This is a genomic window from Kitasatospora sp. NPDC087861 (genome assembly GCF_044742585.1).
Lineage (GTDB): Bacteria > Actinomycetota > Actinomycetes > Streptomycetales > Streptomycetaceae > Kitasatospora.
This window is the reverse complement of record NZ_JBIUUS010000042.1, coordinates 1-55,606: the sequence shown is the minus strand read 5'-3', so window position 1 is coordinate 55,606 and position 55,606 is coordinate 1. Positions and strand designations below refer to the sequence as shown.

Sequence of the window (55,606 nt, the reverse complement as noted above, 5' to 3'; positions counted from 1 at the left end):
AGGGGCGTGCCGCCGGGATACAGCTCATGGCGCGACAACGGCGCGGGCTGTCCACAGCACCGGTCAGAGCGCACGGGCGGGCGGCGCCGGGCAGCGAGCCCTGGCCGTGCTTCCGCGATGCGTCTGAGGTGGTCATGGCCGACACATTAGCAGCAAAGGTTTGAGATGTTCAAAGTAGTTGTTTGAGGTTGAGGCTAGATCCGGACACGAACGAAGCTGACGCACCATCAGTTCACTCCGATCGGCCCGATTGACCGCTCAACGGTTATACGTATAACTTGGGCGTCGTCCCCGCCCCCGCCTGCCCAGACCGGAGACGACGCCGATGGGCTATCTCGCCCTGCTCCGCGCCCCCCACGTCAGCCGCCTGCTCCTCGGCACCCTGCTCGGCCGCCTGCCCGCCGGCATGACCGCCCTGGTGATCGCCCTCGCCCTGCGCGAGGCCGGCACGCCGTACGGGCGGATCGGGCTGGCCACCGCCGCGTACGCGATCGCCGCCGCCGTCGGCGGGCCGGTGCTCGGGCGGATCGTGGACCGCACCGGGCAGCCGCGCGTCCTGCTCGCCTCCGCCGTGCTGGCCGGCGGCGGGTACGCGCTGCTCGCCCTCGCCCCCGGCTCCGCGCTCGCCGCCCCGCTCGGCGCCGCGATCGCCGGGCTCGCCATGCCCCCGCTCGAACCCTGCCTGCGCTCGCTCTGGCCGGAGGTGGTGGAGGAGGAGCAGCTCGACACCGCCTACGCCTTCGACTCCGCATCCCAGCAGATCCTCTACGTCGCCGGGCCGCTGGCCGTGGCCGGGATCGCGGGCCTGTTCAGCCCGGTCGCCGCGCTCTGGGTGGCCGCCGGGCTGGGGCTGGCCGGCGCACTGATCGTCGCCACCACCGCCCCGGCCCGGGCCTGGCGCGCCCCGGCCCGGGCGCACTCCGCCGGACTGCTCGGACCGCTGCGCTCCCCCGGCCTGGTGCTGCTGCTGGTCGGGCTGGCCGGGGCCGGCTGGGCGGTCGGCGCGCAGAACGTGCTGTTCATCGCCTACGCCGAGCGCCACGCCGGCGCCCTGCCGGGCGGCGCGGGCACCCTGCTGGCGCTGGCGGCGCTCGGCGGCCTGCTCGGCGCGCTCGCCTACGGTGCGGTGAAGTGGCGCAGCAGTACGGCCACCCGCACCTGGGTGATGGCGCTCGCGATGGCCGCCTCCTACCTGCCGCTGGTGCTGCTGCCCGGGCCGTACCCGATGGCCGCGCTGGCCTTCCTGTCCGGGATCGTGCTGGCGCCGCTGCTGGCGGCGGCGTTCGTGCTGGTCGCCGAGCTGGCGCCGACCGGGACGGTGACCGAGGCGTTCGCCTGGCTGGTGACGCTGTTCGCGACCGGCAACTCGCTCGGCTACGCGGTCTCCGGCAACCTCGCCGAGGACTCGCTGCGACCGGTGGCGCTGTGCGCGGCGGGCGGGATCGCGCTCGGCGGCCTGCTGCTGTTCGGCGCCCGGCGCTGGTTCCGGGCGGCGCCGCTCGCGCCGATGGCGCAGCCGGTCCCGGTGGGCTGAGGCCCCCACGGACGACCGCGCCCACCGGGGTCTGGCCGGTGGGCGCGGTCTTTTCGCGTTCCCCTGCTCCTCCGAGGCTCCGGCTACTCGCGCCACTCCTGCCACGGCGGCGCCCCGGCCGCCGGCGCCGTGGAGGAGCGCAGCACCAGCGAGGTGGCCAGCGGCGGGACCGGCGACACCCGCTCCCCGCGCAGCAGGCCCGCCAGGGCCGCCGCGCCGGCCCGGCCCAGCTCCTCGCCGGGCAGGTCGACGGTGGTCAGCGGCGGGGCCAGCAGCGCCGCCACCGGGACGTTGTCCATGCCGACCACCGACAGGTCGGCCGGCACCCGCAACCCCAGCTCGGCGGCGGCCTGGTAGACCCCGGAGGCGACCACGTCGTCGTCGCAGATCACCGCGCGCGGGTGGTCCGCACGCTCCAGCAGGCGGTGTGCCACGCTCCGCGCGGCCGGCTGGCCCTCGTTCAGGCTGACGCCCAACTCCACGACGTCCAGGCCGAGTTCGGCGGCAGCCTGCTCGAACGCGGCCTGCCGGACCCGGAACGTGTACGCGGAGTGGGTGGAGCGCAGCCGCCCGATCCGGCGGTGGCCGAGGCCGGCCAGGTGCTCGACGGCGGCGCGCATCCCGCCCGCCACGTCGAGCTCGACGGTCGGCCGGGCCCGGTCGGTGCCCGGGTCGGCGTCCAGGAAGACGGCGGGGGTGTCGGCGGGCAGCTCGCCGAGCTGGCTGTCGTCCGGGGAGCAGATCAGCAGGCCGTCGAAACGGCTGGTGGTGGCGGCCTCGGCGAGGGTGGCACTGCCCCAGCCGGAGCTGACCACGACCGCCAGGCCGTGCCGGCCGGCCTCCTCGTGGACGCCCTCCAGCACCCGGCCGAAGAACGGGCCGAGGATGTTCGGCACCGCCAGCAGGATCATCCCGCTGCGGCCGAGCCGCAGTTGCCGGCCGGCCGCCTGCGGGCGGTAGCCGAGGCTGCGGGCGGCCTCCCGGACCCGTTCCCGGGTGGCGCCGGAGACCCGGCGGCCGGCCTCGGCGCCGGAGAAGACCAGCGAGACGGTGGCCTGGGAGACCCCGGCGAGCCTGGCCACGTCCCGGCCGGTGGGCCGGCGGACCGGAGCCGGCCAGGTGCCGGCCTCGCGCTCGGCGGGCGCCTCGGGCGACTCGGGCGCCTCAGGCGCCTCAGGCGCCTCAGGCGACGGGCCGGACGGCCCAGGCGACCCGGGCGCTCCGTAACCGGAGGCCGAAGCGACGGAGTCGGAGTCGGAGTCGGCGGATGCGGGCACGGCGGCTGCGGTCGCGGGTCCGGCCGGGGTCAGCTCTGCCCGGCGGCGGCTGTCCGGACGGCCTCGTCGACGGCGTCCTCCTCGGCGTTCTGCGCGGCGATCCGCTCGGCGGTACGGCTGCGCAGGCCGGAGACCTTGGTAGTGATCTGGGCGGACATCTCGTCGCGCTGCCGGCTCAGCAGCACGTAGCTGAGCGGCGCGGAGGCGATCGCGGCCAGCAGGAACAGGAAGATGACGCCGACCTGGCCGCTGACCGGGATGATCCCGAAGTGCCCGAGCAGCAGGGCGACCAGCAGGCAGCCGAGGAAGATGCTGACCCGCAGGGAGGTGTAGCGAAGCGTGGCGTGCGACTTCTCCGGGCCGGTGCTGCTCACGGGGACACGTCCTTCTCACTGGTCTGGGTGGGGGCCGGTCTCCCAGTGAAGCATGCCTGACGGGCGGCGTGGGGAAGGGGGCGCCAGTCCCCCGCCCACCGCCGCCCACCCGGTGTCCGGATCAACGCAGGTCTGGGGCTCGTCTGACGATTCCCGCCGCGCGACGCGCATGGTCAGACGAGCCCCCGCCACATGGTGATGTCGTCGCGGTCGTCCCCGGGCGCCACCCGGATCGCGGCCGGCACCCGGCCGACCTCCCGGTAGCCGCAGCGGGTGTAGAAGCGCTCCAGGCCCTGGCCGCCGCGCGCCGTCAGCCGCAGGCCCTCCAGCCCCCACTCCCGGGCGATCCGCTCGGCCTCGGCGAGCAGCCGGACGCCGTAGCCCCGGCCCTGGCAGTCGGGGTGCACCATGACCCGCTTGAGCATCCGCCAGTGCTCCATGAGGTCGAAGCGCATCGACTCGAAGAAGAGCACGCCGACCAGTCGGCCGGTCTCGCTCTCGTGGGCGACCAGCAGCCGGTCCGGACCGTCCGGGTGGACCCCGGCGAACTGGTGGTCGGCGGTGTCCCAGACCTCGTCCTCGGTGACCGGCGCCACGAAGCCGACCGCGCCGCCGGCGTTGGTGACGTCGACCCACAGCCGGACGACGGCGGTGCGCAGGTCGGGGTCGGGCTTCGGGTCGAGGGTGAAGGTGAGCGCCATGGTTGCGGAGCCTAGCTTTCCGCTACGACACCGGGGCGTCCGGTCCGGCACCCGGTCCGGCACCCGGTCCGCCGACGGGCCTGCCACCCCGGCCGCCGGCTGACCGAGCACCCCGGCCGCCGGCTGACCTACGACAGCGCCGGGACCGCCCGGTCCGTCCGCCCGGTGCGCAGCGCCAGGCAGAGCCCGACCGCGATCGCGCACAGCGCGCCGGCGCCGTACCAGGTGAGGTCGTAGTTCCCGAGCGCGTCACGGGCCAGGCCCGCCAGCCCGGCGACGACGGCCGCGCCGATCTGGTGGCTGGCCAGCACCCAGCCGAAGACGATCGGGGCGTCCTCGCCGAAGTGCCGGCGGCACAGCGCGACGGTCGGCGGCACGGTGGCCACCCAGTCCAGGCCGTAGAAGACGACGAAGGCCAGGATCGGCGGCTCCAGCGAGCCGGCGAGCAGCTGCGGCAGCAGGAGCAGCGAGAGTCCGCGCAGCCCGTAGTAGACGACCAGCAGGAGCCGGGAGTCGACCCGGTCGGTGAGCCAGCCGCTGAAGATGGTGCCGGCCACGTCGAACAGGCCGATCAGGGCGAGCAGGCCGGCCGCCGTGGTCACCGGCATGCCGTGGTCGTGCGCGGCCGGGATGAAGTGGGTGCCGACCAGGCCTGCCGTGGTGGCGCCGCAGATCGCGAAGGAGCCGGCCAGCAGCCAGAACGCCCGGCTGCGGGCGGCGTCCCGCAGCACCCGCAGCGAGCGGGCCAGCGCGCGGGTGTCGGCGGCGGGGGCCGGTGGCTCCTCGGTCGCGCCGTACGGGAACAGGCCGAGGTCGGCGGGCCGTTCGCGCATCAGCAGCAGGACCGGGACGGCGACCGCGCTGGCCGCGAGCGAGACCACGACCACCGCCGAGCGCCAGCCGTGGTGCTCGACCAGCCAGGCGCCGACCGGCAGGAAGACCAGGTTTCCCGCCGCCCCGGCGGCCGTCAGCACGCCGGTGACCAGGCCCTGGCGGGCCTGGAACCAGCGGCCGGTGATGGTGGTGGCGAAGGCGCCGGCCATCGAGCCGCTGCCCAGGCCCACCAACACGCCCCAGCAGAGCACCAGTTGCCAGGGCTCGCGCATCAGCATGGTGAGCCCGGAGCCGACCGAGATGGTCAGCAGCGCGCAGACCACCACCAGGCGCACGCCGAAACGGTCCATCAGGGCGGCGGCGAAGGGGGCGGTGAGGCCGTAGAGGGTCAGGTTGACGGAGGTGGCGCTGGATATCGTCCCGAGCGACCAGCCGAACTCGTTGTGCAGGGCGTCCATCATCAGGCTGGGCGTGGACCGGAAGCCGGCCGAGCCGAGCAGGACCAGCAGCGAGACGCCGGCCACCACCCAGGCGTAGTGCACCCGGGGGCGCCTGGCGGGGGCGGGTCCGTCGGACGTGGGTGTGGGGGCGAGGGCGTTGCGTTCGGTCACACGGACGAGTGTCCCGGGGCGCCGGAACCGCGACGAGTGGCCTGAATGACAGCTTTCGCAAGAATCGGGCCAAGGCCCGGCGTACCCTGGCCCGGACCGCCAACGGCACCGGAGGGGAACGTCATGGCACACCTGGTCGCGGTACTCGCCCTCGACGGCGTGATCGCCTTCGAACTCGGCATCCCCGCCCGCATCTTCGGCGGCGCCAAGGACCCGGCCGGTCGGCCGCTCTACGAGGTCGCCACCTGCACGCTGGACGGCCGGCCGATCGCCACCAGCGCCGACTTCCGGATCGCCGTCGACCACGGCCCCGAACTCCTGGAGCGGGCCGACACGGTGGTGATCCCGGCCTCCGCCGACTCCAGCCCGGCCACCGTCGACGCCTCCTTCACCCCCGACCTGGCCGCCGCGCTGGCCCGGATCCGGCCCGGCACCCGGCTGATGTCGATCTGCACCGGCTCCTTCCTGCTGGCCGCCGCCGGGCTGCTGGACGGCCGCCCGGCCACCACCCACTGGCGCTACACCCGGCGCTTCGCCGAGCTGTACCCGAAGGTGCGCCTCGACCCCGACGTGCTCTACACCGACGACGGCGACGTCCTCACCTCCGGCGGGGTGGCCGCCGGGGTGGACCTGTGCCTGCACGTGGTCCGCCGCGACCACGGCAGCGCGGTGGCCAACGCGGTGGCCCGCAACTGCCTGGTGCCGCCGTGGCGCGAGGGCGGACAGAAGCAGTACGTCGAGGCCCCGAGCCCGGTGGACCCGAGCGGCCCCGGCACCGCCGCCGTCCGCGCCTGGGCGCTGGAACGCCTGGACCAGCCGCTGGCGCTGCGCCAACTCGCCGACCGGGCGGGCATGAGCGTGCGGACCTTCACCCGGCGCTTCCGCGAGGAGACCGGGGCCAGCCCCGGCCAGTGGCTCACCGTGCAGCGCACCGAGCGGGCCCGCCAGTTGCTGGAGCGCACCGACCTGACGATCGACCAGGTGGCCCGGGAGTCCGGATTCGGCACCGCCGCCTCGCTCCGGCTCCAGCTGCGCGGCCGACTGGACATCGCCCCCAGCGCCTACCGGCGCACCTTCCGCGCGGTTCCCGGGTGACGTCCGGACGACTCCCGAGTGGCTCCCGAGCGGTTCCCCGGCGGTTCCGGACGACTCCCGGGCGAACTCCCGGCGATCCTCGGCCAGGTGGCCGGAAAGTGCCGCAGTACGGCGGCGGATCGGATGGCGGCGAGCCGCGTGCACCCCGAGCACGGCGCGGCAGGCCGCCATCCAATCGCGACGCACGGGCCCTGAACCCGCGCCGCGCACTCCGTACTCGCCAAGGAGCGCCCGCAACCGGCGTCCACGGCCCCCCTGCTGACGCGGTCCCCCTGGACAACAGCACCGCGGCGGCGTTCGGGCGTCCCCTCGGCGTCCCCTCACAACGGAGAGCCGCACCCAAGCGTGATCAGTCGGATACGTCACGTCAATGGGTAGTCCGAAATTCGGAATGGTTGCGTCAACTTTCGGCCGGTGATCTCCGCCGACGATCTCCACCATCGATCCCCACCATCGATCACCGGCGGAATCAGCCGGGATCAGCCGGGCCCGTCCGGGACCGGCCGCAGGAGCAGCCCCGGACCCGCCGCTACTGCGCCAGCGCCGCCCAGTCCACGCCCGCCAGCGGCTCCGCCGACCGGGCCTCGGCCCCGATCTCGCACCACACCCGCTTGCCCGAGCCGTCCGGGTACCAGCCCCAGCGCTCGCAGAGCAGCTCGACCAACTCCAGGCCGCGCCCGTTGGTCGCGTCCTCGTCCGCCCCGGCGTGCCGCGGGGCGGGGGCCGCCTGACTCGCGTCGGCGACCTCCACCCGCAACGGGCCCGGCGGCTCACCGGCCGCCGGGTCCTCATCCACCGGCAGGCAGAGCCGCAGCACGGCCGGACACCCGGTGTGCACCACGGCGTTGGTCACCAGCTCGGAGACCACCAGCACCACCGTCTCGGCGACCGGCGCGTCCGGGTCCACCCCGTGGTTCAGCAGCCGCGAGAGCACCCACCGGCGGGCCCGGCCGACCTCTGCGGGGTCAGCCTGCACCGCCAGCTGTACCTGAAGAACCTGCACCGCTCCACCACCCGCACTCGCAGTTCGGCCATCGTCCCGATCGGGCCGGATCGTCCAGCCGGCGGGCGCTCGCACGTCGCCCGGTGCCACCCGAGCCCTCACCCGGGCTCCCGAGCGGCGCTCACCCGGCCTGTCCCGCCCGAGCCGACTCGTCCGTCGCACCCTGGCCTCGACTCGAATACGCCTCAGGATGAGTGGGCGGACGGGCCGCAGCAAGCGCTTCGGGCATATTCCAGCGATCGGGGGACAGGGCAGTGCATACTGTCCCGCTCACTCTCGCGAGCCTCGTACCGGCACTCGTCCGGCCCGGGCCGACCGGCCGGTCCCGCCGTGGCGAACCTACCGCCGGACGCCCCGGAGGCCCGGCCCGCCACTCGCGAACCACCCGTGCGACATATGTCCAACGGACTTCGAACATCATCATCGACGGACCGTCCCACGAGCGGACCGTCCCACCGACGGACCGTCGAACCGGTCGAACCATGTGACGATCCGCAAGCCCGGGTTCCGTTCTTCGGGGAATCGTCCCACCGCCGCGCGGCCGCAAGATACCGTTGGGTACGCCAGCGAACCCGGGCAGGAGGGTGGTTCCCGATGGCCACCCCCGACGGCGCGCCGCGCTGGGACGAACAGCTCCAACGCCGCCTCGCCCGCGGCGAGGAGACCGCGCTCGGCGAACTCTACGACCAGCTCGCGCCGATGGTGCACGGCCTGGCCGGGCGGATACTCGCCGACCAGGCCGCCGCCGCCCAGCTCACCCGGGAGATATTCGCCCACGTCTGGGAGCACCCCGAGGACTTCGACCCCGCCCAGGGCTCGCTGCGCTCCTGGCTCGGCGCGCTCACCCACCGCCGCGCGGTCGAGCGGCTGCGGGTGCGGCGGGCCGCCGAGCGGGCACCGAGCAGCGGCCCGAGCGGCGGCCCGAGCAGCGGCCTCGGCGTCGGCCTGGGCGGAGGACGGGACGGCGGCGAGGGCGCGGCCGAGGCGGAGATCCGCGCCGTGGCCACCGCCGCGCGCATGCAGTACGTGGTCGACTCCCTGCCCCAACCCCTGCGTGAGACCATCGCGGTGACGTACTACGACGGCCGCACCTACCAGGAGACGGCCCGGCTGCTCGGCATCAGCGAGCAGGCCGCCAAGCAGCGGATGCGGCTCGGCCTGGAACTGCTGGCCACCGAACTGGCCGACGAGCGCGCCCGACACGACGATCGGCACGACGACCCGCACGACGAGCGGCACGACGACCCGCACGGCAATCGGCACGACGACGGGGACGGGGGCACGTGAGCACCACCGAGGAGCGGCACGACGCCCTGCGCTCCCTGCTCGGCGCCTGGGCCCTCGGCGCCTGCCCGAGCCGCGAGGCCGCCGAACTCGAACGGCACCTGCGCGCCTGCCCGGAGTGCGCCGAGGAGGCCGCCCGGCTGCGCGAGGCGGCCGGCTGGCTCGCCCTGGACGAGCCGCTCGACCAGCCCGGCTCGCTGCGCCAGCAGGTGCTCGACTGGTGCCTGGCCCGCCGCCCGGCCGAACTGCCCGTCCCCGCCTGGGGCGTGCCGTACACCGCGGAGACCGCCAAGCTCGACGCGCTGCTGCGCGACCTCGGCCCGGAGGAGTGGCAGGAGGTGGCCGACCTGCCGTGGCACGGCGGCACCGGGCACCTGCGCCCGGCCGAGGTGCTGTGCCATCTCGCCGCCGTGGACGGCTACCTGGCGCTCGCCCTCGGCCTGCCCGACCCGGTGCCGACCGGCCCGGGCGCCACGCCCGCCCCGGCCGAGCGGCGGGTGCCGCCGCAGGAGCCGGCCGCGCACCCACCGACGCCCCGGGTCCCGCCGCAGGGCGGACCGTACGCCGGGATCACCGCGCGCACCGCCCGGCTGACCGCCGACCAGGCCGACCTCCCACCGCAGTCGGTCCGCGCCCGGTGGCGGCGGCAGACCCACGACCTGGTACGCAGCGCCGCGCTCGCCCCGCAGGGCAACACCCCCGTCGACTACGGCTTCGCCGTGCTGCCGCTGCGCGACGCCTTCGTGGACCGCGCCTTCGAGTGCTACGTGCACGGCGAGGACGTGGCCCGCGCGGTCGCCTACCCGTACTCCCCGCCGGCGCCGCAGCACCTGCGGCAGATGGTGGACCTGGCGGTCCGGATGCTTCCGCGGGCACTGGCCGAGCTGCGCGCCGCCCGCGCCGCCGCCGCGCCGGCCCTCCCGCCCGGTGCGGGGCAGGGCGGCCGACGGCTGCGGCTGGTGATCGACGGCCCGGCGAGCGGCGAGTGGCTGATACCGCTGGACGGGCCGGAGTCGGGGCCGTCCGGCGGCGAGCCGGTGGCCTCGATGGTGCTGGACGGCCTGGAGCTCTGCCAGTTGGCCGCCGCGCACCGCGACCCGGACCGGCTGCCGGTCGGCGAGCACGGCGACCGGGCCGCGATCCGCGAGGTGCTGCACGCCCTGCCGCTGCTCTCGCGGCCTTAGGGCCGGTCCAGGCCCTAAGGCTTGCGCACCCTCGGGACCTACCCGAAGACCACCGTGCGGGTGCCGTTCAGCAGCACCCGGTGCTCGCTGTGCCACTTCACCGCGCGGGCCAGCGCCTGGCACTCGACGTCCCGGCCGAGCGCGACCAGCTGGTCCGGGGTGATGTCGTGGGTCACCCGGGCCACCTCCTGCTCGATGATCGGGCCCTCGTCGAGGTCGGCGGTGACGTAGTGCGCGGTGGCGCCGATCAGCTTCACACCCCGGGCGTGCGCCTGGTGGTAGGGCTTGGCGCCCTTGAAGCTCGGCAGGAAGGAGTGGTGGATGTTGATCACCCGGCCGGACAGCGCGGTGCACAGCTGGTCCGAGAGCACCTGCATGTAGCGGGCCAGCACGACCAGTTCGACGTTCTCCTTGGCGACCAGGTCCAGCAGCTGCTGCTCGGCGTCGGCCTTGGTGTCCCGGGTGACCGGGATGTGGTGGAACGGGACGCCGTAGCTCTCGGCCAGGTCGCGCAGGTCGGTGTGGTTGGACACCACCGCGGCGATCTCCACCGGCAGGGCGCCGATCCGGGTGCGGTAGAGCAGGTCGTTCAGGCAGTGCCCGAACTTGCTGACCATGAGGACGATCCGCATCCGCTGCTCGGTCGGGTGGATCTGCCAGTCCATCCCGAACGAGGCGCCGACCGCGGCGAAACTGGCCCGCAGCTTGTCGGCGGTGACCGGCTCGGTGGCGGAGAAGTGCACCCGCATGAAGAACAGCCCGCTGTCGCCGTCCCCGAACTGCTGGCTGTCGATGATGTTGCAGCCGGTCATGAAGAGGTAGCTGGAGACGGCGTGGACGATGCCCTGCTTGTCGGGGCAGGACAGCGTGAGGACGTACTGGGCGCTGGCCGGCTGCTGGTCCACTGGGGGTATCCCGTCCTGAGGTCGTGGCGTTTCTGGGTGGTCCAGCGTGTCACATCCTGGACGGTCGCCGCCCCGCTGCCCGTACTGCGGGACGGCGCCGCTCAGCACTGTGACCAGGCGCCCGACCGACCGACCGACCGTCCGGCCGACCGACCGGGCGCCCCGGCTCAGACCTGGGTGAGGATGCGCAGCACGTCCAGCGACTTGGGCGCCGCGTCCGGGTCGTCCCCGTCGTTCACCGCCAGCGCGACGTGCGCCTCGCGCGTGGCCCGGACCGCCTCCGGCCACCCGGGGTGGCCGAGGTAGGCGGAGGCCGGGGCGTCCGCGCCGACCTCGTGCAGCAGCTGGACGACCCGCAGCACCGCCACGTCGACCAGGGCGGCCTCGGCGGAGTCGCGGAAGATCGTGCCCACGTACTTCTCGGCGGACCAGCGGTCCAGCCAGGTGTCCTCGACCAGCCGGTAGACGGCGTCGGTGACGTCGCCGTACCCCTCCCGGCCGATCAGCCAGGTCTCCTGCTGGAAGCCGGGGTCGGACAGCATGTGCAGCGCCGAGCGCAGTCGGGCTCGCCAGCGCCACCAGGGCAGGTCGTTGAGCGGCATGCCGCCCATGGTGCTGGAGCGGTGGCCCGGACGAGAAGGGTTTCGGGCAGACCGGTGCGAAGAATCTGTGCTGGCGGACATGAAGAACGATCGTACGTTCCCCGTCCGTTCGTGCTCCACTCCCGATCTACACGCGTACCGCCCCGGATTTCGGCTCGCATTTTCCGACCGTTCACACTTCGGCCCTCTCGACGTGTGACACCGGGGCTTGGCTTGCTCCGGTGCGCCGGATGGCGCCCCAGAGAGGGAAGACCGATGACCCGCCGAAGGGACTCGCTCCAGGCCCGGCACCAGCTCGCGCGGCGACGCCGCCCGATCGCCGCGGCCGCCACCGCCGCGGCCCTGCTCCCCACCCTCTTCTCGGCCTCCGCGTGCGGCGGACCGGCCGATGCCTCCACCAACGGCGGCGACCTCACCGTGATGACCTGGGCCCCGTCCGGTACCGGCTCCGCCGACCGGCCCGGCATGACCGCGCTCGCCGAGGCGATCGGCAGGGACGCCAACCTCAAGGGCGGACTGAACGGCCGCCGGCTGAACGTCCTCACCTGCAACGAGCACAACACCGCCGAGGGCGCCAAGACCTGCGCCCAGCAGGCGGTGGACGCCAAGGCGGTCGCCGTGATCGGCTCCTACAGCCAGTACGGCGACGACTTCATGCCGGTCCTGGAGCGCGCCGGCATCCCCCTGATCGGCGGCTACGGGCTCTCCCAGCCGGAGTTCAGCAGCCCGCTGTCGTACCCGGTGGACGGCGGCATGCCCGCGCTGATCGGCGGCAGCGGCCGCCAGCTGGTCGAGGCCGGCTGCAAGGCCGTCGCACTGGTCCGCCCGGACACCCCGGCCGGCGACAACCTGCTCGGGTACCTGGCCAACGCGCTCAAGCCGGCCGGGATCAAGCTGCTCGACGTCAAGGCGCCCGAGCAGTCCTCCGACTACACGGCGGTGGCCCGCAAGGCGATCGGCAAGGACGAGTCGGCGAACTGCCTCACCAGCGCCCTCGCCGCCGAGCCGACCGGCAACCTGCTGGACTCCTACCGCCGGCTGAACCCGAAGAACACCCGGATCGCCTCGGTGATCGGCAGCGTGCAGCAGTCGGTGGTCGACTCCACCGGCGGCGACTCCGGCCCGCTGGCCGGCGCCTACGTCACCAGCTGGTACCCGCCGGAGTCGGCCAAGGTCTGGGACGGGCTGCGCGCCGTGGCCCACTCCGACGCCGCCGGCGGCCGGAGCATCGACGTCTCCGACCCCGGTGTGCAGACCACCTGGGTCGCGTACGAGGTGTTCCGCCAGGCCGCCGAGAAGGTGGCGGCGGCCGGTCGGCCGGTCACCGCGAAGACCGTCACCGGGCTGCTGGACAGCGGCGAGGGCATCGACGTCGGCCTCACCCCGCCGCTGAGCTGGGGCACCACCAACATGCTGCCCAGCACCGAGTCCCCGCGACTGGTGAACACCTGGGTCACCTACCAGGTGGTCAAGGGCGGCCGGCTGGCCCTGCAGCAGCCGGGCTTCGTGGACGTCCGCTGGGTGCTCACCGGGAGCCGCCCGCCGGCGTGACCGCACGGACCCGGCGAAGGGGCGGGCCAGGTGCCCGCCCCTTCGCCTTCCTAGAGGTCGCCGTCGCTGCGGTTGGGCAGGCCGGTCTGGGCGGCGATCGCGTTCCAGAGGGTGGCGGCCTGCTTCTTCGCGGTGGTCGCCGTGCCGCTGGCCTGGACGGCGTTCTTGTAGTGCTGGTTGTCCAGCTTCTTCGGGTCGCAGGCGCCCGGGGCCTGGGAGTCCGAGGCCCAGGCCGCGTACTCGTCGTCGGCCTGCGCGGAGGCGGTCCACGCCGCGTTGAGCTGCTCGACCAGCTGCGGGCCGCCGGGCAGCTTGTCCGTCTTCAGCTGGCCGAGCTTGGCCTGCAGTTCGCGCCGCTTGCCGGCCGCGCCGGTGAGCGCCTGCTGCGACTCGGGCAGCTTGTCGCACTTCTGCACCGAGGAGACCGCGCCGACCACCGCCGAGCGGCTGTCGCTCGCGGTGCCGATCAGGTCCGACAGCGGCTGGGCCTGGGCCTTGACCGCCGGGTCGACGGCGGCCGCCGAGCCGCTCGCGCTCGCCGTGCCGGTGCCGGTGGCGGCGGCGCTGCCGGTGGCGGCCACCGGGGAGGTCTTCCGGTCGGCGCCGGAGGTGGTGTCGTCCCCGTTCATCAGGACCGCGACCAGGATGCCGGCCGCCGCGACGCCGGCCACCACGCCGCCGATGACCAGCTTGTTGGAGGGACGGCCGCCGCGGACGCGCTCCGGCGCGGTCACCTGGGTGTTGTCGAAGCCCTGGCCGTAGCTCTGGCCGTAGTCCTGGCCGGGCTGGCCGGGGTTCTGCCCGTAGTCCTGGCCGGGGTAGGCCGGCTGCGGCTGCGCGGCCTGCGGGTAGCCCTGGTAGCCGGCCTGGCCGGGCTGCTGCGGGTACCCGGGCCGGGCCTGGGCCGCGGGGTAGCCGCCCGTGTGCGGGTCCCCGGCCGGGTACGGCGGCAGGTGCTGCGTCTCCGGGGCCGGGTCGTGCTGCGGGACGCCGTAGCCGGGCTGCGGCGCGCCGGCCCACGGGGCGGGCTGGGCCGGCATGGCCTGGGTCGGCAGCGCGTGCCCGCCCTCGCCGAGGTACTCCGGCTGCCCGGACGGCTGTCCCACCGGCGGCACGGCCGCCTGGCCCTGCTGGTGGCCCGGCGCGCCCTGGGGCTGGCCGGGCTCGGGGCGGAACAGGTCGTCCAGGTTGAAGTCACCCGAGTTGGGATACGAGCGGCGCTGGCTCAACGCGATTCCTCACCTGTGCACGACCGCGCGCTGACGGCGGACCACATCTCGTCGTTTCTTGGGAGCATCACAGTTCCTTGGACGTCGCGCCCACGCTACCGGTTCACCGAACCGGGTGACCACGTGGGCGGGACAACATCCCTCACGCTCCCCTCACACCGCCCTGCCGGGGCTCAGGCTGCCTCCGCATCCGCCCTGGCGTGGAACTCGCGGACCACCCGCTGCTCCCGGTACGGCTCCAGCCGGCGCCGGAACTCGTCCAGGTACTCCACGCCGCGGTTGGACCGCAGCCCGCTCAGCAGCCGGACCGCCTGCGCGCCCGTCTCACAGGCGCGTTCGAGGTCCCGCTGTTGCAGCTGGGCGGTGGCGAGCAGGACGAGGTCCACCGCGCGGCGGCGGACCCGGGTCGGCGGGTGCAGGTCGAGCGCCCGGCGGGCGTAGTGCTCGGCCTGGCCGGCCTGTTCCAGGTCGCGGTGACAGTGGGCCAGCTCGTCCGCCAGGTAGGCGTCGTCGAAGTGGACGATCCAGTCCGGGTCGTCCTCCGGGTGGCGCTTCTCCATCATCTCCAGCGCCTTGGCCGCCACCGCCTCGCAGGAGCGGGCGTCCCCGAGCAGGGCGTGTCCGCGGGCCTCGGCGGCGTAGAACATCGCCATCGCCGTCGGGGTGGCGACCGTCCGGGCGCCCTCCTGCGCGGCGCGGGCGAGCTGGGCGATCTCCCGCGGATTGCCGAGCGTCGCCGCCAGGTGGCTCATCGAGGCCGCCAGCACGTAGCCGCCGTAGCCGCGGTCGTCGGCGGCCTGGGCGAGCCGGAGCGCCTGGATGTAGTAACGCTGGGCCAGACCGGGTTGGCCGGTGTCCACCGCCATGTAGCCGGCCAGTTCGGTCAACCTGGCCACCGCGGCGAAGAGTTGGCGCCCGGTCTCCTCCCGGTACGCCCCGCCGAGCAGGCTGGAGACCACCGAGTTGAGGTAGTGCACGACCACCGGGCGCACGTGCCCGCTGCCGAAGCGGTGGTCCAGGTCCACCAGCATCGTGGTGGTGGCCTTGATCGCGGCCACGTCGGTCGGGCCGACCCGGGGGCCGCCGGCGCGTGCCACCACCGGGTCGGGCGGGGTGATCAGCCAGTCCCGGCTGGGCTCCACCAGCGCCGAGGCCGCGACCGTGGCCCCGGTCAGGAAGTCCCGCCGGCCGACGTCGCTGCGCCAGAGCTCGCAGACCTGCTCCAGGGCGGCGTTCAGGGTCGGCGCGAACTGCAGCCCGATGCCGGAGCTGAGGTTCTTGCCGTCGGCCATGCCGATCTCCTCGACCGACACGCTGCGGCCGAGCTTGCGGCCGAGGGCCTCGGCGATCACGGCCGGCGCTTGTCCGCGCGGCTGCTGACCGCGCAGCCAGCGGGCGACGGAGGTCTTGTCGTACCGCAGGTCCAGACCGTGCTCGGCGCCGCAGAGGTTGACCCTCCGGGCCAGGCCCGCGTTGGAGCAGCTGGCCTCCTGGATCAGTTGCTGCAGACGCTCGTTGGGCTGTCGTGCGACGAGTGGTCTCGCGGCCATTGGGCTTCGCCTCCCCACACCCTCCGGTCCCGGCCGGCGGGCGACGATTCTGCTGATCTGTTGCCGACTGTCCGACCGTCCAAGGAATCTGACACCAGGTTAGCGATCAGCAACGCCAGCGGGATACCCACGGTGACGAACCGCACCCCCCACGCGCCCTGGGAAATGCTCCCGTGCGCCCCCACTGCGCCTGCCTCCACCCGCCTCAACTCGCTTGAGTAACCGGATCGGGTGACATTGCCGGAATGCGTCCAACCGGCCCCCGCCGGGCCGTAACCAGCCTCACACACGGTAGTTGAGCAGCGCGTGGAAGACATCCCCGACTCCCCCGACCAGGGCAAGAACGCCGGACTGCCCCCGCTGCTCATCGAAGCCGTCGGCTACGCCGAGGACCGCCACTGGGAGGTCGCTCCCGGTGCCTGGCTGATCGACGGCGACGGGCCCGCCCGCTGCTCCTGCGGCGACCCGCGCTGCCTGCTGCCGGGGGCCCACCCGCTCGACGCGGACTGGGCCCGCAAGGCGAGCGCCGGGCCGGGGGCGGTACGGCGCTGGTGGACCGAGCGGCCGCAGGCCTCGATCCTGCTGCCCACCGGCCGGTCCTTCGACGTCCTGGACGTCCCGGAGACGGCCGGATGCCTGGCGCTGGCCCGGATGGAGCGGATGGACCTCCAGCTGGGCCCGGTCGCGGTGCTGCCCGCCTCGCCCGGGCGGGTCGGCCGGCGGCTGCACTTCCTGGTGCTGCCCGGGGTGGCGGCCAAGCTGCCGGAGATGCTCCGCAAGCTCGGCTGGCCGCCCGGCCGGCTGGACCTGGTCGCCCGCGGCGAGGGGGACTGGACGGTCGCCCCGCCGTCCCGGATCGGCGGCACCGGCTACGCCCAGTGGGCCCGCTCCCCCTCGGCGCTCAACCGCTGGCTGCCCGACGCCGCCGAGCTGATCAGCCCGCTCGCCTACGCGTGCGGACGCGAGGCGCCCGCCGCCGTCCGCCCCGAGCCCGCGCAGCCGGCGGCGGTGCGCTGAACGGACGCGGCGACGATTCACCGCCCCGCGCAAGACCGCCCTGGACCGATCGGGTGAGGGCGCACGGCGCGCGACACCCCTGCGCGCGACTGACGGGCCTTGTCTCCCACCGGAGACGGGGCCCGTCACACGCATGTGCGGATAAGGCCTCGGTCTACCCGCTGATCATGGGCGAAAGCCCCCCGGACGAGTGACAACGCTCAAGGATTGCCATGATCGGCCGAGGGGAGGAATTGCGGTGCGAGGGGACGCCGGAGGGAGCGCTCGGACGGGGAAGCCGGGCGAGGCGGTGGAGGGGACCGGGAGGGAGCGGAGGGGAACGGGAGGGACGGGAGGGACGGGAGGGAACGGGGAGGGTACGGGGAGGCGAAAGGGCCCGCTGCACGGGAAGCAGCGGGCCCTTCTCGTCGTTCCGGGGAGGCCCCGGTGGCCGCCCGCTCAGGCCTGGGCGACGAAGACGTGCTGGGCGATGTCCTTGCCCAGCTCCGCCGCGTTCTCCCCGGTGCCGACCAGCACGCCGCCGACGCCGACGCCGGCGCTCACCTGCACGGTGGAGCCCGGCCGGATCCCGGCCCGGCGCAGCGTGCGCATCAGCTCGCCGTCGGTCTGGATCGGCTCGCCGATCCGGCGGACCACCACGCTGGCGCCGCCGTCGCCCGGCCTGACGGTGTCCAGCGGGACGAGCGCGGCGTCGAAGCCCTCGCCCTCCGCCTTGGCGTCGCCCAGCTCGTCCAGGCCCGGGATCGGGTTGCCGTACGGGGACTGGGTCGGGTGGCCGAGCATGGCGAGCACCTTGCGCTCGACCGTCTCGCTCATCACGTGCTCCCAGCGGCAGGCCTCCTCGTGGACCTGCTCCCACTCCAGGCCGATCACGTCGACCAGCAGGCACTCGGCGATGCGGTGCTTGCGCATGACGCGCACCGCCAGCCGGCGCCCGTCGTCGGTGAGTTCGAGGTGGCGGTCCCCCGCGACCTGCAACAGCCCGTCGCGCTCCATCCGGCCGACCGTCTGGCTGACCGTGGGGCCGCTCTGCTCCAGTCGCTCGGCGATCCGGGCGCGCATCGGGACGATGCCTTCCTCCTCCAGCTCCAGGATGGTGCGAAGGTACATCTCAGTGGTGTCGATCAGCCCAGACATCGCCGCTGGCTCCGTTCTTCGGTGTCCTCACCGCCAATTCTGACGTACTGCGCGGACAACCGGGCCCGCGCAGGGGCCCGGGGGACCGGTTTTCGTTCCTGTTGACAGCGGTGCCGCCGGGGCGCCACCGTGCTCGCCGTAGCTTTCTCCACTGGCGGTCTGGACCACCCGGACCACCCCACCCGGCCGGCTCCCCCACCGGCAGAGAGCGAAGGCAACAGATGAACGACCTGGTCGGCCGGTACTTCGACGCCGCGATCGCCCACCTCCAGCGGGTCCGGGAGGAGGAGGCCGACACCATCGAGGCCGCTGCGGCGCTGCTCGCCGAGGCGATCACCGAGGGACGCCGGGTGTTCACCTTCGGTGCCGGACACTCCGCGCTGCCGGCCCAGGACGTGGTCTACCGGGCCGGCGGGTTGGTCCCGATGAACCTGCTGAACGTCCCCGGGATGGCCGGGGTGACGGTGATGCCCGCGCCGCTGGCCAGCGCGCTGGAGCGGGTCTCCGGCCTGGCCACCACCACCCTGGACCTGACCCCGGCCACCGCCGGGGACCTGCTGTTCCTGATCTCGCTGTCCGGCCGTCAGGTCATGCCGGTCGAGCTGGCCCGGTACGCCCGGGACCGCGGCCTGAAGGTGATCGGCGTGACCTCGCTCGCCTACCCGGGCGAGGTGCCCTCGGCGCACCCGTCCGGCACGTACCTGAAGGACCACTGCGACGTGGTGCTGGACAGCAAGATCGCGGTCGGGGACGGCGAGCTGACCCACCCGGCCGCCGAGACCACCTTCGGCCCGGTCTCCACCATCGTGACCAGCGCGCTGATGCAGGCCGTGGTCGCCTCGGCGGTCGGCCGGCTGGCCGACGCGGCGGCCGCCGGCACCGCCGCGGCCCCGCCGCTGTTCCGCTCCGGCAACGTCCCCGGCGGCACCGAGTGGAACGCCAAGCAGATGGCCGACAACGCCGACCGGATCCTCTACACCTACTGAAGCCCCCGGGTGCCACGCACGGTGCCGGACCACCCACCGAACGTACCCGGCCCGGACAATCCACCGGGGCATCCCGGCCATTGCGGGCGGCCCCGGGGCGGGCCAGGCGTACCGGGAAGCCGCCCGGGGCAGGAGAGCGGTGCGACCGGAGCGACGGGTGGGGGCCGACCATGGCGTCTGGGACTGGACGGACGGGGTGGGTGCGCGAGCGGGACCTGCTGCCGGAGTTCTTCTGGACCGCCGACGCGGCCTCGCTGCGCGGCCAGCGGCGCTCGGTGCTCCTGTCCGCCTGGGAACTGCTGCTGCTGGTCCTCGCCGCCGCGACCGGCTCGGCCGACGGCGAGCCGTGGGCCTGGGCGGCGGCCGCCGCCTACCTCGGCGCGATCGCCCTCGCGGTGGTGATCAGCCGGCAGAACCCGCAGGGCCTCTGGTACGAGGGCCGGGCGGCCGCCGAGTCGGTCAAGACGCTGGCCTGGAAGTTCGCCGTCCGGGCGGACGCCTACCAGCCGCCGCCGCGCACCCTGCCGGACGCCGAGGGCCTGTACCGCTTCCAGCTCGGCGGGGTGCTGGGCGCCTTCCCGGGCGGCCGGGTGGTCGCGCCGGGCACCGGGGTGGAGATCACCGCGGCGATGCGCGACCTGCGCGAGCAGCCGCTCGCGGTGCGGCGCGAGGTGTACCTGCGGGAGCGGATCCAGGTGCAGCACGACTGGTACCGCGCCAAGTCCCGCTACTGCGCCCGGGCGGGCGACCTGGCCGGGGTGCTGGGCGTGGTCCTGCCGGCGCTCGGGCTGGTGCTGGCGGTGCTGCGGGCGCTCGGCGCGTTCACCTACGACGCGCTGGGCACGGTCTCGGCGGTGGCCGCCTCGGTCACCGCCTGGGCGCAGCTGCGCCAGTACCGCCCGCTGGCCGCCGCGTACGGGCTGGCCGCCGACGAGCTGGAGCTCATCCGGCGCCAACTGGCCGGGCTGGACCTGGCGTCGGCGGACGCCGAGGAGCTCTGGGCCCGGTTGGCCCGGGACGCCGAGGACGCGGTCTCGCGCGAGCACACCACCTGGCAGGCCCGCCGGGAGATCCGCACCACCACCGACCGGGACCACTGAGGAGGCCGCAGGTGTCGTTACGGATGGTCAAGGCCGCGGACGGCCGGGCCCTCGCCGTCGAGTCCCTGGGCGACCCGCGCGGCCGGCCGGTGTTCCTGCTGCACGGCATGCCCGGCAGCCGGGTGGGCCCGCACCCGCGCAGCACCGTCCTGTACCGGCTGGGGGTGCGGCTGATCTCCTACGACCGGCCCGGCTACGGCGACTCGACCCGGCAGTTCGGCCGCCGGGTGAGCGCGGCGGCGGCCGACGTCCGGACCATCGCGGACGACCTGGGGCTGGACGGCTTCGCGGTGCTCGGCCGTTCCGGCGGCGGCCCGCACGCGCTGGCCTGCGCGGCGCTGCTGCCGCAGCGGGTCAGCCGGGTGGCGGTGCTGGTCGGCCTGGCGCCGCGCGACGCGGCCGGCCTGGACTGGTACGCCGGGATGACCCCGTCCAACGTGCACGCCTACCAGGAGGCGGAGCGCGGGCACGGCCGGATCACCGACGCGATGGAGTTCCGTTCCCTGCAGATCAAGGACGACCCGGTCCGGCTGCTGAACGGGCTGCGGCCCGAACTGTCGCCCGCCGACCGGGAGGTGGTGGCCGACAGCGGACTGCGGCGGATGCTGCAGAGCAACTACCGGGAGGCGTTCCGGCACGGCGCGGACGGCTGGATCGACGACGTGCTGGCGTTCACCGCCGACTGGGGGTTCCGGGTCGAGGACATCGCGGTGCCGAGCTGGCTGTGGCACGGCGCCGACGACCAGTTCTCCCCGGTCGAGCACTCCCGCTGGCTGGCCGACCACATCCCCGGCGCCGAGCTCTTCCTGGAGCCCGGCGCCGCGCACTTCGGGGCGTTCCGGGTGCTGACCACCGCCCTGGCCTGGGCGGCGGGTTAGGGCGTGTCCGTCAGGCCGTCACCGGGGTGACCGGCGCTCCCCCGCCCAGCACGGCCAGGATGTTGTCCACCGCCAGCCCGCCCATCGCCTGCCGGGTGCGGACGGTGGCGCTGCCCAGGTGCGGGGCCAGCACCGCGCGTTCCTGGGCGAGCAGCGCGGCCGGGACGGCCGGCTCGTGCTCGAAGTTGTCCACGGCGGCGGCGAACAGCGCGCCGGACTCCAGCGCGGCGGCCAGCGCCTCCTCGTCCACCACCCCGGCGGTCATGCTGACCACCACCGCCCCGCGCGGCAGCAGGGCGAGCCGGCGGGCGTCCAGCAGGTGCCGGGTGGCGGCGCTGAGCGGGGCGGTGACGACCAGCACCGTGGAGGTGGCGAGCAGCTCCTCCAGCGGCCGCCAGGTGGCGCCGTCGGCCTGCTCGGGCGCCAGCTCGCGGCGGTTGTGGTAGCTGACCGGCATGTCGAAGGCGCGGGCCCGGCGGGCCACCGCCTGACCGATCCGGCCCATGCCGAGCACGCCGAGCGGGGTGCCGGCCAGCTCCAGGCCGAGCAGGAAGTTCGGCGCCCAGGTCCAGGGGCGGCCGGAGCGCAGCAGCCGCTCGCCCTCGCCGAGTCGGCGGGTGGCGGCCAGCAGCAGTGCCCAGGCCATGTCGGCGGTGGCGGTGGTGAGCACGCCGGGGGTGTGGGAGACCGGTACGCCGCGCTCGGCGCAGGCGGCCAGGTCGATGTTGTGGTGCCCCACCGCGTGGTTGGCGACGATGGCGAGGCCGGGGCCGGCCGCGTCCAGGAACTCGCCGTCCACCCGGTCGTCCAGGGTGGTGAGCACGGCCCGGCGGCCGCGGACGGCGGCCAGCAGGTCGGCCCGGTCCATCGCCTGGTCGGAGTCGTGGCAGGTGACGGCGTGGTGCGCGGTGAGCCCCTCGATCACCCCGGGCGCGAGGCGTCGGGTGACCAGCACCGGGGGCTGGGCCGGGGACGGGGACGGAGCCGGGGGCGGGGTGCTCATGAGCCCGCAGCGTACCCGCCCCCGGCGCGCCCCCGCCGTACCGTCCCCTTCGCCGTACCCGCCTCCGCCCCGCCCGGCCGCTCGGCTACACCGGCTGCGGCTCCAGGTCCCGGTTGATCCGCTTCCAGCCGCGCGCCGCCACCGTGTTGGGGTGTTCCTCCCCGAACTGCCGGATCAGCTCGCCGATCGCGCGCGCCCGCAGCTCGGCGGCCTGGGTGTGCCGGCCGGCCGAGCGCAGGGTGATCGCCAGATTGGCCTCGCAGGCGACGGCGTCCGGGTGCCGGGGCGTGTAGCGGTCGCACAGGCCCTGGTAGGCGGTCCGGCCGAGTTCCTCGGCGAGGCCGATCTGGCCGTCGTCGCCGTAGGCGTTGGCCAGGTTGATCATCGCGTTGAGGGTGTAGGGGTGCTCCGGTCCGACCGAGCCGGTCAGCCCCTCGACGGTAGCCCGGCCGCGGTCGATGGCGCCCTGGACGTCGCCGCTGCCGCGCAGGTAGATGCCGAGGTTGTTGGCGCAGGCCAGGGTGAAGGGGTGCTCGTCGCCGAACAGCCGCCGGTGGCCTTCGAAGACGGTGGAGCAGAGGTCCCGGGCGGCCTCCTTGTCGCCCGAGGCGCTGTGGTCGGCGGCCAGGTTGAGCGCGCAGGCGAGCGCGTCGGGGGCGTCGGCGCCGTACCGCTCCAGGTAGCGCTCGTAGGTCTCCTTGGTGATCCGGCGGGCCTCGGCGAGCTGGCCCATCCGGCGCAGCGAGACGGCCAGCGACTTGGCGTTGCGCAGGCTTTCCGGAAGCCCCGGGTCCAGCCCGTCGCCGAAGTCCGTGGTGACTTCCCGGAGCAGGTCCGCCGAGCCGCTGTAGTCGCCGAGTTCGCGCAGGTCCCGGGCGAGGGCGGACTTGGTGATGAGGGTGTACGGGTGCTTGGGGCCGAGCACGGCGATGCGCCGGTCCAGGGTCTCCTGGTCGAGTTCGCGGGCGGCCTCGCTCTCGCCGACCAGCCGGTAGTCGATCGCCAGGTTGTTCGCCATGGAGAGCGTGCGCGGGTTGTCGTCCCCGAACAACTCCCGGAACTGGTCGAGGATTTCCCGGTCCAGGTCGAGCGCGGCCTGGAACCGGCCGAGCGCCCGACGGTCGGCGCCGAGGGAGCCGGCCGTCATCAGGGTGTACGGGTGGTGCTCGCCGAGCAGCGCCCGCTGGCGCTCCAGGGTGTCCTCGTCCAGGGCCAGCGCCTCGGCGTAACTTCCCTGCGAGCGCAGCACGTTGGCGAGCTGGAAGCGCAGCAGCAGGGTCTGCCGGTCGTCCTCGCCGAGCTTGCCGGTCCACTCGGCGTCCAGGGCGTGGCCGAGGTCCCGGGCGCGGTCGAGTTCACCGCGCTTCCAGAGGTAGCGGACGCGGTCGATGAGCAGCTGGCGGGTGTCCGCCTCGTCGCAGTTGTGCGCCCTGGAGGGCGACAGGTGCGGCCAGATCTCGTCGAAGGCGGGCCAGTTGGCGGGGTCGTCGGTGTCGCCGAGGACGGGCCGGGCGCCGGTGAGGATGCGATGCACCTCGTGGACGGCGACCTCCTGCTCGTCGTCGGTCATCTCGGCCCGGATCACCGCCTGGACGAGGCGGTGCACCTGGAAGCTGTTGCTGCCCGCGTCCACCTTCGCCAGCGCGTACCGGCCGATCGCCTGGATCACCTTGCCCAGCATGAACTTGTCGCTGAGGTCGGCGTCGTACTTCACCAGCGCCCGGATCATCTGGTCGCTGTAGAACAGGTTCATCGAGATCGGCTCGGGCGCGAAGAACGCGCACAGCTGCAACAGCCGTACGGCGGCCGGGGACTGCTGGCGCAGCCGGCCGATCGAGACGTTCCAGGTGGCGCCGACCGGGGTCGGGTAGTCGGCGGGGCGGGAGACGGCCAGCGCGCGGGCCGCCTCGGCGTGCAGCTGGGCGACGTAGGTCTCCACCGGGGTGCCGGTGGTGTCCAGCCAGGCGGCCGCGACCTCGACGGCGAGCGGCAGGTCGCCGACCGCCTCGGCGACCCGGTCGGCGTCCGGGCGGGACAGGCCGCGGGCTCGCCGGCACAGGTGCTCGACGCTCTCGCCGCGGGTGAAGACGTCCACCTCCAGCGCCTCGGCGTGCCCGGTCCAGGCCTGGTTGCGGGAGGTGACCAGGATGTGGCCGGAGCCGCCGGGGAAGAAGCGGCGGATCTCGGCCGGTTCGTCGGCGTTGTCGAAGATCAGCAGCCAGCGCTGAGTCGGCACGCCGCGGCGCAGCGCCTCCCGGGCGGCCTCGGCGGCCTCGGTCACCGAGTCGCCGACCCGCAGGCCGAGTCGGCGGGCCAGGTCGGCCAGCGCCGGGGCGACCAGTTCGGTCTGCTCGGCGTCGATCCACCACACCAGGTCGTAGTCGGACATGAAGCGGTGCGCGTACTCCAGCGCCACCTGCGTCTTGCCGACGCCGCCGAGCCCGTACAGCGTCTGCGGGGTGGGCAGGACGGCCGCCATGCCGCCGCGCAGCTGGTTGCGCAGCTGCTCCAGGACGGCGGCGCGGCCGGTGAAGGAGGGGTTGCGCGGCGGCACGTCCCACACCGCCGGCTTGCTGCCGGGAAAGCGCGGTCCGCCGCCGTTGGCCTCGGTCAGCACGACGTCGCCGCGGCCGAGGGCGCGCAGCAGGGTCTGCACGGACTGCACCTCGTCGCGGCCGACCAGGTCGACCGGGTTGCGGTTGCTGAACGGCGCGGTGAGCCGCACGTCCCCGACCCGGACCGGGACGAGCTGGCGCCGGGTGCCGGACGGGTCGGAGCTGACCACCGACTCCCACAGCGCCCGGGCCTGCGGGGAGCGCTGGTAGGCGGGCGAGAGGACGGCGACGGTCCGGTAGGCGGCGTCGATGCCGCGCTCGGTCTCCTCGCGCGGGTCGGTGCCGGCGCTGAGGTCGCGGGGCAGCACCCGGAAGCCGGCCCGGGTGAGCACGGCCTCGATCCAGTCGGCCCACATCCGGTCCTCGGGCACGTAGGAGAGGTAGAGGTCGGCGGGGACGGACGGGCGGCGGCGGGTGAACGCGTCCACGTAGCGCAGCCGCAGTTCCTCGTCCAGCGGCGGCAGCGAGGCGACCCTGCCCTCGGTGATCATCGAGGTGAGCCGCTCGCAGGCGGCCAGCATCGAGGTGGGGGTGCCGGTCTGGTCGCCGAAGGTGGCCAGGATCTCCTCGTAGGCGTAGAACGGCCGGTACGGGATCTCCACCGAGCCCCAGTACTGGGCGAGTTCGTCGCCGTTCAGGCCGGACGGCAGCCCGTCGAAGCGGACCCGGGCGAGCGCCCGGCCGGCGTCCGCCTTCTCCTTCTCGCCTTCGTCGATGCGCATCGGGACGGGCAGGATGCGGATGCCGCGCTCGCGGTAGCGGTCGTGGATGTGCTGGGCGATCCGGGAGGCACCGTCGATCGACTGGTCGCTCAGGGTGAAGCAGACCACCAGGTCGTCGGGCATCTGGACGGTGCAGATCTCGGCGATGTCGGACAGACCGGTGCGCGAGTCGATGAGCACGTAGTCGTACCGCTTGCTCATGTCCGCCTTGAGGGCGTCGAAGAACTGCCCGCCGTCGAAGCGGTCGTAGAAGATGTCCCAGTCCAGGTGGGTGACGGCCTCGGAGTAGTCCCGGTTGAACTGGCCCGCGGACAGGAAGTCCAGGCTGCCGCCGGCCGGGAACAGCGGCCAGGACAGCGACAGCGCGTGCGGGTGCACCCGGGCGAAGTCCAGGTGCCAGCCCTCGGCGTGCTCGACCGGGCGCAGCGCCTCCTCGCGGTACTCGGCGATCAGGTCCATCATCCCGGTCGTGCCGGCCAGCGAGGCCGGATCGAGGAAGGGGTGGAAGAACTTGGCCAGGCCCGGCGCCTCCAGGTCCCAGTCCACGGTGAGCACCCGGAAGCCGTTGGCCGCCAGGATCCAGGCGGTGTTGGCGAGCGCCATGGTGCGCCCGGTGCCGCCCTTGTAGGAGTAGAAGGTGATGATCCGGCCGTTGCGGTCCTGCTCCGCGGAGCGCCGCTCGGCATCGCGCTGGGCGGTCAGTTCGGCCGCGGTGAGGCCCCCGATGCGGAGGTTCCTGGTGCGGTTCTCGCTCATCTGGGTCCTCCTACGGGCGCCGTCCGGCCATCGGGGTCATCGCCGTCGTCGCGGTCTGGGTGGTCGTCGTGGCCGAAGGGGTCTGATCTGCTCCCGTCCGCGCCGAAGCCGCCCGGTCCGCGCCGGAACGCGTCCCGCAGGTTCGGCCGGGGCGGCGACGGGTCCTCCGGCTCGGCCCTGGTGCGGCCCTCGAAGGCGTACTTGGCCTTCATGGCGGCCCGGGGCAGCGCGTCGTCGAAGTCCTCCAGGGTGTTCAGCCCGGTCGGGCCGGTCACGCCGAGGAAGCTGGGGCGGCTCGCCCGCCGGGTCTTGCGCAGTGCCTGGTCACTCAACTCGCCGAGTTCGCCGGCGCGTTCCTCGCACTCCGGGTCGTCGGTGTTCCACGGTTCCAGGACGCTCACCCAGGTGGCGTCGGAGCGGTCGAAGCGGCGGACGAGTTCGCGGCGGTTGGGGTCGCGCAGCGCCCACCGGTCGAGCAGCAGCAGGCCGGGGGCCTCGGCATTGCCATCGATGATCGAGTCGACCTCGTCGTCGAACTCGTGCACGGTCGGCTGGAAGCCCAACTGCCGGGCCAGCCGCACCGCGTGCTGCGCGATCGGCGAGCCGGCCGGGCGGTACGGGTGCCAGTCGGTGCGCCGGGTGCCGTAGAAGTCGGGGTTGCGGTCCGCCGGCAACTCGCCCTGGTGGTACGAGAGCACCGAGATCCGCAGCTGCTTGGTCGGCGCGCTCACGTTGAAGGCGCTGGGCAGCCCGTTGAAGTCCAGCTGCCGCCCGACCGGGATCACCGTCTCCTCCGCCACCTGCACGATCCGCGCCGCCAGCCGGTGCACGGCCAGCTCGTAGGCGGAGCGGAAGTAGGTCAGCTTCATCAGCGCGTACAGGCCCTCGGTGGCGTAGTCCGGCCCGAAACTCGCGTGGTTGAACTGCAGTTCGCTGGCCACGGCGGGCAGCCGGTAGCGGCTCATCGGCGCCCAGAGCACCGGCACGATGCCGCTGGTGCGCTCCGCGTCGATGGTCGCCGGGTAGACCGGTCGGCGGGTGAAGGCGTGCCACTCCTGACCGCACGGCACGCTGTTGAAGTAGCGCGGCGAGTACAGCGGTACGAACACCCGGCAGCTCGCCAGCTCCTCGGACAGCCGATCGGCCCACAACTCGCCCTGGTGCATGGACTCGTCCATGAATCCGACCGGCACCCCGGCCGGCGCCGTGGTCAGCTGCAGCACCGCCTCGCAGAGGTCCCGGTACAGCTGCCGAACCCAGTGGTTCGGATCGCCGGCGCCCCGTGCACCGGCCTTCGGGGTGTGCGCATAGGAGAGGAAGAAGTACGGCCGGGCATCGTCCTCGTCCCAGCCACGGTCGTTCACACGTGCCTCCCCCGGGCCCGTCGGCAACCTGGTTCCCGCAGCCCCCGTGCGGCGGGGTCTCAGTGTAGGAACGACTGAGGGCCCAATGGAATAGCACAACGGGTCGTACGAATTGACATGACCGAAACGACGACCACGAAGGCCGGACAGGCACGGGCCCCGATCACCGAACGGGGCCCGTGTGCCATGCATGGCACCTATGTCCGGTCGCGACGGTCCCGCCGGTGACGCAGCCGCTCGGAACGGGCCTGGCAGACGCCACCGACGGCGGCGGCCACCAGGATGAGGACCAGCAGGCCCGTCACGGCCGGCCCCGGTGGCGCTTGAACTCGCGGATCAGCGCGAGGAGGTTGATCAGAGTGCTCGCCGGGATGTTGCCGATGTTGACGAGGAAGCGGCCGTCCAGGATGACCTCGCCGGGATCGGCGGAGGGCCAGAGGAGGCCGAACTCGCGACCTTCGGAGCGGAGTTCGACGATCAGACCGGAGATCTGCCGACTGGTGAGGTGGCGGATCGCCGGGTCGGCCGGGCGGATGGGGTGGAGGGCGTTCACGCGGCGCCGTCCAGCTCGAACCAGACCCGCTTGCCGAGCTTCTGCGGCTCCGCACCCCAGCGGTGGGTGAGCCCCTCGACCAGCTGGAGCCCGCGGCCGGACTGGGCGAGGGCATTGGGCTTGCACTGCTCGGGCAGCACCGAGCTCCGGTCGGCGACGGTGACGCGGAGGGTGCCGTCAGCGATGACGACCAGGACCATCGGCGCGGCGGTCGCCCCGTGCCGCCAGGCGTTCACGATCAGCTCCACGAGCGCGAGTTCGGCATCCACGATCGCAGAGTGCGCGTACCCGGCGCGCGCCATGGCGTCGCACAACGCCTCGCGGGACACGGTGAGGGAGGGGGAGTTGAGGTTGGGGTCACACATGGGGAATCTCCCAGCGGTGCAGAGGGGTGCATGCAGACGCAACTGACGATCCGTCTGATGCGCGATGTTCTAAGACTTTAGGCGAATCTTCGTGAAGTTCGCAACACGCTCCGCACATGCACCTACACTTTCCGTAGGCGACAGTCCGCGAGAAGGGCACACCCATGGGCTTCAGGAGTGGAATCAGCGAACGTCAGCGCCGCCTCGGCGAGGAACTTCGCCGTGTACGTGATGCCGCCGGGCGCTCGGCATTGGAGATCGGGCAGGCGATCGGCGTGAAGGGTCCGGCGATCAGCCACATCGAAGCCGGCAGGATGGGCCTAAACATTGAACGACTGAGCATCTGGCTCGATCTCTGTGGGGTCACAGACCCCGGCTACCGTGCCGGCCTCGCAGCCATGAGCAAGAGCGTCAGGACGGGCTGGTGGGCCGACTTCAAGCCGCACGTCCACCCCACTGCACTTGATCTCGCCGAGGCAGAGGCGAGCGCGACAGCCCTCGACAGCTACCAGACGCTCCTGATCCCCGGCCTTCTGCAAACCAAGGCATACAGCGAAATCATCCACGACTACGCGGCGACGAAGGTCCAGTTCCGCCAACAACGCCAGCAGCTACTGACCTCCGAGAACGCCCCACCGTTCCACGTAGTGATCCATGAAGCAGCCCTGCACATGATGTACGGAGGACCGACCATCATGCGCGATCAGCTCAACCACCTCGTCGAGGTCAGCGGGTTGCCGCATGTGACGATCCAGATTCTCCCGTTCGACTGCACCAGCTACTCGTCGACCGAGACGTCGTTCGTCCTGATGCATGGGCCCCACACCCGGCTTGACTCGGTTCTGCTGGAACATCCGCATGGTTCGGACTTCTTGGGAGATCCTGAGGACGTGGCCGCATTCCGACGGAAGTTCGAACGGATCAGGGGACTGGCGCTGCCGCCCCTGAGCACCACCACACCCGCGTCGTCCGTCCATCGCGACTCGTGGGGCTTGATCCAGCACATTCGGTACAAGATCCAAGGTAGGTAGTCATGAGCCAGCTCAACTGGCAGAAGTCGAGCTTCAGCGGTGACAGGGCCGACTGCGTCGAGATCGCTTCCGACGGCGAACTGGTCTACATCCGCGAGTCCGACGACCCCGCCCACATCGTCACCACCACCCGCACCAAGCTCAACGCCTGGATCCGCGGCGCCAAGGCCGGCGAGTTCGACCACTTCACCATCTGACCGCACAGAACAGACGGGCGGCTCCCGCGCGCGCGCGGGAGCCGCCCTTCCCCCGGGCGCCGCCGTCACACTGCGGCGGGCGCCGGGACGATCCAGAGCTCGGACGGGCCGCTGACGATGACGGACTCCAGCCGGGTCGGCGCCGGGCTGGCCGGGTCCAGGACGCTGCCGGGGTAGGCGCCGAAGAGGCCGTCCAGGGCCACTTCGGCCTCCAGCCGGGCCAGGGGCGCGCCGAGGCAGAAGTGCGGGCCGTAGCCGAAGGACAGGTGCTCCTTGTCGGGGCGGGTCGGGTCGAAGTCGTCCGGCCGGTCCGGGTGGGCCTCCGGGTCCCGGCCGGCCGCGCCGAATCCGAGCAGGATCGGCTCGCCCTGCCGGATGATCACGCCCTCGCCGAGGTCGATGTCCTCCAGGGGGTAGCGGAGTGGGATGTGCATCACCGGGCTCTCGTGGCGCAGGGTCTCCTCGATGACGTCCTCCCACCCGAGCGTGCCCTCGCGGACCTGGGCGAGGTAGCGGGGGTGGGTGAGGAGCGCCTGGACGGCGCTGGTGATGAGGTTGACCGCGGTCTCGTACCCGGCGCCGAGCATCAGGAAGAGCTCGTCGCGGGACTCCTCCTCGGTGCGGCCCGTCTCGCCGCCGGTGCTGACGGCTGCCACGTCGCTGGCGAGGTCGGGCCCGGGGTCGCGTCGTTTGAGCTCCAGCAGTTCGGCCAGCACCACGTTCATCTCCGCCCGCGAGACCGTCATCTGCTCGGTCGTCGCCGTCGTCGTCAGCAGGGTGTCCATCGACCGGCCGATCTGCGGCCGCATGTCGGCGGGTACGCCGAAGAGGTCGCAGATCACCGTCATGGTGAGCGGGAGCGAGAGGGCCCGGCGGATGTCCACGGCCTCGCCGGGGGCGAGTCCACGGAACGCGCCGGCCAGGGCGGCGGTCGTCGCCTCGATCCCGGGCCGCAGCGCGGACACCCGGCGGGGCGAGAACGAGGGTGCCATCCGTCGTCGTGCCGAGCGGTGTTCGCCGCCGTAGCGGTTGAAGAAGTTCTGCTGGAACGCGATCGGCCCCATCGGCCATCCCTCGGGCACCGAGGCCAGGCCGGGCCAGTGCTTGCGCGCGTCGCGGGAGACCCGCGGATCGCCGGCCAGGGCGCGGATCACCGAACTGCGGGTCACGGACCAGGCGATGATGCCGCCGGGGAGTTCGACCCGCACGGCGGGCCCGGCGGAGCGGAGCTCCGCGTTCTGCTGGTGCGGGGCCCGGGCGGTCATGTCGAGCACCGGGCAGCCGCTGTCGTCTGGAGCCATGGCATTGCTCCTCAGGATCTCTCGGGGGTGCCCCGGTGTCTGTGCTCCGTTGTAGAGGGACCCGGTGCGGTCGTCAACGGGCAGCGACGGTGTGACCAGGACCATCCAGCCAGACGCACTGTGCACCGTCTATGCCGATGCTCAGGTCGAACCGGCAGAGGCCCGGCCTCCCCGCTTCCGCCCACCACCGGCGAGCACCCCCGATCCCGTTCGACCGTGCCCTCACCGACGACTCGCGATATGTTCCGGCGGCTCCTTGCACCTCGTAGGGAGCCGCCGGCCAACAGTTCCTCGGAGCGTCAGAGCGGGAGACCCCGGGCAGGATTCTTATTCCAGATCAGGAATATGCCTGCTGCGGCGTGGACAGGTGCCGAAGGCGGCCCCAGCCTCGGGCTTTCATGAGATCGCAGCACCCGGTGGCGCGCCAGGATCCGCTCCGCAATTTCGGCCCGAACCGGCCGGGAGAGTGGAATCATGGGTCGAGCCAGCATAACCGAGAGTGATGGGATGGATACGCATGCCACTCAAGGGTGAGTACGAGCCCAGCCCAGCCGACTGGGTACGGAACCAGGTCGAGGCCTACGAGTCGTCCGGCGGGACGGAGGGCACGACGCTGCGGGGGATGCCCGTCATCCTGCTGACCTCCGTCGGGGCCAAGTCCGGCAAGCTGCGCAAGACCCCGCTGATGCGGGTCGAGCACGACGGGCTCTACGCCGTGGTCGCCTCGCAAGGCGGCGCGCCGAAGCACCCCGTCTGGTACTGGAACCTGAAGGCAGATCCCCGGGTCGAGCTGCAGGACGGGCCGGTGCGGCAGGACATGATGGCGCGAGAGGTCACCGGCGCGGAGAAGGCCGAGTGGTGGCAGCGGGCCGTCGCCGCCTACCCGGACTACGCCGAATACCAGACCAAGACCGGCCGTGCGATCCCGCTGTTCGTGCTGGAGCCGGTGCCGACCGCGCACTGACCGGGCGTGGTTCCAACAGGTGCCCGAGCCCGAGGCCACCAAGAACCGGCTCCACCTCGACCTCGGCGTGAGCGGAGGGCGCGGCGTACCGTTCGCAACCCGGAAGGTGCGCGCGCTTGCCGAGGTGGCCCACCTGGAGCGCGCCGGTGCGTCCCGTCCACGCGTCGAGGGCTCGGGCTCCTGTTCTGTCGTGATGCAGGATCCGGAGGGCGACGAGTTCTGCGTTCACTGAGCTCGGCATCGTCGGTCGCCCGCCGCGACACACCCTGTCGGGAGCCCTTGGGACCGCTCGTAGCCGTCGGGCTCGCGCAGCCTCACATCCGGGACCTCAGCACGTCGACCTCGCAGCCCGGCGCGAAGGGGTCGAAGCCGTGCTCGATCAGCCAGCGAACCACCAGCAGGCTTCGCAACGACCACCACGCGTGGATCACGTCGAGGTCGATGTCGGTGCCGTAGCCGGCGATGACGTCGTCGAGCTGCTCCTCGTGTCCGAGCGTGAAGGTGGCGAGGTCGTACAGGGCATCACCCTGGCCCGCCTCGGACCAGTCGATGATGCCGGTGACCTCGTCGCCGTCGACGAACACGTGCGCGATCTGCAGGTCGCCGTGCGTGAACGCCGGAGTCCACGGCCGGAGCGCCGCCTCGGCGACCTGACGGTTGCGGGTGACCAGGTCGGCGGGCAGGAGGCCGTTCGTCACGAGCAACTCGCACTCGTCATCGAGTTCGGCCGCCAGCGCGACGATGCTCCGGCCGGCCCGGCCGGGCCGGGGCGGCAGCGGCGCGTCGTGCAGCTTCCGGATGGCGGCGCCCGCCGCGGCCCACGCCGCCGGTGACCCGGTCGACGGCCCGCCGAGGCGGCCGAGTGCCGTGCCCGGGAGGGCGGCGAGCGCGAGCACGGGCGGCTTGCGCCACAGGACCGCCGGCGTCGGGATCGGCGCCATCGCCATCGCCTCGACCTCGACGTCGATGCGCGCCTGATCGGCGTCCACCTTCAGGAACACGTCGCCGACGCGCAGGGTCGCGCGCTCGGAATGGGCGACGACGACCTCGACCTCATCCATGTCGACCAGTATCGAGGGGCGACCGCCGCCGTGGCCGGGGTTTTCGCGGGCGCGGCGGGGGCGTCGCAGCCGTCCCGCCACGCACCGCCTCAAGTGACCGATCTGCCGCTCGGTCCTACTGCCCGGCCGTACCGGGTTTCCCGCTGACGGACTCCTGATAGACATCCGCGTAGGTTCGCGAGTCCTTGACCAGGTCGTCGCAGAAGGCGGCGACGTCGTTGCCGATGAGTTCCAGGACTCCCTTGCCGGCCGCGACGCCCTCCTCGAAGAAATCGACGATCCCTGAGAGCAGGGTCCCGTCAGCCAGGTCGATCGGTCCGATCTTGAAGAAGTACTTCTGCATCTCCTTGTAGACGATCCGATAGTCCGGCGGGAGCGCCTTGACCCGCGCCGTGTGCGCTCGCCACTGCTTCTTGCCCTCGATGATGTCCTGAATGCCCATGTCAGCCTCCTAGCCGGCCCAACTTCCTTGCGACGTTCCTGTTCAACTGCTCGCGCCACCGGTCGCGATAGCTCCGGGCCCCTTCCCCGCCGGCCAGCGCCGCACAGAAGCCCTCGACGTCGTCGCCCAGCACGTCGTGGACGCTCTGCCCGTCCGCCGCCGTCTCTTCGAGCAGCCCCAGGGCGCCGTCGAGGATCGGCATCAGGTTGCGACCCGTGAAGTCCGAGTAGGGAGAGAGGTGAACCTTGATCTGCTCCCACGCCGCCCGGTGGTCGGGCGGCAATGCCTCGGCCCGGGCTTCGAACGCCTTCCATTCCCTGGTGAGGTCGCTGCCGGTCATGCTCTCCCAGACGTTCATCTCCCACCCTCCTTGAGCTTGTCGATTCGTGACGAGAGGTACTCCCATTTCGCCCAGAACCTCCCGAGCTCTTCGCGCCCCGCGTCGTTGAGCGCGTAGAACTTGCGCGGCGGACCCATCCCGGACGGTCGCTTCGTCACCTGGACGAGCCCGTTCCTCTCCAGCCGCAGCAAGATGGTGTAGACGGTCCCCTCGACGACGTCGGCGAAGCCGAGTTCGTTCAGCCGACGCGTGATGGCGTACCCGTAGGTCTCCTCGCCGCCGATGATCTCGAGCACGCAACCCTCAAGCGTGCCCTTCAACATCTCCGTCAGGTCGTCCATCGCGGCCCTCCTCTTCGACCCTCCCAGTACCCCGTATCACCGAGTACCACTACACGGTATCACCGAGTAGCCCACGCGTCGAGGTCTATGGCGGCGAGGCCGTCCATGTCGGCATCCCGGGCCACCCTGAGCACCGCAAGAGGTGCCCGGAGGCGCAGCGGAGGCGTTCGCCGACAAGTTCGGGTGGGATCCCCGCGCGGAGGAGGGTTCCTCCCTGTACGTACGCGTGGTCCCGAGGGCTGTGCGCGCTTGGCACGGAGAGCCGGAACTACGCGGGAGGGTCATCATGCGCGACGGGATGTGGCTGGAATAGCGGCCGTCCCTCGCCGACGCGCCGCTCTCGGATCACGGTCTACGGCTGGAGTAGTAACCCCCCGCGGTACGTCGGACGTCGGAGCTTCCGACTTCCCACGCGCGTGACACCCGTCGGCCCGTGCCCCCGATCTGCTGGGGCACGGGCCGTCGGCCGGGTAGCGGGCGGTCAGGGACGTAGGAGTCGGGTGGCGAGGTCGACGGCCTCCCGTACCGGGACGAGGCGGCAGCCGGCGGTGCCGAGGTGGGTGGAGGTGACGCCGGTGGCGGCGGCCAGGACCCGGGTGCCGAGCTCGGCGAAGTGGAGGTCGTCCAGGTCCGGCGCCTGGAAGGTGAGCCAGCCGTCGGGGCCGGCACAGCGGTACTCGCGCACCCGGACGTCCGGCTGGCGCAGGTCGGCGAGGTGGAAGGCGGTGAAGCGGGCCATCGGGACGCCGAGCATCAGCACCCGGGCGTCGAGGTCGTAGAGGCGCCCGAGCGGCGACTCCGGGCCCAGGTGGGAGGTGAGCGGGTGGTGGGCGGTGATCTCCACCGCCCGGCGGCCCAGCGCGGCCCAGGAGGTCTGGGGGTGGCGACTGCGCAGCGCGCCGGGCCGGGTGCGGATCTCCTCGGAGAGCGCGCCCATGGTCGGCGAGCAGGGCGTGGTGGCCGGGTCGAAGCGCGGCATCCGGGACTGGTACGCGGTCACCTCCGCCGGTGACAGGCCGGCGGTGGCGGTCTTGTGGATGCGCGAGGTGGCCGAGTTCTCGGGGGTGGCGGTGTAGGCGACCAGGGTGCCGTCCGGGCCGAGGGCTTCGAGCAGCGCGTCGACGACGCCGGCGGCGCCCCCGGCCACCGGGCCGAGGGCGCGCAGGGACGCCTGGACGTGCAGCACCATGCCCGGACGGACGCCGAGCTCTGCGAGGTCATGGACGAGTTGACGGGGGGAGAGCGCCGTGGCGACGCTGCCGGCGCGGGATTCGGTGAGGATGACGGTTCCCCGGAGTTGGGGCCCCGGGTGAGGGTGTCCCGAGGCCGGGTGAATGAGGTCAGGCCAGGGCGCGTTCCTGCCGGGCCCGGGCGGCGGCCTGTTCGGCGGCGGGGGGCAGGGGCACGGCGAGCCACGGGGTGACGGTCGCACGCATGCCGTCGGCGAAGCGCAAGCCGGCCGAGGTCAGCGAACCGGATTCGGCCAGCCGTTCGACCGCTTCTGCGGTGTACTGCCGCCAGAGCGCGAACTCCCGCCGCGCCCGGTCGGCGGCCTCGCCCGGCAGACCGTCGTACGCGAGGCTGCGGGTTCCCCAGTACTCGGTGACGGCCAGGTGGGCGTAGGTGCCTTGGAGCAGCCCTTCGAGCGGCCGGGGGTCGGGCCGCCAGGGGGCAAAGTAGCGCGTGTCGTCGCTGCGGTCGTACAGGTCCAGCAGGTCCAGTACGGCGCCGAGCTTCACGTGCTGGAACTCGTGGGCCAGCAGCAGCGCCAGGGTCGGCGCCGTGGCGGGTCGGGCGATGCCGACCGCGCCGAAGGCCTGGCGCGCGGCCGAGCTGATGTCCCGGCCCGCCGGGCCCGGCCGCAACGGGGTCACCGTCGTGAGGCCGGCCCGCATCCCGTCCGCGTACCCGGGCAGGTCCCGCCCGAGCAGTTCCCCGGCTTCGCGCAACGCGCCCGTCCAGTCGAGCAGTTCGCCGGTGGACAGCCGCTCGGACACGGCGTGGTCGTGGCTGTCCCGCAGCGGGTCGACGTCCTCCAGGGAGACCGTCCACCCCGGGGCGAGCCGGATCCGGCGCAGCGGCTCGTCCAGGGTCGTCCGGACCGAACCGTCGGCCGCCCGCACGCTGAACCCGCCCGCCAGGCCCGTGACGACCGCCTCCCCGGCGGGTACGGCGATCCGCCCGAGCGTCGGCAGGTGCAGCCACCCGCCGCGCACCGGCACCGCCACCGCGTCCCCCCGCCCGGCCCGCACCGCCGCGGCCGCGGCGAGGGCGGCCAGCGGCCCGAGGTCGGTGCCGAGGTCCCCGGCCAGGCGGCGGGCGGCCCAGGCCCGCGCGTACGGGTGGGCGAGGACGGCGTCGACGGCGGCCGGCGCTGCGACGTCGAGCTCCGCGAGCAGCGACCACGCTTCGGCCCGCCCCTGCCCGGAGGCGTCCCAGGCGGCGGCCAGCATCGCCCGGGTGAGGGCGAGTTGGGAGCGGGTGAGGGCTCGGACGGTGTCCGCACCGCCGTACCCCCGGGCGAGCTCGTCGAGTTGTGGCGAGGTGAGTGCGGCGGGCACCACCGGTTCGCCGCCCTGTGCGGGCACCACCACCGGACTGCCGTGTGCCGCGATGCCGTTGATGAGCGTCATGAGGTCCCCGCAGTAGACGGAGGGGTGGTCGAAGCCGCCTCCCCCATCGTCGCTCCGATAGCGGTGGGCGTACAGGCCGCCTCCGCAGGAGCGCACGACGGGGCAGGATCGGCAGGTGGGGCTGAGCCCCGGCAGGCCCGACTGGCGGGCGGCGATGCCCGGGTGGCGGGCGAGGTCGTCGAGGCTGTGGTCGAAGACATTCAGACCGGTGGCGGGCGCGCCGTCGTACGCGGTCTTCAGGCTGTCCGCCTGCTCGAAGGTCCCGTCCGTCTCCAGCACCGCGAGGTCGGAGGGTTCCAGTCCGAGCGACTCGGTGAGGCTGGAGAACCCGCGCAGGGTCCGGTGGACGGATTCGAAGGTCCGCACGGCGAACGGCCGGCCGTCCGCATCCCACAGCCCGTGGACGGCGAGCAGCCAGTCCGCGTACGGGGTGTCCCCCTGCCCGGCGGGACGTTTCGGCGGCTCGTCCCAGGTGGCGTGCGGGAGCAGGAAGTCGACCGCGGGGGGTTCGAGTTCGGCCAGCGCCCGGTACACCCGGACCGGATCGTTCTCGACGTCGATGGTGCACAGCAGCCCGGCGTACAGGTGCCGGTACGCGGGCTCGCGCAGCAGCGCCACCGCCCGCAGGACCTGAGGGTGGCTGCTGCGCCCGTCGGCGTAGCGCCGGTGGCGGTCGTTGGCGGCCTTGTCGCCGTCGAGCGAGATGCCGACCTTGATGCCCGTCTCGGCGAACAGGTCGCAGAAGGCGCGGCTCAACAGCACGCCGTTGGTGTGGATGCGCAGGTCGAGGGCGCAGCCGGACGGGAGGGCCGCCCGGAGCGTCCGCGCGGCATGGCGCAGCCGGTCCGGGCCGGCGAGCAGGGGTTCTCCCCCGTGCAGGACGACCCGGATGGCGGTCAGCCGGTGGGCGACCGCGTGCTCGCCGATGCGTTCGGCGGCCCTGGTCAGGATCTCGTCGCCGATGACTTTCGGCCGGGCGCGCCAGCTGCTGTCCGCGTGCTCGTAGACGTAGCAGTGGTCGCAGGCGAGATCACACCGGCTGTGCATCTTGACCACGAATTGCGTGAGAGGCAGCGGAATTCGCGTCGTCATGGATCTGATGGGGTTGGGGCTCGGCCTGGGGATTCCGTTCGGGGTGACGGAGCGTGTCAGATCGAGGAGTTGAAGGCCGCGACCGGCACGAGGCCGGATTCCGCGCCGGGGAGCGCGCGCTGCAGACGGTCGGCGAGCTCCTCCGCGCCCAGTGCGGCCAGATCGGCGAGGGAGAGGCGATCCGACGCGTCCTGAGGCTCTGTCAGGTCGGTGGTCGGCCGGATGCTGGTTACCGGTGTCATCTTCGTTTCCTTAGGCGCGGTTAGGACCGGTCGAGGGTGGGAAAGCCACCCAAGTTCGAGACTGCGACCACGATAGACCCAGCCGGGCCTTTGCAAGACGGCTTGCGGTCTCGACTTGGCGCCCCTTGCCGGTCGAAGCCGTGCAACGGCGGCCGCAGCCCCAAAAATTCACCCGTTCAGCGGTCGCGCGCTTCGCCCTGGCGCACGCCGAAGCGTGGACGCCAGGCCGGGGCGCGACCGGCGCGACCGGCGCCACCGCGACGGGGTCTCCCGCGACCGGCGGCCCCGCACGCACACGCCGTCCGGCCGCACACCCCGCGAGCACACGCCCCACGACCGCACGCCTCGACCGACCTGCCGAACCACGACCGCCCTCAGGCGCCGCCCGGACCTCGCCCCGGCTCGCCCAGTCCGCGCACGGCCCGGTCCAGCTCCCGCGTGAACTCCATCCCCGCGCCAGTGAGTTCACCGCTCGCCAGCAGCGTTCCGGCCGCCGCGCCGGTGTGCGCCCGCCAGCGCGCGAACTCCCGCTCCGCCCGGGCCCGGTCGCCCTCGCCGGCGGCCGCCTCGGCCCGCCAGAAGTCCGCGACGCCCAGGTGCGCGTACGTCCCCTGCAACAGCGCGCCGACCGGGCGGAGGTCGGGCCGCCAGGGGGCGTGGTAGACGGCGGCACCGTTGGGCCGGTGCAACGGCACGAGGTCGAGCAGGGCGCCCAGTTGGACGTGCAGGAACTCGTGCACCAGGGCCAGCGCCAGCAGCACCGGATCGCCCGGCAGCGAGGCCGCCACCCCGCCGTACGCCCGGCGGGCGGCGGCGCTGACGGCCTCCCCGCCCGGGGCGGGCCGCAGCGGGACGACGGTGGTGACGCAGGCCGCGACCGCCTCCGAGTGCCGCCGGTGGCGGCGCACCAGGATCTGCCACGCCTGCGCCAACCGTTCCTCCCACCGGCCGAGTTCGACGGAATCGAGCGGCCCGGCCGGGGGTCTCCCGTAGTCCACCCGGCGCGGCCCGAGGTGGTCGATCACCGGCCCCCACCGCAGCCCGTCGCACTCAAGCGCGAGCGCCGGTCCGAACCCGGAGCCGGAGCTGGCCCCGGCTCCGGCTCCGGCTCCGGCCCGCACGAACTCGCCCAGCCCGCCCAGCGAGACGGTCTCGCCGGCCGCGAGGCCACGCAGGCAGCCGGCCGCCCAGGCATCCAACTCCGGCCGCAGCAGCACCTCTTCCCACCGCGCCCGGTCCGCCCGGTGCAGCGCCCACACCTCGGCGCACGCCTCGCGGTAGCCCTCGTCGTCCGGGGCCGCCCGCCGCAGCGCCAGCAGCAGCAGCACCCGTTTGCTCAACTGCCCGGCGCGCAGCAGCCGGACGGCCTCCGGTCCGCCGCGTGCGCCCGCGATCGCCCGGAAGGTCGCCCGGTCCACCCCGTGCCGGGGCAGTCCGTCCGCCCCGCGCGCGCCGGGCACCCCGGCCGCCACCACTTCGCCCGTACCTGCCACCGGTCATCCTCCTCGCCCAGAGCCGGTCACACCGGCCAGTCCGGCCATGTCCGCCCGCAGTCTCCCCGCGATGTGGCGGATCAGCCGGTCCAGGTCCGCGCAGTACACGGACGGGTGAGCGAAACCCCCGGCGGCGCCCCCGGCGGCGCCCTCAGCGACACCCCCGGCGGCGCCCCCACCAGCACCCCCCGCCGCGTACCGGTGCGCGTAGAGCCCGCCGCCGCAGACCCGGGCCAGCGGGCAGGCCGCGCAGACCGGCCCGAGCCCGCCGAGGCCGCGCTGGCGGGCCCGGAAGGCCGGGTGCGCGGCGGCCTCGGCGAAGCCGTGCCGCCAGACGTCCAGACCGGTCCCGGCGGCGCCGTCGAAGGCCACCTTGAGGCTGTCCGCCTGTTCGATCGTGCCGTCCGCCTCGACCACGACCAGGTCGACCGGCGCCAGGCCCACCGCCTCGCTGGCCGCCCGGCCGCCGAGCAGCAGGACGGCCAGCTCCTCGAACAGCCGCACGCCGGTCTCCCGCCGGGGGGCGTCGTACCAGCGGTCGAACGCGGCGATCAGCCACTCCCCGTACGGCGCGGGCTCCCCGCCGCGGGGCGGCGCGAGGGGCACCGTCCGCCGCACCCCGGCCGGCTGGGTCTGCCAGGTCGCGTGCGGCAGCAGCAGGTCGAGCCGGGGCGGGGAGAACTCCAGCAGCGCCTCGTAGGTGGCCACCGGGTCCGCCCGCAGGTCGACGACGCAGAGCAGCCCGGCGAACAGGTCGCGGTGCTCGGCCGAGCCGAGCAGTCGTACGGCCTCGGCCGCCCGCGCCCAGCTGCCCGCGCCGGAGGGCAGCAGCCGGTGCCGGTCGTGGTCGGCCCGCGTGCCGTCCAGCGACACCCCGACCGCGACCCGGTAGCGGTGCAGCACGTCGAGCAGGGCGGGTTCGTCCAGCAGCCGCAGCCCGTTGGTCTGCAGGCTGAACCGGATCCGCGGGCCGGCCGAGGCCAACTCGCCCAGCAACGCGTCCAGGTGGGCCGCACCGACGAGCAGCGGCTCGCCGCCGTGGAGCACGACGGCCACCTCGTCGAGCCGGTGCTCGGCCGCGTGCTCGGCGATCCGCCGGGCGGTCCGGCCGGCCGTCGGCAGCGCCATCAGCCGCGGCCGGTCGCGCCAACTCTGGTCCGCGCCCTCGTACATGTAGCAGTAGTCGCAGGCCAGGTTGCACCGGCTGTGGATCTTCAGCAGGAACTGCCGGAACGGCACCATGCGCGCGAGCCTAGCGCCGTCCGCCCGGCCCGGGCCCTCCCCGCCCCGCGCCCCGCCGTCACACGGGCAAGCCGCCGCCGGCCGTCACCCGCGCCCCGCCGTCACACGTGCGGCGGCTCGACGTCGGAGTCCAGCCGCTGGCCGGCCTTCACCGCCACCGTCGTCGGGTGCTCCTCCCCCAGGGTCACCCGGGCCCGGCGGATGCAGTCCGCCCGCAACTCGGCGGCCCGCTCGGTCTCCCCCACCGTGGCCAGCGACAGCGAGAGGTTGGAGTTGATGCCGATGGAGTCGTAGTGGTCCGGGCCGAGGGTCGCCGTCATCAGCGGCGCCGCCTCCAGCTCCAGCGCGAGCGCCGCCGGTGTCTCCCCGGCCAGGGCGAGGTCGTTGGCGTGGTTCATCATCGCGATCGGGATGTAGAGGTGGTGGTCGCCGAGGACGGTCCGGAACTGCGCCAGCGTCCGCCCGGACAGTTCGCGCGCCTCCGTGGCCCGGCCGGCCAGTCGCAGGTAGACCGAGAGGTTGTTGGCGCCGGCCAGCGTCACCGGGTGGTTCTCGCCCAGGTAGTCGCGGTAGCGCCCGAGCGCCCGCTCGGCGAGCGGGATGGCCCGGTCGGTGTCGCCGAGGGCGTTGAGGTCGCTGGCGAGGTTGGTGGCGGCGGCCAGGGTGTCGGGGTGCTCGGCCCCGTTGATGTCCAGGTAGCGCTGGTAGATGTCCTCGTCGATCTCCAGTGCCTCGTTGTACCGGCCGGCCCGGCGCAGCGCCACGGCGAGGTTCTTGCGGGCGCGCAGGGTGTCGGTGTGGCCGTCGCCGATGGTCTGCTGGTAGATCCGGACGGTCTCCTCCAGCAGGTCCAGCGCCTCCCGCAGCCGCCCGGTCTCGCGCAGGTCGCGGGCGTAGTTGGAGGCGGAGGAGAGCGCGTAGAGGCTGTGCGCGCCGAGCGCGTCGCGCTGCTGGAGGTAGTTGCTGCGGTGCCGTTCGAGGGCGGCCTGTCGGTCGCCGGCCAGGTAGTCGGAGACGGCCAGGTTGTTGGTGATCATCAGGGTGCGCGGGTGGTCCGGGCCGAGGGTGCGCCGGGCGGCGTCCAGGGTCCGCCGGTCCAGCGCCCGGGCCTCGTCGTAGCGGCCGAGGAAGCGCAGGTCCGCGCCGAGGCTGTTGGCGACGGCGAGGGTGTGCGAGTGCTCGGGGCCGAGGGTGGCGGTGAACCGCTCCAGGATGTCCCGGTCCATCTCGTACGCCTCCTGGAGGGCGCCCTGGGAGCGGCGGATGTTGCTCAGCTGGGTCCGCAGCATGAGGGTCTGGGCGTCGTTGTCGGCGTCGAAGTCGGGCCCGCCGTAGCCGTCCTGGCGCCAGTGCTCCAGGGTGCGCTCGGCGAGTTCCCGGCCGGACTCGTGCAGGCTGCGCTTCCACTGGTAGCGGACCGAGTCGATGATCCACTGCCGGACGTCCTCGTCGGCGCTGTCGACGGCACCGGACGGCCAGAGGTGGGGCAGGAGTTCGGCGTACTCGGACCAGTTGGCGGGGATGTCCGGGTCGCCGGGGTTGGCGGTGGCGAGCGCGGCGTGCACGACGGCGCGCAGTTCGGCCCGCCGCTCCTCCTCGACCTGGTCCCGGAGCACGGCCTGGACCAGCCGGTGCACGGTGATCGTCTCACTGCCCTGGTCGGTGCGGGCGAGCCCGAACCGGTTGATGGCGCGCAGGAACTCGCCGATCGCGAGCTTGTCGCGGGGAGCGCGCGGGGGCAGCCGCAGGGCGCGGGTGACGGCCCGGCTGTAGAGCAGCCGCATCGGGATGGCGTCGGGCCCGAAGAAGGCGCAGATCTCCAGGATCTGGGCGGCCGGAGCGTTCATCCGGCGCAGTTCCTCGACCGAGATGCGCCAGGTCGCGGCGGCCGAGTGCGGGTAGTCGGCGGTGCGCAGCCGGGTGCGCTCCAGCATCTCGGTGAGCTCTTCGTCGAGCAGTTCGAGGTAGGTGGCGATCGGCATCGACGTCTCCTGGAGCCAGACCGCGGCCTGGCCGACGGCGAGCGGCAGGTCGCCGAGCCGGTGCGCGACCTGATCGGCGTCCTCCGGGGAGAGGCCGCTGTTGAAGCGGCGCAGCAGCCGGACGCTCTCCTCCCGGAGGAAGACGTCGACCTCGACGAGGCCGGCGTGCCGGGCCCAGCCCTGGTTGCGGGAGGTGATCAGCACGTGCCCGCCGGAGGATCCGGCCGGCTGCCAGGGGGCGAGTTCCTCGGGGGTGCCGGCGTTGTCGAAGACCAGCAGCCAGCGGCGGTACGGCTGACCGCGGCGCAGCGCGTCGAGCACCGCGGCGGCGGTGTGCGCGACGTCGTCGCTGCTCGGTACGCCGAGCCGGGGGGCGAGTTCGGCGAGCTTCTGCGGGATGTTGGCGGGCTCCTCGGCGGGGACCCACCAGACCACGTCGTAGGCGGCCTTGAAACGGTGCGCGTACTCGGCGGCGATCTGCGACTTGCCGGCGCCGCCGAAGCCGTAGAGGACCTGGCTGAGCACCGCGGCGGGCCCGCCGGTGAAACGGTTGCGGAGCAGTTCGAGCAGCTTGCCGCGACCGATGAAGGAGGCGTTGCGCGAGGGCGCCTCCTGGACCTGCGGGGCGGTGCCGGGGAAGCGGGCCGGGGCGGCGAACTCGCCGCTGTCGGAGTCGCTTTGGCGGTGGCCGCCGGGCGGCGGGCCGAGCTCGCCGTACAGCTGGGACTCGGCGGCCACCGCCGAGGAACGGACCAGGTCGGGCGCGGCCCGGCCGACGAAGGGCCGGGGCACCGGCTCGTCCGAGTCCTGCAGCCGCAGGGCGACCAGCGCCGGTGAGCCGGAGGCGAGTTCGCGCCCGTTCAGGAGCTGCCAGACCTCGGTGGCGCGGGGCAGCGCGGTGTACTCGGGCGAGAGCAGCGCGAGCAGCCGGCCCTGCCCGTCGAGCGGCCCGACGACCTCCGGCGGACGGCTGCCGCCGTAGGGCTCGGCCGCGTTGTGCAGGGAGGCCTGGTAGCCGAAGCGGGTGAGGGTGCCGGCTGCCCACTCGGCCCACATCCGGTCCTCGGGCGCGTAACTGACGAAGACCTGGCGGGGCACCGCGCGGGCGGAGCGCAGGTAGGCGCCGTAGAGCCGGCGGCGGGTCTCGGCGCTGAGCGGGCGCAGGGTGCGGACCTGTCCGTCGGTGATCCACCCGGCCAGCCGCTCGAAGGCGTTGAGCAGGCTGCGGGCCTCCTGCGGCCGGTCGGCGACGGTGGCGGGCACCTCCTCGTAGGCGTAGAACGGCTTGTACGGCACCTCGACGTCGGCCCAGTAGCCGGCCCGCCGCTCGGCGGCCAGCCAGCGGCCGAGGTAGGGCGCGAAGGACTCGCGGGCGTAGTCGCGGCCGGCTTCGAGGCGCTCCTGCTCGGCGTCCTCGACCCGCATCGGCACCGGCAGGACCCGGATGGCCCGCTCCTCGGCCTCGGCGATGGCCCGGGCCGCGTCGACGCCGCCGCGGATGTTCTGGGCGCTGAAGGTGAAGCAGTCGACGACGGTGTCGGGCATCAGGACGGTGCAGATGCCGGAGGTGTCGCTGACGCCGGTGCGGCTGTCGATGAGCACGTAGTCGTAGGCGCTCGCCCAGCGTTCGCGCAGTTCGCGCAGGAACTCGCCGCCGCGGATGTCCCGGCCGTGGTAGAAACTGCGCCAGTTGAAGCTGGTGACGGCGGCGGCGTAGGCGGCGTTCTGCCGGCCGGCGGGCAGGAAGTCGAGCCGGCCGCCCGGGGGCAGGTCGAGGGCGAGGCCGCAGATGTAGCCGTCGAGTCGCCCGGGCTGGTCCAGCCAGGCGGCCGGGGGCAGGCCGTCCGGTCCGACGGCGGAGGGCAGCGCCTGCCGGACGTAGGAGCGCAGCAGGTCGATCAGGCCCTCGGTGGAGTGCAGTTCGGGGTCGACCAGCAGCGGGTGGTAGTAGCGGTGCAGGCCGGGCGCCTCCAGGTCCCAGTCGACCACCAGCACGCGCAGGCCCCGGCTGGCGAGGATCCAGCCGACGTTGGCGAGCGCCATGGTCCGGCCGGTGCCGCCCTTGAACGAGTAGAACGTGACGACCGATCCCGGTCCGCCGCGCCCCGGCTCTGCGCCGGACTCAGTGATCATCGTCCTGGTCTCCCCTCAGCGACGCCGTGTCGTCCTGGCTGTGGCGCGGATTGGGCACGTCTCCCGGGCCCGGTTCCGGATCGGGCCGCGTGGACGGGCTGCGGCGCGGGCCTGGCGGTCCGGCCGGGATGGCCAGCCCGGGCATCGCCGGGCCGTTCGCGCCGTCGAGGCCGAAGCCGAACGCGGCACCGCCGCCATCGTCCCCCCAATCGAAGTTGTCGTCCATGAGCTTGTTCTGAGCGACCGTCACCATGATGGTGAGATCGGAGTCGAAGCTCTCCCGGTTCACTTTGACCCGGAACAAGTGCTCCGGATCGCTCCGGCGCAGCCAGTTGCGCCGGAACACACCGCGCACGCCGGCCCACAGCGCGTCGCGCTCCGGTCCGCGGGCCGGATCACCGCTCCCGTCCGGGACCATGACGCCGGTGACCGGGTGGTTGTGGTCGTCGTACTCGCGCAGCGCGGACCGGTAGCGGTCGGTGCCGGCCATCCACGGGTCCACCAGCAGGACGCTGACCTGGCTGTCCTCGCGGGCCTGGTCGAGCTTCTCGCCGAGGCCGGTGCCGACCTCCTCCAGCGTGGTGGTGTGCCCGGCGGCGGTGATCACCTGCTGGGCGCGCACCGCCAGGGACGGCTGGGTCGGCGGGTGGTAGGGCGCCCAGTGCCACGGCTTGGCCCCGTACCAGCCGCCGGCCTGCGAGCCTCCCGCCACGGCGGCGTCGGAGGCCTTGCCCGCCGCGATGAACAGCCGGACCATCCCCGCGGCGCGCGGGGGCTCCATGGCCGCCGGCCCCGGGAAGTAGCCGCGCACCGCGCCGAGGTCGAAGTCGGCCAGCTCGGTGAGCCGACGGGCGGCCGCGTCCCGGACCCGCTCGGCGACCACCCGGACGACCTGCAGGTAGGCCTCGCCCTGCGGTCCGGTGCGCAGCAGGGCACGCAGGCCGTAGCGGGCGTAGGCCTCGCCCATGTCCGGCTGGGCCCACTGGATCTTGGTGACCTCCTCGGCCAGCTCGCCCGGCACGACGGGCTCCCAGAGCACCGGGACCAGGGCCGGGATGAGCTCGCCCTGGTCCTCCTGGTGGCGCCGGACCCGGCCGCGGAAGGCCGTCCACTCCTTGCCGCAGTAGAGGCTGGCGAAGTAGGCGGGCGAGTAGAGCGCGACCATGGTCCGGCTGCGGCCCAGCATCCTGGCCAGCTGCTCGGCCCACTCGTCGCCGAGGCGCAGCTGCTCGGTGTCCCGGTAGGCGATCTCGTCGGCGCGGGCGGCCGGCTCGATCCGGCCGAGCTCGTCCCTCAGGTCGTTGAAGAACTGGTCCACGAAGGCGTCCTCGGCCTCGTAGTCCCGACGCGCGTAGCTGAAGAAGAAGTAGGGCTTGCGCTGGTCCTGCTGATGCTCCAACACCTGTGTCCCCCCGAGCCCGACGGTGCCGCGACGGCGCCGGTTTCATACCCAGCATGTCGTGAACTCCACCAACCGCGCCGGAAGTTGCCGAGTTCGACGGCGGCCCGGGGGTTTAACCGGCGGTCAGCCGCCCGGTCGAGGGCCGGCCGTCGAGCGGCGGGTCAGCGGTCGAGTGCGGACTGGAAGGCGGCGAGCGGCTCCGCGCCGGGGGCCAGGGCGTCCGCGACCACCCGGCGCAGCAGATCGCCGAGGACGGTGTCGGGCAGGGCGTCGAGCTCGTCGAGCGGCAGGGCGGCGACATCGACCAGGTCGGAGCCGAGTCCAGCAGGGGTTTCCGTACCGGTGACGCCCATCAGTCCCTCACTCGATCGTGCCGGCACAGCGGGTCACTGGCCGGAAGAGACTCGACCCAGGGTCCGCGACGGGCAGCATCCTACACCTGGACGGTGACGGGCCGTCAGCTTCGCGCGCTCGCCGCGCCCGGGCCGTTCCCAAGACCGACACCGACGACGACACCGACGACGGCGCCGACGCCGAGACGGACGACGGCGCCGAACGGCTACGGGCAGAGCCGCTCCACCCGCCACCCGGTGGGGTCGGCCGGCTCGGCGAGGTAGCGGAGCCGGTCGTGCAGCCGGTTCTCCCGCCCCTGCCAGAACTCGACGCTCTCCGGGATCACCCGGTACCCGCCCCAGAACGGCGGCACGGGCACGCCCTCGCCCTCCGGGTAGCGGCGTTCCAGTTCGGCGTAGCGCTGTTCGAGGACGGCACGTCCGCCGACCGGGCTGGACTGCTCGCTGGCCCAGGCGCCGAGCTGGGAGCCGTGCGGCCGGGTGCGGAAGTAGGCGGCGGTCTCGTCCCGGCCGACCTTCTCCACCCGGCCCTGGACGATCACCTGGCGGGCCAGCTCGATCCACGGGAACAGCAGTGCGGCGTACGGGTTGACGGCGAGCTCGGAGCCCTTGCGGGAGCCGTAGTTGGTGAAGAACACGAAGCCGCGCGCGTCGTAGCCCTTGAGCAGGACGGTGCGCGAGCTGGGCCGCCCCTGGGCGTCGGCGGTGGAGAGCACCATCGCGTTGGGCTCGACCACGCCGGCGTCGGCCGCCTCGTGGAACCAGCGGGTGAACTGGCCGATCGGCTCGGGCGCGAGCTGCTCCTCGACCAGGCCCTCATGGCTGTAGTGCTTGCGCATCACGGTGAGGTCCGGGCCGGGCCGGGCCTCGTCGGCCAGGTTCCGGGTGGCGGGGCTCAGGGGCGTCGACTGGGCGCGTTCCGGGGTCTGCACGTCAACATCATCCCGTACGACAAGCAACCGGCACCGCTACCTCCGGACAAACCCCGGTGGGAGTTAAGGTGTCTCGCCACCGCTCGGCCACCCGCCGTACGGTGAATTGTCCGGAACACGGCGTTTGGTTCCGGAGATTCCCGGGCACGACCGACCCTCGGCGAAAAAGTCAAGCGGGCCCAGGGGCAACATCACCGCGGTGGTGTATGGCGTAATGCACCCCGTGCCTGCCACTCTGGCACCGAGTGCCAACCACCATTCGGTCACTGGCGCGCCGCCCCACCACGGCGCAGCGCCGATCGCAGAACTGAAGGAGCCGTCGTATGTCCGACTTCGTACCCGGGCTTGAGGGAGTCGTCGCGTTCGAGAGCGAGATCGCCGAACCCGACCGTGAAGGCGGCGCGCTGCGGTACCGCGGTGTCGACATCGACGACCTGGTGGGGAAGGTCTCCTTCGGCCACGTGTGGGGCCTGCTGGTGGACGGCAAGTTCAACCCCGGCCTGCCGGCCGCCGAGCCGTTCCCGATCCCGGTGCACTCCGGTGACATCCGGGTCGACGTGCAGTCCGCGCTCGCCATGCTCGCCCCGGTCTGGGGCCTCAAGCCGCTGCTGGACATCTCCGCCGAGCAGGCCCGCGACGACCTCGCCCGCGCCGCCGTGATGGCGCTGTCCTACGTGGCCCAGTCGGCCCGCGGCCAGGGCCTGCCGATGGTCCCGCAGAGCGAGATCGACAAGGCCGAGACGGTCGTCGAGCGGTTCATGATCCGCTGGCGCGGCGAGCCGGACCCGAAGCACGTCAAGGCCATCGACGCCTACTGGACCTCCGCCGCCGAGCACGGCATGAACGCCTCCACCTTCACCGCCCGCGTCATCGCCTCCACCGGCGCCGACGTGGCGGCCGCGCTCTCCGGCGCGGTCGGCGCGATGTCCGGCCCGCTGCACGGCGGCGCGCCGTCCCGCGTGCTCGGCATGATCGAGGAGATCGAGCGCACCGGCGACGCCACCGCCTGGGTCAAGAACGCGCTGGACAAGGGCGAGCGCCTGATGGGCTTCGGCCACCGCGTCTACCGCGCCGAGGACCCGCGCGCCCGGGTGCTGCGCCGCACCGCCAAGGAGCTCGGCGCGCCCCGCTTCGAGGTCGCCGAGGCGCTGGAGAAGGCCGCGCTGGAGGAGCTGCACAACCGCCGCCCCGACCGCGTGCTGGCCACCAACGTCGAGTTCTGGGCCGCCATCATGCTGGACTTCGCCGAGGTGCCGGCGCACATGTTCACCTCGATGTTCACCTGCGCGCGCACGGCCGGCTGGTCGGCGCACATCCTGGAGCAGAAGCGCACGGGCCGGCTCGTGCGCCCGGCCGCGCGCTACATCGGCCCGGGCCCGCGCCGCCCCGAGGAGATCGAGGGCTGGGAAGCCATCGCCCACTGACCACCTCGGTACCGTCCTGAGCAGCGGGTCCGGCCTCGTCCGGGCCCGCTGTTTCCGCAGCTGGGAGCCGCGAAGATCACATCTCACCGGGCGGACGACCGTACCCCGGCCGGGTCCGCGGCCGGTAGGCTGCGCGCGTGGCTCAGATCCAGATCCCCGCTGACATCAAGCCCGCAGACGGCCGTTTCGGCTGCGGACCGTCCAAGGTGCGCCCCGAGGCCCTGAGTGCCCTCGCCGCCACCCAGACCTCCCTGCTCGGCACCTCGCACCGCCAGGCCCCGGTCAAGAACCTGGTCAAGCGCGTACGCGAGGGCGTGAGCAGCCTCTTCTCGCTCCCCGAGGGCTACCAGGTCGTCCTCGGCAACGGCGGCTCCACCGCCTTCTGGGACATCGCCGCCTTCGGCCTGGTGCGGGAGAAGTCCCAGCACCTGGACTTCGGCGAGTTCTCCTCCAAGTTCGCCTCCTCGGTCAAGGCCGCGCCGTGGCTCGCCGAGCCGACCGTGATCAAGACCGCCCCGGGCACCCACCCGCTGCCGGTCGCCGAGGCCGGCGTGGACGTCTACGGGCTCACCCACAACGAGACCTCGACCGGCGTCGCGATGCCGATCAAGCGCCCGGTGGGCGCGGACGAGGGCTCGCTGGTCCTGGTGGACGCCACCTCGGGCGCCGGCGGCCTGCCGGTGGACATCACCGAGACCGACGTCTACTACTTCGCCCCGCAGAAGTCCTTCGCCTCCGAGGGCGGCCTGTGGCTGGCCGCGTTCTCCCCGGCCGCCCTGGAGCGCGCCGCCGAGATCGCCGGCTCCGGCCGCTACATCCCGCCGTTCTTCGACCTGCCGACGGCCATCGACAACTCGTCGAAGGACCAGACGTACAACACCCCGTCGATCGCCACCCTGTTCCTGCTGGCCGACCAGCTGGAGTGGCTGAACGGCAACGGCGGGCTCGACTGGGCCGTCGCCCGTACGGCTGACTCCTCGTCCCGGCTGTACGCGTGGGCCGAGAAGTCCGGCTACGCCACCCCCTTCGTGGCGAACCCGGCCGAGCGCTCCCAGGTGGTCGGCACCATCGACTTCGACGGGTCGGTGGACGCCGCCGCGGTCGCCGAGGCACTGCGTGCCAACGGCATCGTCGACACCGAGCCGTACCGCAAGCTGGGCCGCAACCAGCTGCGCATCGCGATGTTCCCGGCGATCGACCCGGCGGACGTCGAGGCGCTCACCCACTGCATCGACTACGTGGTCGAGCAGCTCTGAGCACCGACCCCACGCACGGCTGAGGGCCACCGCCTCCGGGCGGTGGCCCTCGCGCCGTTCCGGCCCATCCGCCCTTTCGGGCCTACTTGCCGACCATCGAGCTGATCAGCACGACGACCAGCAGCAACACCAGGGTGCCGGTCACGATACGCATACGAGTCTTGGGATCCACGGTCAACGAGCGTACCTCCGTCTCACCCCCGACCGAACGCCGAGGCCCGCCCCGCACCCCGGGACCTGCCCCGACGCCGAGTCCCGCCCGCCCCCGGGGCCCGCACCCCGGGCGTCAGCTCCAGTGGGCCAGCGGCCAGGCGTGCAGCGAGGCGTAGTGCGCGGAGACGCCGTCCGGCTCGCTCCGCATCAGGTGCAGTTCGGTGGCCTCCCACATCGGCCCCCGGTATTCGGCCAGTGCGGCCGCCAGGGCCTCCAGCTCGGCCGCCGCGACGCGCTGGGCGGCCCGCCGGCGGCCGCGGGAGGAGCCGGCCCGGGCCAGGGTGAGGTGCGGGTGGAAGGTGAAGGTGTCGAGTTCCCCGGTCAGCTCGGCGGTGGCGTCGCCGACGGCCTCGGCGAGCCGGCGCAGCGCCCAGGTCTGCCCCTCCAGCCCGGCCCAGAGCACCCGGTCGCCGAACCGGCCGGCGCCGGACACCCGCAGCCGGTGCGCCGGGTGGACCTCGGCGACGGCGGCCAGGTCCGCCTCCAGCTCCGGCAGCCGCTCGGGCGCCACCGCGCCGAGGAAGGCCAGCGTCAGGTGCCAGCCCTCGACGGTGGTCCAGCGCAGCCGGTCGGCCCCGGGCAGCCCGCGCACCGGCGCCACCGCATCGGACAAGCCCTGCAGCACGTGGACCGGCGGGAGGACCGCCACGAAGAGCCTCACACCGCCATCTTCCCTCGAACGTCGGTTTGGGCTAGAACGGCCTCTGTGATTCGTTCCAGCAACATCAAGATCCGCACCGGTGGTCCCGAGGACGTTCCCGCCATCCTCGCCCTGCTCGACGGCGCCGTGGGCTGGCTGGCCGGCCAGGGCCGCACCGGCCAGTGGGGCGACCAGTCGTTCAGCACCGTCCCGGCCAGGGTCGAGCAGATCGCCCAGTACGGCACCGAGCCGTTCCTGATCCGCCTCGCCGAGGACGACGAGGGCCGCGCGGTCGGCTCCTGCGTGCTGTCCGAGCAGCGGGGGAAGTACATCCCCGCAGTGGACGAGCGCGAGCTGTTCATCCGCAACCTGGTCACCGACCGCAGCCGCAAGGGCTCGGGGATCGGCGCCGCACTGATCGCCGACGCGGTCGAGGAGGCCCGTCGGCGCGGCATCGGCCTGCTGCGGGTGGACTGCTACGGGGGCGCCGACCGCAAGCTGGTCGGCCAGTACCGGGCGCTCGGGTTCACCGAGACGGAGTCGTTCGAGGTCGAGCAGCCGAGCGGGATCTGGCCCGGCCAGGTCCTCGCCATCCGCCTCTGACACCGCTGCCCCACCCCTGCGTCACACACCCCGGGGGCGGCCACCGCCCCCGGGGTTTGACGCACCGTCAGCAGGCCGGAGCCAGCCCCGACTTGGCGGTGGCGACGGCGCGCGGCACGAAGGCCACCACCCGGCCGCCACGTCCCGGGTGCAGGTCGAACCGCACCCGCAGGTCCGCGCTGCGGGCCAGCACCAGGCCGACCACGCCGGCCGCCAGCGCGGACACCAGCCCGCAGGCCAGCAGGCCCAGCCGGGGCCCGTACGAGGCGGTCACCCAGCCGACGATCGGGGCGCCGATCGGCGTGCCGCCGGTGAAGACCAGCACCAGCAGGCCCATCACGCGCCCGCGCATCGCGGGGTCGGTGGCCAGCTGCAGCGAGGCGTTGACGGAGGTGTTGAAGCTGAGTCCGAACACCCCGACCAGCATCAGCAGCACCGCGAAGGTCCAGTAGTCGGGCGCGAACGCGGCCACCACCTCCAGCGCGCCGAAGGCCAGCGCCGCCCCCACGAGCCGGCGCAGCCTGGGCACGCCCCGGCGGGCCGCGAGCAGCGCGCCGGTCAGCGAACCGACCGCCATCGCGGTGTTCAGCAGGCCGTACTGCCCGGCGCCGACCTTGAAGGTGTCGTAGGCGAACCCGGAGAGCAGCGTCGGGAAGTTGAAGCCGAAGGTGCCGATGAACCCGGCCAGGACCATCGGCCAGAGCAGTTCGGGCCGCTCCTTCACGTACCGCAGGCCCTCCCGCAGCTGGCCCTTCTCGCGGGCGATCGGCTCGGTCGGGCGCAGTTCGCTCTCCCGCATGGCGAGCAGCCCGCCGATGACGGCGACGAAGGACAGCGCGTTGACCGCGAACGCCCAGCCGCTGCCGACCGCGGCGATCAGCAGGCCCGCGACGGCGGGGCCGACCAGCCGGGCGGTCTGGAAGTTGGCGGCGTTCAGGCTGACCGCGTTGGCGAGGTCCTTGGGCCCGACCATCTCGGACACGAAGGCCTGCCGGGTCGGGTTGTCGACCACGGTGACCAGGCCGAGCAGCAGCGCGAAGGCGTACACGTAGTACGGCGTCACCACGCCACCGAAGGTCAGGGCGGCCAGGCCGGCGGCCAGCAGGCCCATCGTGCCCTGGGTGTAGATCAGCAACCGGCGCTTGGGCATCCGGTCGGCGAGCACGCCGCCGAACAGGCCGAGCAGGAGCATCGGCAGGAACTGCATGGCGGTGGTGATGCCGACCGCGAGCGGGCTGCCGGTGAGGCTGAGCACCAGCCAGTCCTGGGCGATCCGCTGCATCCAGGTGCCGGTGTTGGACACCACCTGGCCGGCGAAGAAGTAGCGGTAGTTGCGGACGCGCAGGGAGGAGAACATCCCTCCGGGCCGGGTGAAGCGGGCGCCGGCGGCGGACGAGCCGCTGGACGACGAGCCGGTGGCGGACGACGGCGTGGCCGAGTGGGTCCGGCCGGGAGCGGCGGGGTCGTCCGCCGCGGTGCGTTCGTCGGGGTCGTCGTCGCCGCTGCCGGGCAGCCCCGTGGGGGCGGGTGCCTGGAGGTCGGCGGCCGCGGCGCCCGCCGCGGTGGGGTCGGTGGTCTGGTCGTCGGTACGGATGGCGGCGGCGCTGGCTGCGGCCGGCGGTGTCACGGTGGTCTCCCCTCGCGGCGCGACGGCCCGGACGAAGGCCGTCGCGCTCCTGGTTTCGGTGGTCGGTCCTGCGGTGATGCGGTACTCCTTCTTCTCCCGGCGGCCGGCCGGGGTCGGTGTGCCTAGAGGTGTGCGAGCTTGTAGAGCACGGGCGCGGCCTCCCGGAGGACGGCCCATTCCTCCTCGTCGAGCCCCTCGGCGAGCTCGGCGAGCCAGACGTTGCGACGCCGACGGCTCTCCGCGAGGATCGCCTCGGCCTGCTCGGTGCTGCTGACGACCACCTGGCGGCGGTCCTCGGGGTGCGGCTCCCGCCGCACCAGGCCCTTCTCCTCCAGCATCGCGACGATCCTGGTCATGGAGGGAGGCTGCACGTGCTCCTTCCGGGCGAGCTCACCCGGTGTGGCCTTTCCGCATCGGGCGAGGGTGCCGAGCACCCCCATCTCGGTGGGGCTCAGCGACTCCTCGACCCTCTGGTGTTTGAGTCGACGGGAGAGGCGCATCACGGACGACCGCAGCTGATTGACCGCTGCGAGGTCCTGCTCGGACATCTCGGGCATGTTCTTTAGCTTACGTCATTACTCTCCCTAAGGAAAATGCGTTCACTTCGCGCCCCATCAGCCTCACCGACCCTCGCCCCGCCCGCCCGTCCACCCGCCACCCCGTTAGCCCGACCAGCCCTCCGGCACCACCGGCACCACCGCACCAGCCCCTCCGGCACCACCGCGCCGGAAGATCGGCCCGGTGCGATGCTGGTCGTAGGCCTCGATCCGACGCGCCGCCGGGCGCCCGCTCCCCCTTCCAGAAGGGCCGACACCACTCCCAGAAGGGCCGACCAGACATGTCCGACCTCGCCGCCGAGCAGAACGACACCGGGTTCGCCCGCCTCGCCATGGTCACCATCGACTGCGCCGACCCGGTCGCGCTGGCCGGCTTCTACGGCGAGCTGCTGGGCTGGGAGACCCGTCATACGGACGAGCAGTTCGCGATCCTGGACAACCCGGAGGGCGGCAGCCCACTGGGCTTCGGCCGGGTCACCGGCTACCGGCCGGAGGCGTGGACGGAGCCGGACGGCGGCAAGCACTTCCACCTGGACTTCTACGTGGACGACCTGGACGAGGCCATCGCGAAGGCGCTCGCGCTCGGCGCGACCGAGCCGACGTACCAGCACGGCCGGACGCTCAAGGTGCTGATCGACCCGGCCGGCCACCCGTTCGGGCTAGCCCCGTTGGAGTAGCCCTGCGCAGGCGTTGTCAGGAATTGGTGCCAAGATCATGTAGGCCCCGTAAATGCCCATCCTGACCTGGGATTTCACGAAAAGCACGAACATTGTGCGACTGCCGGGTAGTGGTTACTGTCCCGGTTGTCAGGGGCACCACTACGCCAGGTCTCCCTTCGGCGGGACCATTCTCCCGTGCCCACCTCCGCACGCGTTCCCCCGGCCTTCCCCTCCTCGGCCACCCGCGTCCGCCCGAGTCCTGGCGCCCTTATCCCCGCATCCCTCCAGGGAGCTCTCTTGGGTGAGATCCATCATGCCGACCACGGCTGGGTGACACCGGCGGTCTCGTACTTCGTCGCCTGCCTCGGCGCCTTCGTCGCCCTGCGCAGCGCCCGTTGGGCACTCGTCTCCCAGGGCCGCACCCGGGTGGTCTGGCTCCTCTTCGCCTCGACCTCGCTCGGCGCCGGGATCTGGTCCATGCACTTCATCGCGATGCTCGGCTTCTCCGTCTCCGGGGTCGAGATCAGCTACCAGCCCTGGCTGACCGTGCTCAGCCTGCTGGTCGCCGTCGCCGTGGTCGGGATCGGCCTGTTCACCGTCGGGTACAGCCGCCGTCCGGTCCTGTCGCTGCTGGCCGGCGGGCTGACCACCGGCCTCGGGGTCGCGGCGATGCACTACCTCGGCATGGCCGCGATGGTCCTGCCCGGCCACCTCCAGTACGACCACGTCACGGTGGGGCTGTCCGTCGCCATCGCGGTGTTCGCGGCGACGGCCGCGCTCTGGGCCACGCTGAACATCCGCGGCACGCTCGCCGTCCTCGCGGCGGCGCCGGTGATGGGCGTGGCGGTCTGCGCGATGCACTACACCGGCATGGCGGCGCTCTCGGTGCAGCTCGACTTCTCCCACTCCACTCAAGACGGGGTGATGGCCCTGCAGTTCATCTTCCCGCTCGGGGTCGGACTCGGCTGCTACATCTTCTTCGGCTCGCTGGCCTTCGCCGTCTCGCCGAGCCGCGCGAGCTCTCAGCCGCTGCTGGTCGGCCCGGCGGCCCCGCTGGTCCCGCGCCCGCGGCGGCCGCTGAACCAGGCCGGCGCCAGGCGCTGAGCCGGCCGACCGAAGCTCCGGAGGCGTGGGGGGGGGGGCGCCCCCCCCCCCCCCCCCCCCCCCCCCCGGCCCCCCCCCCCCCCCCCCCCCCCCCCCCCCCCCCCCCCCCCCC

General features: G+C 73.3%; 50 protein-coding genes and 1 pseudogene. 19 read left to right on the top strand and 32 right to left on the bottom strand.

Going from position 1 to position 55,606, the window contains the following annotated elements:
• Positions 1 to 325: 325 nt before the first annotated feature.
• Complete coding sequence (locus ACIOJE_RS35795; protein WP_280678642.1) at positions 326 to 1,534, top strand: MFS transporter; 1,209 nt, start codon at positions 326 to 328, stop codon at positions 1,532 to 1,534.
• 83 nt (positions 1,535 to 1,617) lie between these two features.
• On the opposite strand, the gene ACIOJE_RS35790 is transcribed toward ACIOJE_RS35795, so the two are convergent.
• The 4 genes from ACIOJE_RS35790 to ACIOJE_RS35775 all read right to left on the bottom strand — a co-directional run bounded on the left by ACIOJE_RS35790 (position 1,618) and on the right by ACIOJE_RS35775 (position 5,331).
• Entirely contained in the window at positions 1,618 to 2,616 is a 999-nt protein-coding gene (locus tag ACIOJE_RS35790) for a LacI family DNA-binding transcriptional regulator (protein ID WP_400782200.1), read from the bottom strand.
• A gap of 224 nt (positions 2,617 to 2,840) precedes the next feature.
• Entirely contained in the window at positions 2,841 to 3,185 is a 345-nt protein-coding gene (locus ACIOJE_RS35785) for a DUF4229 domain-containing protein (RefSeq protein ID WP_280678645.1), read from the bottom strand.
• A 173-nt stretch (positions 3,186 to 3,358) separates the two neighbouring features.
• A complete protein-coding gene (locus ACIOJE_RS35780; RefSeq protein ID WP_400782197.1) occupies positions 3,359 to 3,886 on the bottom strand; it encodes a GNAT family N-acetyltransferase in 528 nt (175 codons plus the stop codon).
• Between the two features lie 128 nt (positions 3,887 to 4,014).
• Complete coding sequence (locus ACIOJE_RS35775; protein WP_400782194.1) at positions 4,015 to 5,331, bottom strand: MFS transporter; 1,317 nt, start codon at positions 5,329 to 5,331, stop codon at positions 4,015 to 4,017.
• A gap of 123 nt (positions 5,332 to 5,454) precedes the next feature.
• Between ACIOJE_RS35775 and ACIOJE_RS35770 the strand changes: the two genes are divergently transcribed.
• Positions 5,455 to 6,426, top strand: coding sequence for a GlxA family transcriptional regulator (locus ACIOJE_RS35770; protein WP_400782191.1), 972 nt, complete (start codon positions 5,455 to 5,457; stop codon positions 6,424 to 6,426).
• Positions 6,427 to 6,955: 529 nt separating this feature from the next.
• On the opposite strand, the gene ACIOJE_RS35765 is transcribed toward ACIOJE_RS35770, so the two are convergent.
• Positions 6,956 to 7,429, bottom strand: a complete 474-nt coding sequence (locus ACIOJE_RS35765) for an ATP-binding protein (RefSeq protein ID WP_280678652.1) — start codon at positions 7,427 to 7,429, stop codon at positions 6,956 to 6,958.
• Positions 7,430 to 8,023: 594 nt separating this feature from the next.
• Here ACIOJE_RS35765 and ACIOJE_RS35760 point away from each other — a divergent pair.
• Complete coding sequence (locus ACIOJE_RS35760; RefSeq protein ID WP_400782188.1) at positions 8,024 to 8,716, top strand: sigma-70 family RNA polymerase sigma factor; 693 nt, start codon at positions 8,024 to 8,026, stop codon at positions 8,714 to 8,716.
• Positions 8,713 to 9,897: a zf-HC2 domain-containing protein gene (locus ACIOJE_RS35755; RefSeq protein ID WP_400782185.1), complete on the top strand. Its 1,185-nt coding sequence runs from the start codon at positions 8,713 to 8,715 to the stop codon at positions 9,895 to 9,897. The genes ACIOJE_RS35760 and ACIOJE_RS35755 overlap by 4 nt, the downstream gene beginning before the upstream one ends.
• A 38-nt stretch (positions 9,898 to 9,935) precedes the next feature.
• Here the strand turns inward: ACIOJE_RS35755 and purU are convergent, their stop codons facing one another.
• Positions 9,936 to 10,802 (bottom strand): formyltetrahydrofolate deformylase, encoded by an 867-nt coding sequence (purU, locus tag ACIOJE_RS35750; RefSeq protein WP_400782182.1) that lies wholly within the window; start codon positions 10,800 to 10,802, stop codon positions 9,936 to 9,938.
• A 167-nt stretch (positions 10,803 to 10,969) separates the two neighbouring features.
• Positions 10,970 to 11,485 (bottom strand): hypothetical protein, encoded by a 516-nt coding sequence (locus ACIOJE_RS35745; RefSeq protein WP_280678660.1) that lies wholly within the window; start codon positions 11,483 to 11,485, stop codon positions 10,970 to 10,972.
• A 174-nt stretch (positions 11,486 to 11,659) separates the two neighbouring features.
• Between ACIOJE_RS35745 and ACIOJE_RS35740 the strand changes: the two genes are divergently transcribed.
• Complete coding sequence (locus ACIOJE_RS35740) at positions 11,660 to 12,955, top strand: ABC transporter substrate-binding protein (RefSeq protein WP_400782179.1); 1,296 nt, start codon at positions 11,660 to 11,662, stop codon at positions 12,953 to 12,955.
• Positions 12,956 to 13,005: 50 nt separating this feature from the next.
• Here ACIOJE_RS35740 and ACIOJE_RS35735 read toward each other — a convergent pair whose 3' ends face one another.
• Together ACIOJE_RS35735 and ACIOJE_RS35730 are read right to left on the bottom strand one after the other, a co-directional pair.
• A complete protein-coding gene (locus tag ACIOJE_RS35735) occupies positions 13,006 to 14,184 on the bottom strand; it encodes a hypothetical protein (protein WP_400782176.1) in 1,179 nt (392 codons plus the stop codon).
• Between the two features lie 173 nt (positions 14,185 to 14,357).
• A complete protein-coding gene (locus ACIOJE_RS35730; protein WP_280678665.1) occupies positions 14,358 to 15,734 on the bottom strand; it encodes a transcriptional regulator in 1,377 nt (458 codons plus the stop codon).
• 306 nt (positions 15,735 to 16,040) lie between these two features.
• Here ACIOJE_RS35730 and ACIOJE_RS35725 point away from each other — a divergent pair, with 306 nt between their 5' ends.
• Positions 16,041 to 16,751 (top strand): bifunctional DNA primase/polymerase, encoded by a 711-nt coding sequence (locus ACIOJE_RS35725; RefSeq protein ID WP_400782173.1) that lies wholly within the window; start codon positions 16,041 to 16,043, stop codon positions 16,749 to 16,751.
• A 438-nt stretch (positions 16,752 to 17,189) separates the two neighbouring features.
• Here the strand turns inward: ACIOJE_RS35725 and ACIOJE_RS35720 are convergent, their stop codons facing one another.
• Positions 17,190 to 17,888 (bottom strand): metal-dependent transcriptional regulator, encoded by a 699-nt coding sequence (locus ACIOJE_RS35720; protein WP_280678670.1) that lies wholly within the window; start codon positions 17,886 to 17,888, stop codon positions 17,190 to 17,192.
• Between the two features lie 221 nt (positions 17,889 to 18,109).
• Between ACIOJE_RS35720 and ACIOJE_RS35715 the strand changes: the two genes are divergently transcribed.
• From ACIOJE_RS35715 to ACIOJE_RS35705, 3 genes are all read left to right on the top strand, one after another.
• The gene (locus tag ACIOJE_RS35715) at positions 18,110 to 18,874 is read left to right on the top strand and encodes an SIS domain-containing protein (protein WP_280678672.1); all 765 of its coding nucleotides are present in this window, start codon (positions 18,110 to 18,112) and stop codon (positions 18,872 to 18,874) included.
• 200 nt (positions 18,875 to 19,074) lie between these two features.
• Positions 19,075 to 19,974, top strand: a complete 900-nt coding sequence (locus ACIOJE_RS35710; protein ID WP_400782169.1) for a DUF4231 domain-containing protein — start codon at positions 19,075 to 19,077, stop codon at positions 19,972 to 19,974.
• Between the two features lie 23 nt (positions 19,975 to 19,997).
• On the top strand, positions 19,998 to 20,852 hold the full coding sequence (locus tag ACIOJE_RS35705) for an alpha/beta hydrolase (RefSeq protein WP_280678851.1): 855 nt from the start codon (positions 19,998 to 20,000) through the stop codon (positions 20,850 to 20,852).
• A gap of 10 nt (positions 20,853 to 20,862) precedes the next feature.
• Here ACIOJE_RS35705 and ACIOJE_RS35700 read toward each other — a convergent pair whose 3' ends face one another.
• The 5 genes from ACIOJE_RS35700 to ACIOJE_RS35680 all read right to left on the bottom strand — a co-directional run bounded on the left by ACIOJE_RS35700 (position 20,863) and on the right by ACIOJE_RS35680 (position 28,230).
• Positions 20,863 to 21,855 carry a 2-hydroxyacid dehydrogenase gene (locus ACIOJE_RS35700; protein WP_400782166.1) on the bottom strand — a complete coding sequence of 331 codons (993 nt, stop codon included), beginning with the start codon at positions 21,853 to 21,855 and terminating at the stop codon, positions 20,863 to 20,865.
• Between the two features lie 85 nt (positions 21,856 to 21,940).
• Positions 21,941 to 25,948 (bottom strand): FxSxx-COOH system tetratricopeptide repeat protein, encoded by a 4,008-nt coding sequence (gene fxsT, locus ACIOJE_RS35695; RefSeq protein WP_400782164.1) that lies wholly within the window; start codon positions 25,946 to 25,948, stop codon positions 21,941 to 21,943.
• A complete protein-coding gene (locus ACIOJE_RS35690; protein ID WP_400782162.1) occupies positions 25,945 to 27,312 on the bottom strand; it encodes a TIR-like protein FxsC in 1,368 nt (455 codons plus the stop codon). The genes fxsT (ACIOJE_RS35695) and ACIOJE_RS35690 overlap by 4 nt, the downstream gene beginning before the upstream one ends.
• Positions 27,313 to 27,613: 301 nt before the next feature.
• On the bottom strand, positions 27,614 to 27,865 hold the full coding sequence (locus ACIOJE_RS35685; RefSeq protein ID WP_280678680.1) for a hypothetical protein: 252 nt from the start codon (positions 27,863 to 27,865) through the stop codon (positions 27,614 to 27,616).
• Positions 27,862 to 28,230, bottom strand: a complete 369-nt coding sequence (locus ACIOJE_RS35680; protein ID WP_280678682.1) for an ATP-binding protein — start codon at positions 28,228 to 28,230, stop codon at positions 27,862 to 27,864. The genes ACIOJE_RS35685 and ACIOJE_RS35680 overlap by 4 nt, the downstream gene beginning before the upstream one ends.
• 164 nt (positions 28,231 to 28,394) lie before the next feature.
• Between ACIOJE_RS35680 and ACIOJE_RS35675 the strand changes: the two genes are divergently transcribed.
• Both ACIOJE_RS35675 and ACIOJE_RS35670 read left to right on the top strand, forming a co-directional pair.
• On the top strand, positions 28,395 to 29,261 hold the full coding sequence (locus ACIOJE_RS35675; protein WP_400782160.1) for a helix-turn-helix domain-containing protein: 867 nt from the start codon (positions 28,395 to 28,397) through the stop codon (positions 29,259 to 29,261).
• Between the two features lie 2 nt (positions 29,262 to 29,263).
• A complete protein-coding gene (locus ACIOJE_RS35670; protein WP_400782157.1) occupies positions 29,264 to 29,458 on the top strand; it encodes a DUF397 domain-containing protein in 195 nt (64 codons plus the stop codon).
• Positions 29,459 to 29,523: 65 nt separating this feature from the next.
• On the opposite strand, the gene ACIOJE_RS35665 is transcribed toward ACIOJE_RS35670, so the two are convergent.
• Positions 29,524 to 30,759: a cytochrome P450 gene (locus ACIOJE_RS35665; RefSeq protein WP_400782154.1), complete on the bottom strand. Its 1,236-nt coding sequence runs from the start codon at positions 30,757 to 30,759 to the stop codon at positions 29,524 to 29,526.
• 517 nt (positions 30,760 to 31,276) lie between these two features.
• Here ACIOJE_RS35665 and ACIOJE_RS35660 point away from each other — a divergent pair.
• Together ACIOJE_RS35660 and ACIOJE_RS35655 are read left to right on the top strand one after the other, a co-directional pair.
• Positions 31,277 to 31,723 (top strand): nitroreductase family deazaflavin-dependent oxidoreductase, encoded by a 447-nt coding sequence (locus ACIOJE_RS35660; protein WP_400782151.1) that lies wholly within the window; start codon positions 31,277 to 31,279, stop codon positions 31,721 to 31,723.
• Positions 31,724 to 31,742: 19 nt separating this feature from the next.
• Positions 31,743 to 31,955, top strand: a complete 213-nt coding sequence (locus ACIOJE_RS35655; protein WP_280678694.1) for a VOC family protein — start codon at positions 31,743 to 31,745, stop codon at positions 31,953 to 31,955.
• Positions 31,956 to 32,037: 82 nt separating this feature from the next.
• Here the strand turns inward: ACIOJE_RS35655 and ACIOJE_RS35650 are convergent, their stop codons facing one another.
• From ACIOJE_RS35650 to ACIOJE_RS35635, 4 genes are all read right to left on the bottom strand, one after another.
• A complete protein-coding gene (locus tag ACIOJE_RS35650) occupies positions 32,038 to 32,784 on the bottom strand; it encodes a phosphotransferase family protein (RefSeq protein WP_280678696.1) in 747 nt (248 codons plus the stop codon).
• A 115-nt stretch (positions 32,785 to 32,899) separates the two neighbouring features.
• Complete coding sequence (locus tag ACIOJE_RS35645) at positions 32,900 to 33,226, bottom strand: DUF1048 domain-containing protein (RefSeq protein ID WP_280678698.1); 327 nt, start codon at positions 33,224 to 33,226, stop codon at positions 32,900 to 32,902.
• A gap of 1 nt (position 33,227) precedes the next feature.
• Positions 33,228 to 33,584, bottom strand: coding sequence for a DUF1048 domain-containing protein (locus ACIOJE_RS35640; protein WP_400782147.1), 357 nt, complete (start codon positions 33,582 to 33,584; stop codon positions 33,228 to 33,230).
• Positions 33,581 to 33,907 carry a PadR family transcriptional regulator gene (locus tag ACIOJE_RS35635; RefSeq protein ID WP_400782144.1) on the bottom strand — a complete coding sequence of 109 codons (327 nt, stop codon included), beginning with the start codon at positions 33,905 to 33,907 and terminating at the stop codon, positions 33,581 to 33,583. The genes ACIOJE_RS35640 and ACIOJE_RS35635 overlap by 4 nt, the downstream gene beginning before the upstream one ends.
• Before the next feature lie 136 nt (positions 33,908 to 34,043).
• Here ACIOJE_RS35635 and ACIOJE_RS35630 point away from each other — a divergent pair.
• Positions 34,044 to 34,220 (top strand): annotated as a pseudogene (locus ACIOJE_RS35630) (pyridoxamine 5'-phosphate oxidase); the annotation flags it as partial.
• A gap of 168 nt (positions 34,221 to 34,388) precedes the next feature.
• Here the strand turns inward: ACIOJE_RS35630 and ACIOJE_RS35625 are convergent.
• From ACIOJE_RS35625 to pdxH, 9 genes are all read right to left on the bottom strand, one after another.
• Positions 34,389 to 35,096: an aminoglycoside N(3)-acetyltransferase gene (locus tag ACIOJE_RS35625; protein WP_400782141.1), complete on the bottom strand. Its 708-nt coding sequence runs from the start codon at positions 35,094 to 35,096 to the stop codon at positions 34,389 to 34,391.
• 151 nt (positions 35,097 to 35,247) lie between these two features.
• Positions 35,248 to 37,632: an FxsB family cyclophane-forming radical SAM/SPASM peptide maturase gene (locus ACIOJE_RS35620; protein ID WP_400782138.1), complete on the bottom strand. Its 2,385-nt coding sequence runs from the start codon at positions 37,630 to 37,632 to the stop codon at positions 35,248 to 35,250.
• A 56-nt stretch (positions 37,633 to 37,688) separates the two neighbouring features.
• Positions 37,689 to 37,874: a hypothetical protein gene (locus ACIOJE_RS35615; RefSeq protein ID WP_400782136.1), complete on the bottom strand. Its 186-nt coding sequence runs from the start codon at positions 37,872 to 37,874 to the stop codon at positions 37,689 to 37,691.
• A gap of 374 nt (positions 37,875 to 38,248) precedes the next feature.
• Positions 38,249 to 39,367: an aKG-HExxH-type peptide beta-hydroxylase gene (locus ACIOJE_RS35610; RefSeq protein WP_400782134.1), complete on the bottom strand. Its 1,119-nt coding sequence runs from the start codon at positions 39,365 to 39,367 to the stop codon at positions 38,249 to 38,251.
• Between the two features lie 3 nt (positions 39,368 to 39,370).
• Positions 39,371 to 40,609, bottom strand: coding sequence for an FxsB family cyclophane-forming radical SAM/SPASM peptide maturase (locus ACIOJE_RS35605; protein ID WP_280678711.1), 1,239 nt, complete (start codon positions 40,607 to 40,609; stop codon positions 39,371 to 39,373).
• 101 nt (positions 40,610 to 40,710) lie between these two features.
• Positions 40,711 to 44,724 carry an FxSxx-COOH system tetratricopeptide repeat protein gene (gene fxsT / locus ACIOJE_RS35600; protein WP_280678713.1) on the bottom strand — a complete coding sequence of 1,338 codons (4,014 nt, stop codon included), beginning with the start codon at positions 44,722 to 44,724 and terminating at the stop codon, positions 40,711 to 40,713.
• The gene (locus tag ACIOJE_RS35595; RefSeq protein ID WP_400782131.1) at positions 44,714 to 46,126 is read right to left on the bottom strand and encodes a TIR-like protein FxsC; all 1,413 of its coding nucleotides are present in this window, start codon (positions 46,124 to 46,126) and stop codon (positions 44,714 to 44,716) included. The genes fxsT (ACIOJE_RS35600) and ACIOJE_RS35595 overlap by 11 nt, the downstream gene beginning before the upstream one ends.
• Before the next feature lie 161 nt (positions 46,127 to 46,287).
• The gene (fxsA, locus tag ACIOJE_RS35590) at positions 46,288 to 46,479 is read right to left on the bottom strand and encodes an FxSxx-COOH cyclophane-containing RiPP peptide (RefSeq protein WP_280678717.1); all 192 of its coding nucleotides are present in this window, start codon (positions 46,477 to 46,479) and stop codon (positions 46,288 to 46,290) included.
• A gap of 206 nt (positions 46,480 to 46,685) precedes the next feature.
• Complete coding sequence (gene pdxH, locus ACIOJE_RS35585; protein ID WP_400782212.1) at positions 46,686 to 47,318, bottom strand: pyridoxamine 5'-phosphate oxidase; 633 nt, start codon at positions 47,316 to 47,318, stop codon at positions 46,686 to 46,688.
• Positions 47,319 to 47,734: 416 nt separating this feature from the next.
• Here pdxH and ACIOJE_RS35580 point away from each other — a divergent pair, with 416 nt between their 5' ends.
• Both ACIOJE_RS35580 and serC read left to right on the top strand, forming a co-directional pair.
• Entirely contained in the window at positions 47,735 to 48,835 is a 1,101-nt protein-coding gene (locus tag ACIOJE_RS35580) for a citrate synthase 2 (protein ID WP_280678719.1), read from the top strand.
• A gap of 137 nt (positions 48,836 to 48,972) precedes the next feature.
• The gene (gene serC / locus ACIOJE_RS35575; RefSeq protein ID WP_400782129.1) at positions 48,973 to 50,091 is read left to right on the top strand and encodes a phosphoserine transaminase; all 1,119 of its coding nucleotides are present in this window, start codon (positions 48,973 to 48,975) and stop codon (positions 50,089 to 50,091) included.
• 286 nt (positions 50,092 to 50,377) lie between these two features.
• Here serC and thpR read toward each other — a convergent pair whose 3' ends face one another.
• Positions 50,378 to 50,965: an RNA 2',3'-cyclic phosphodiesterase gene (gene thpR / locus ACIOJE_RS35570; RefSeq protein WP_280678723.1), complete on the bottom strand. Its 588-nt coding sequence runs from the start codon at positions 50,963 to 50,965 to the stop codon at positions 50,378 to 50,380.
• Positions 50,966 to 51,010: 45 nt separating this feature from the next.
• Here thpR and ACIOJE_RS35565 point away from each other — a divergent pair, with 45 nt between their 5' ends.
• Entirely contained in the window at positions 51,011 to 51,547 is a 537-nt protein-coding gene (locus ACIOJE_RS35565; protein ID WP_280678725.1) for a GNAT family N-acetyltransferase, read from the top strand.
• 67 nt (positions 51,548 to 51,614) lie between these two features.
• Here the strand turns inward: ACIOJE_RS35565 and ACIOJE_RS35560 are convergent, their stop codons facing one another.
• Both ACIOJE_RS35560 and ACIOJE_RS35555 read right to left on the bottom strand, forming a co-directional pair.
• Complete coding sequence (locus ACIOJE_RS35560) at positions 51,615 to 52,904, bottom strand: MFS transporter (protein ID WP_280678858.1); 1,290 nt, start codon at positions 52,902 to 52,904, stop codon at positions 51,615 to 51,617.
• 392 nt (positions 52,905 to 53,296) lie between these two features.
• Positions 53,297 to 53,731: a MarR family transcriptional regulator gene (locus ACIOJE_RS35555; RefSeq protein WP_280678727.1), complete on the bottom strand. Its 435-nt coding sequence runs from the start codon at positions 53,729 to 53,731 to the stop codon at positions 53,297 to 53,299.
• 281 nt (positions 53,732 to 54,012) lie between these two features.
• Here ACIOJE_RS35555 and ACIOJE_RS35550 point away from each other — a divergent pair, with 281 nt between their 5' ends.
• Entirely contained in the window at positions 54,013 to 54,408 is a 396-nt protein-coding gene (locus tag ACIOJE_RS35550; protein ID WP_280678729.1) for a VOC family protein, read from the top strand.
• A 279-nt stretch (positions 54,409 to 54,687) separates the two neighbouring features.
• The gene (locus ACIOJE_RS35545; RefSeq protein WP_280678731.1) at positions 54,688 to 55,494 is read left to right on the top strand and encodes an MHYT domain-containing protein; all 807 of its coding nucleotides are present in this window, start codon (positions 54,688 to 54,690) and stop codon (positions 55,492 to 55,494) included.
• The last annotated feature ends 112 nt before the right edge of the window (positions 55,495 to 55,606 follow it).

What these genes read in the sequence shown, in the direction of transcription:
- fxsA (WP_280678717.1), bottom strand. Translation starts at nt 46,479, where the DNA reads ATGGGCGTCACCGGTACGGAAACCCCTGCTGGACTCGGCTCCGACCTG.
- fxsT (WP_280678713.1), bottom strand. Translation starts at nt 44,724, where the DNA reads ATGATCACTGAGTCCGGCGCAGAGCCGGGGCGCGGCGGACCGGGATCG.
- ACIOJE_RS35645 (WP_280678698.1), bottom strand. Translation starts at nt 33,226, where the DNA reads ATGGGCATTCAGGACATCATCGAGGGCAAGAAGCAGTGGCGAGCGCAC.
- ACIOJE_RS35650 (WP_280678696.1), bottom strand. Translation starts at nt 32,784, where the DNA reads ATGGATGAGGTCGAGGTCGTCGTCGCCCATTCCGAGCGCGCGACCCTG.
- ACIOJE_RS35640 (WP_400782147.1), bottom strand. Translation starts at nt 33,584, where the DNA reads ATGAACGTCTGGGAGAGCATGACCGGCAGCGACCTCACCAGGGAATGG.
- ACIOJE_RS35670 (WP_400782157.1), top strand. Translation starts at nt 29,264, where the DNA reads ATGAGCCAGCTCAACTGGCAGAAGTCGAGCTTCAGCGGTGACAGGGCC.
- ACIOJE_RS35720 (WP_280678670.1), bottom strand. Translation starts at nt 17,888, where the DNA reads ATGTCTGGGCTGATCGACACCACTGAGATGTACCTTCGCACCATCCTG.
- ACIOJE_RS35580 (WP_280678719.1), top strand. Translation starts at nt 47,735, where the DNA reads ATGTCCGACTTCGTACCCGGGCTTGAGGGAGTCGTCGCGTTCGAGAGC.
- fxsT (WP_400782164.1), bottom strand. Translation starts at nt 25,948, where the DNA reads ATGAGCGAGAACCGCACCAGGAACCTCCGCATCGGGGGCCTCACCGCG.
- ACIOJE_RS35780 (WP_400782197.1), bottom strand. Translation starts at nt 3,886, where the DNA reads ATGGCGCTCACCTTCACCCTCGACCCGAAGCCCGACCCCGACCTGCGC.
- ACIOJE_RS35700 (WP_400782166.1), bottom strand. Translation starts at nt 21,855, where the DNA reads ATGAGCACCCCGCCCCCGGCTCCGTCCCCGTCCCCGGCCCAGCCCCCG.
- ACIOJE_RS35745 (WP_280678660.1), bottom strand. Translation starts at nt 11,485, where the DNA reads ATGTCCGCCAGCACAGATTCTTCGCACCGGTCTGCCCGAAACCCTTCT.
- ACIOJE_RS35635 (WP_400782144.1), bottom strand. Translation starts at nt 33,907, where the DNA reads ATGGACGACCTGACGGAGATGTTGAAGGGCACGCTTGAGGGTTGCGTG.
- ACIOJE_RS35660 (WP_400782151.1), top strand. Translation starts at nt 31,277, where the DNA reads ATGCCACTCAAGGGTGAGTACGAGCCCAGCCCAGCCGACTGGGTACGG.
- ACIOJE_RS35615 (WP_400782136.1), bottom strand. Translation starts at nt 37,874, where the DNA reads ATGACACCGGTAACCAGCATCCGGCCGACCACCGACCTGACAGAGCCT.
- ACIOJE_RS35620 (WP_400782138.1), bottom strand. Translation starts at nt 37,632, where the DNA reads ATGACGACGCGAATTCCGCTGCCTCTCACGCAATTCGTGGTCAAGATG.
- ACIOJE_RS35770 (WP_400782191.1), top strand. Translation starts at nt 5,455, where the DNA reads ATGGCACACCTGGTCGCGGTACTCGCCCTCGACGGCGTGATCGCCTTC.
- ACIOJE_RS35665 (WP_400782154.1), bottom strand. Translation starts at nt 30,759, where the DNA reads ATGGCTCCAGACGACAGCGGCTGCCCGGTGCTCGACATGACCGCCCGG.
- ACIOJE_RS35555 (WP_280678727.1), bottom strand. Translation starts at nt 53,731, where the DNA reads ATGCCCGAGATGTCCGAGCAGGACCTCGCAGCGGTCAATCAGCTGCGG.
- ACIOJE_RS35730 (WP_280678665.1), bottom strand. Translation starts at nt 15,734, where the DNA reads ATGGCCGCGAGACCACTCGTCGCACGACAGCCCAACGAGCGTCTGCAG.
- ACIOJE_RS35715 (WP_280678672.1), top strand. Translation starts at nt 18,110, where the DNA reads ATGAACGACCTGGTCGGCCGGTACTTCGACGCCGCGATCGCCCACCTC.
- ACIOJE_RS35740 (WP_400782179.1), top strand. Translation starts at nt 11,660, where the DNA reads ATGACCCGCCGAAGGGACTCGCTCCAGGCCCGGCACCAGCTCGCGCGG.
- ACIOJE_RS35675 (WP_400782160.1), top strand. Translation starts at nt 28,395, where the DNA reads ATGGGCTTCAGGAGTGGAATCAGCGAACGTCAGCGCCGCCTCGGCGAG.
- ACIOJE_RS35795 (WP_280678642.1), top strand. Translation starts at nt 326, where the DNA reads ATGGGCTATCTCGCCCTGCTCCGCGCCCCCCACGTCAGCCGCCTGCTC.
- ACIOJE_RS35760 (WP_400782188.1), top strand. Translation starts at nt 8,024, where the DNA reads ATGGCCACCCCCGACGGCGCGCCGCGCTGGGACGAACAGCTCCAACGC.
- ACIOJE_RS35680 (WP_280678682.1), bottom strand. Translation starts at nt 28,230, where the DNA reads ATGTGTGACCCCAACCTCAACTCCCCCTCCCTCACCGTGTCCCGCGAG.
- pdxH (WP_400782212.1), bottom strand. Translation starts at nt 47,318, where the DNA reads ATGCGCAAGCACTACAGCCATGAGGGCCTGGTCGAGGAGCAGCTCGCG.
- ACIOJE_RS35625 (WP_400782141.1), bottom strand. Translation starts at nt 35,096, where the DNA reads ATGGTGCTGCACGTCCAGGCGTCCCTGCGCGCCCTCGGCCCGGTGGCC.
- ACIOJE_RS35605 (WP_280678711.1), bottom strand. Translation starts at nt 40,609, where the DNA reads ATGGTGCCGTTCCGGCAGTTCCTGCTGAAGATCCACAGCCGGTGCAAC.
- ACIOJE_RS35550 (WP_280678729.1), top strand. Translation starts at nt 54,013, where the DNA reads ATGTCCGACCTCGCCGCCGAGCAGAACGACACCGGGTTCGCCCGCCTC.
- ACIOJE_RS35560 (WP_280678858.1), bottom strand. Translation starts at nt 52,904, where the DNA reads ATGTTCTCCTCCCTGCGCGTCCGCAACTACCGCTACTTCTTCGCCGGC.
- ACIOJE_RS35705 (WP_280678851.1), top strand. Translation starts at nt 19,998, where the DNA reads ATGGTCAAGGCCGCGGACGGCCGGGCCCTCGCCGTCGAGTCCCTGGGC.